This is a genomic window from Hymenobacter sp. HD11105 (assembly GCF_054051685.1).
The window spans coordinates 1-57671 of record NZ_JBSWBR010000006.1 but is presented as its reverse complement, the minus strand read 5'-3'; the positions used below and the strand labels follow the sequence as shown (position 1 = coordinate 57671).

Annotated in this window: 42 protein-coding genes and 1 pseudogene (1 of these 43 running past the window's edge); 20 read left to right on the top strand and 23 right to left on the bottom strand. The window is 53.1% G+C overall.

Going from position 1 to position 57671, the window contains the following annotated elements; all coding sequences use genetic code 11:
* On the bottom strand, positions 1-1276 hold the 5' portion of the coding sequence (locus tag ACW9KT_RS17035; RefSeq protein ID WP_457082564.1) for a DUF885 domain-containing protein. 512 nt of this gene lie to the left of the window's left edge; the window shows 1276 of its 1788 coding nt (coding positions 1-1276); the start codon lies at positions 1274-1276; the stop codon falls past the left edge of the window.
* A gap of 205 nt (positions 1277-1481) precedes the next feature.
* Positions 1482-1931 carry a hypothetical protein gene (locus tag ACW9KT_RS17030; protein WP_457082562.1) on the bottom strand — a complete coding sequence of 150 codons (450 nt, stop codon included), beginning with the start codon at positions 1929-1931 and terminating at the stop codon, positions 1482-1484.
* Positions 1932-2143: 212 nt separating this feature from the next.
* Between ACW9KT_RS17030 and ACW9KT_RS17025 the strand changes: the two genes are divergently transcribed.
* Both ACW9KT_RS17025 and ACW9KT_RS17020 read left to right on the top strand, forming a co-directional pair.
* Positions 2144-3595: a DNA/RNA non-specific endonuclease gene (locus tag ACW9KT_RS17025; RefSeq protein ID WP_457082560.1), complete on the top strand. Its 1452-nt coding sequence runs from the start codon at positions 2144-2146 to the stop codon at positions 3593-3595.
* Positions 3596-3999: 404 nt separating this feature from the next.
* Positions 4000-5163 carry an MFS transporter gene (locus ACW9KT_RS17020; RefSeq protein ID WP_457082558.1) on the top strand — a complete coding sequence of 388 codons (1164 nt, stop codon included), beginning with the start codon at positions 4000-4002 and terminating at the stop codon, positions 5161-5163.
* A 137-nt stretch (positions 5164-5300) separates the two neighbouring features.
* Here ACW9KT_RS17020 and ACW9KT_RS17015 read toward each other — a convergent pair whose 3' ends face one another.
* The 5 genes from ACW9KT_RS17015 to rsmA all read right to left on the bottom strand — a co-directional run bounded on the left by ACW9KT_RS17015 (position 5301) and on the right by rsmA (position 10549).
* A complete protein-coding gene (locus tag ACW9KT_RS17015; RefSeq protein ID WP_457082556.1) occupies positions 5301-6806 on the bottom strand; it encodes a M28 family peptidase in 1506 nt (501 codons plus the stop codon).
* Between the two features lie 285 nt (positions 6807-7091).
* On the bottom strand, positions 7092-7979 hold the full coding sequence (locus ACW9KT_RS17010; RefSeq protein WP_457082554.1) for a nuclease A inhibitor family protein: 888 nt from the start codon (positions 7977-7979) through the stop codon (positions 7092-7094).
* A gap of 212 nt (positions 7980-8191) precedes the next feature.
* Entirely contained in the window at positions 8192-8665 is a 474-nt protein-coding gene (gene greA / locus ACW9KT_RS17005) for a transcription elongation factor GreA (RefSeq protein ID WP_457082552.1), read from the bottom strand.
* A 102-nt stretch (positions 8666-8767) separates the two neighbouring features.
* On the bottom strand, positions 8768-9724 hold the full coding sequence (locus ACW9KT_RS17000; RefSeq protein WP_457082550.1) for an NAD(P)-dependent oxidoreductase: 957 nt from the start codon (positions 9722-9724) through the stop codon (positions 8768-8770).
* Positions 9725-9757: 33 nt separating this feature from the next.
* Positions 9758-10549 (bottom strand): 16S rRNA (adenine(1518)-N(6)/adenine(1519)-N(6))-dimethyltransferase RsmA, encoded by a 792-nt coding sequence (gene rsmA, locus ACW9KT_RS16995; RefSeq protein ID WP_457082548.1) that lies wholly within the window; start codon positions 10547-10549, stop codon positions 9758-9760.
* A gap of 181 nt (positions 10550-10730) precedes the next feature.
* Between rsmA and ACW9KT_RS16990 the strand changes: the two genes are divergently transcribed.
* The 10 genes from ACW9KT_RS16990 (at position 10731) to accC (ending at position 19617) form a co-directional block, all read left to right on the top strand.
* On the top strand, positions 10731-12182 hold the full coding sequence (locus ACW9KT_RS16990; RefSeq protein WP_457082546.1) for a leucyl aminopeptidase family protein: 1452 nt from the start codon (positions 10731-10733) through the stop codon (positions 12180-12182).
* An 85-nt stretch (positions 12183-12267) separates the two neighbouring features.
* Positions 12268-13284, top strand: a complete 1017-nt coding sequence (gene pdxA / locus ACW9KT_RS16985; protein ID WP_457082544.1) for a 4-hydroxythreonine-4-phosphate dehydrogenase PdxA — start codon at positions 12268-12270, stop codon at positions 13282-13284.
* Between the two features lie 271 nt (positions 13285-13555).
* On the top strand, positions 13556-13924 hold the full coding sequence (locus ACW9KT_RS16980) for a helix-turn-helix domain-containing protein (protein WP_457082542.1): 369 nt from the start codon (positions 13556-13558) through the stop codon (positions 13922-13924).
* Positions 13925-14000: 76 nt separating this feature from the next.
* Entirely contained in the window at positions 14001-14528 is a 528-nt protein-coding gene (locus tag ACW9KT_RS16975; protein ID WP_457082540.1) for a YceD family protein, read from the top strand.
* A 62-nt stretch (positions 14529-14590) separates the two neighbouring features.
* The gene (gene rpmF, locus ACW9KT_RS16970) at positions 14591-14815 is read left to right on the top strand and encodes a 50S ribosomal protein L32 (protein ID WP_457082538.1); all 225 of its coding nucleotides are present in this window, start codon (positions 14591-14593) and stop codon (positions 14813-14815) included.
* A gap of 73 nt (positions 14816-14888) precedes the next feature.
* A complete protein-coding gene (gene plsX / locus ACW9KT_RS16965) occupies positions 14889-15830 on the top strand; it encodes a phosphate acyltransferase PlsX (protein WP_457082536.1) in 942 nt (313 codons plus the stop codon).
* 55 nt (positions 15831-15885) lie between these two features.
* Positions 15886-16887 carry a beta-ketoacyl-ACP synthase III gene (locus tag ACW9KT_RS16960; RefSeq protein WP_457082534.1) on the top strand — a complete coding sequence of 334 codons (1002 nt, stop codon included), beginning with the start codon at positions 15886-15888 and terminating at the stop codon, positions 16885-16887.
* A 167-nt stretch (positions 16888-17054) separates the two neighbouring features.
* Positions 17055-17618: an elongation factor P gene (gene efp, locus ACW9KT_RS16955; protein WP_133273208.1), complete on the top strand. Its 564-nt coding sequence runs from the start codon at positions 17055-17057 to the stop codon at positions 17616-17618.
* Positions 17619-17640: 22 nt separating this feature from the next.
* Positions 17641-18144 carry an acetyl-CoA carboxylase biotin carboxyl carrier protein gene (gene accB / locus ACW9KT_RS16950; RefSeq protein WP_457082532.1) on the top strand — a complete coding sequence of 168 codons (504 nt, stop codon included), beginning with the start codon at positions 17641-17643 and terminating at the stop codon, positions 18142-18144.
* Between the two features lie 129 nt (positions 18145-18273).
* Positions 18274-19617 (top strand): acetyl-CoA carboxylase biotin carboxylase subunit, encoded by a 1344-nt coding sequence (accC, locus tag ACW9KT_RS16945; RefSeq protein ID WP_457082530.1) that lies wholly within the window; start codon positions 18274-18276, stop codon positions 19615-19617.
* Positions 19618-19705: 88 nt separating this feature from the next.
* On the opposite strand, the gene ACW9KT_RS16940 is transcribed toward accC, so the two are convergent.
* Together ACW9KT_RS16940 and ACW9KT_RS16935 are read right to left on the bottom strand one after the other, a co-directional pair.
* Complete coding sequence (locus tag ACW9KT_RS16940; RefSeq protein WP_457082528.1) at positions 19706-23452, bottom strand: BamA/TamA family outer membrane protein; 3747 nt, start codon at positions 23450-23452, stop codon at positions 19706-19708.
* 214 nt (positions 23453-23666) lie between these two features.
* Positions 23667-24236: a DUF3109 family protein gene (locus tag ACW9KT_RS16935; RefSeq protein WP_457082526.1), complete on the bottom strand. Its 570-nt coding sequence runs from the start codon at positions 24234-24236 to the stop codon at positions 23667-23669.
* 195 nt (positions 24237-24431) lie between these two features.
* Between ACW9KT_RS16935 and ACW9KT_RS16930 the strand changes: the two genes are divergently transcribed.
* From ACW9KT_RS16930 to murA, 3 genes are all read left to right on the top strand, one after another.
* Positions 24432-26681, top strand: coding sequence for an ATP-dependent helicase (locus ACW9KT_RS16930; RefSeq protein ID WP_457082524.1), 2250 nt, complete (start codon positions 24432-24434; stop codon positions 26679-26681).
* A gap of 66 nt (positions 26682-26747) precedes the next feature.
* Entirely contained in the window at positions 26748-27455 is a 708-nt protein-coding gene (locus ACW9KT_RS16925) for a DUF4290 domain-containing protein (protein ID WP_457082522.1), read from the top strand.
* A gap of 108 nt (positions 27456-27563) precedes the next feature.
* Entirely contained in the window at positions 27564-28868 is a 1305-nt protein-coding gene (murA, locus tag ACW9KT_RS16920) for a UDP-N-acetylglucosamine 1-carboxyvinyltransferase (protein WP_457082520.1), read from the top strand.
* A gap of 73 nt (positions 28869-28941) precedes the next feature.
* Here murA and ACW9KT_RS16915 read toward each other — a convergent pair whose 3' ends face one another.
* The 8 genes from ACW9KT_RS16915 to ACW9KT_RS16880 form a co-directional block, all read right to left on the bottom strand.
* Positions 28942-29277 carry a phage holin family protein gene (locus tag ACW9KT_RS16915; RefSeq protein ID WP_457082518.1) on the bottom strand — a complete coding sequence of 112 codons (336 nt, stop codon included), beginning with the start codon at positions 29275-29277 and terminating at the stop codon, positions 28942-28944.
* A 92-nt stretch (positions 29278-29369) separates the two neighbouring features.
* Positions 29370-30479, bottom strand: coding sequence for an agmatinase family protein (locus ACW9KT_RS16910; RefSeq protein ID WP_457082516.1), 1110 nt, complete (start codon positions 30477-30479; stop codon positions 29370-29372).
* Between the two features lie 226 nt (positions 30480-30705).
* Entirely contained in the window at positions 30706-31344 is a 639-nt protein-coding gene (locus ACW9KT_RS16905) for a chemotaxis protein CheC (protein ID WP_457082514.1), read from the bottom strand.
* A gap of 62 nt (positions 31345-31406) precedes the next feature.
* A complete protein-coding gene (locus tag ACW9KT_RS16900; protein ID WP_457082512.1) occupies positions 31407-33041 on the bottom strand; it encodes a chemotaxis protein CheA in 1635 nt (544 codons plus the stop codon).
* Positions 33041-34105 carry a chemotaxis protein CheB gene (locus tag ACW9KT_RS16895; protein WP_457082510.1) on the bottom strand — a complete coding sequence of 355 codons (1065 nt, stop codon included), beginning with the start codon at positions 34103-34105 and terminating at the stop codon, positions 33041-33043. The genes ACW9KT_RS16900 and ACW9KT_RS16895 overlap by 1 nt, the downstream gene beginning before the upstream one ends.
* 74 nt (positions 34106-34179) lie before the next feature.
* Complete coding sequence (locus tag ACW9KT_RS16890) at positions 34180-34563, bottom strand: response regulator (RefSeq protein ID WP_457082508.1); 384 nt, start codon at positions 34561-34563, stop codon at positions 34180-34182.
* An 85-nt stretch (positions 34564-34648) separates the two neighbouring features.
* Positions 34649-35158 carry a chemotaxis protein CheW gene (locus ACW9KT_RS16885; protein ID WP_457082506.1) on the bottom strand — a complete coding sequence of 170 codons (510 nt, stop codon included), beginning with the start codon at positions 35156-35158 and terminating at the stop codon, positions 34649-34651.
* Positions 35159-35229: 71 nt separating this feature from the next.
* Positions 35230-39606, bottom strand: a complete 4377-nt coding sequence (locus ACW9KT_RS16880; RefSeq protein WP_457082504.1) for a HAMP domain-containing protein — start codon at positions 39604-39606, stop codon at positions 35230-35232.
* Between the two features lie 349 nt (positions 39607-39955).
* Between ACW9KT_RS16880 and topA the strand changes: the two genes are divergently transcribed.
* Positions 39956-42418: a type I DNA topoisomerase gene (topA, locus tag ACW9KT_RS16875; RefSeq protein WP_457082502.1), complete on the top strand. Its 2463-nt coding sequence runs from the start codon at positions 39956-39958 to the stop codon at positions 42416-42418.
* Positions 42419-42495: 77 nt separating this feature from the next.
* On the opposite strand, the gene ACW9KT_RS16870 is transcribed toward topA, so the two are convergent.
* Both ACW9KT_RS16870 and ACW9KT_RS16865 read right to left on the bottom strand, forming a co-directional pair.
* Positions 42496-43020, bottom strand: coding sequence for a PAS domain-containing protein (locus ACW9KT_RS16870; protein WP_457082500.1), 525 nt, complete (start codon positions 43018-43020; stop codon positions 42496-42498).
* Between the two features lie 26 nt (positions 43021-43046).
* Positions 43047-43406, bottom strand: coding sequence for a hypothetical protein (locus tag ACW9KT_RS16865; RefSeq protein WP_457082498.1), 360 nt, complete (start codon positions 43404-43406; stop codon positions 43047-43049).
* A 429-nt stretch (positions 43407-43835) separates the two neighbouring features.
* Here ACW9KT_RS16865 and ACW9KT_RS16860 point away from each other — a divergent pair, with 429 nt between their 5' ends.
* The 3 genes from ACW9KT_RS16860 to ACW9KT_RS16850 all read left to right on the top strand — a co-directional run bounded on the left by ACW9KT_RS16860 (position 43836) and on the right by ACW9KT_RS16850 (position 49517).
* Complete coding sequence (locus ACW9KT_RS16860; RefSeq protein WP_457082496.1) at positions 43836-44528, top strand: SIR2 family NAD-dependent protein deacylase; 693 nt, start codon at positions 43836-43838, stop codon at positions 44526-44528.
* Between the two features lie 140 nt (positions 44529-44668).
* Complete coding sequence (locus ACW9KT_RS16855; RefSeq protein WP_457082494.1) at positions 44669-48400, top strand: hypothetical protein; 3732 nt, start codon at positions 44669-44671, stop codon at positions 48398-48400.
* Positions 48401-48524: 124 nt separating this feature from the next.
* Positions 48525-49517 carry a Ppx/GppA phosphatase family protein gene (locus tag ACW9KT_RS16850; RefSeq protein WP_457082492.1) on the top strand — a complete coding sequence of 331 codons (993 nt, stop codon included), beginning with the start codon at positions 48525-48527 and terminating at the stop codon, positions 49515-49517.
* 97 nt (positions 49518-49614) lie between these two features.
* On the opposite strand, the gene ppk1 is transcribed toward ACW9KT_RS16850, so the two are convergent.
* From ppk1 to ACW9KT_RS16835, 3 genes are all read right to left on the bottom strand, one after another.
* On the bottom strand, positions 49615-51909 hold the full coding sequence (ppk1, locus tag ACW9KT_RS16845) for a polyphosphate kinase 1 (protein WP_457082490.1): 2295 nt from the start codon (positions 51907-51909) through the stop codon (positions 49615-49617).
* Between the two features lie 188 nt (positions 51910-52097).
* Positions 52098-54080 (bottom strand): DNA topoisomerase (ATP-hydrolyzing) subunit B, encoded by a 1983-nt coding sequence (gene gyrB, locus ACW9KT_RS16840; protein ID WP_457082488.1) that lies wholly within the window; start codon positions 54078-54080, stop codon positions 52098-52100.
* Positions 54081-54250: 170 nt separating this feature from the next.
* A complete protein-coding gene (locus tag ACW9KT_RS16835; RefSeq protein ID WP_457082486.1) occupies positions 54251-55609 on the bottom strand; it encodes a YCF48-related protein in 1359 nt (452 codons plus the stop codon).
* Between the two features lie 266 nt (positions 55610-55875).
* On the opposite strand from ACW9KT_RS16835, the gene ACW9KT_RS16830 reads away from it, so the two are divergent.
* Complete coding sequence (locus ACW9KT_RS16830) at positions 55876-56148, top strand: hypothetical protein (protein WP_457082484.1); 273 nt, start codon at positions 55876-55878, stop codon at positions 56146-56148.
* Between the two features lie 184 nt (positions 56149-56332).
* On the opposite strand, the pseudogene ACW9KT_RS16825 reads toward ACW9KT_RS16830, so the two are convergent.
* Positions 56333-57671: pseudogene (locus ACW9KT_RS16825) on the bottom strand (hypothetical protein); the annotation flags it as partial.

The following is a 57671-nucleotide window of genomic DNA, read 5'->3' as shown; positions in this document are numbered from 1 at the left end:
GAATCTGGAGGGTATAATCGTTGTACTCGCGTAGGTAGCTCTCGGCCTGAGCGGGCGGGAGGTTGGTCGGTGGCTCTACGTTGTAGTAGGTATTCGCCGCTTTGTCATAAGGGCCGGGGGCCGAAATGCTGGCGCCCGCGCCGCTGCCGCGCATGTACGGGGGCGTTTCGCGCACAATAAGGGGTTTGCTAGGGTCCTGAGTTAACAGCTTTTTATCATTCACAAACTGCACAAGCTGCGGAATCTGAGCTTTTACAGCCTCCACAAAACCCGCCTGTGTGGCGTGCTTCTCGGATAAACGGCTGATTACCTGATTGATCATAGCCACCGAGTCGGTGGGCATGGGTTTGCCAGCAAAGTATTTGGGCCAGAGGCGGGCAGCTCGGCGGCCCATATCTCGCAACAGGTAGGCCCGGTTGTCTTGAGCTTTCTGGTACACCTGATCGGTGGAGTAGGCCGACTGAATATCCAGGTCGAATTTGCGGTCAAACAGCTCTTTGCCCAGGCGGAAGCTGCGAAATTTGCCCCCCGCCAGCACTTCGCCGCGCAAGAATTTCAGGTAGTTCTGAATTACGAGGCGCGTAGTCGCAATGCGGTCTTGCAGCTCCTTTTTCTCGCGGGCATCTAGGCCAGAGCGCTTGATGGAATCCTGCAATGCGGGGCCAAACACCTGCAAGCCGCCTTCATTTTGCAAAATGGCCAGCTCTGTATGCTCACGAGTAGGCCGTTCAATATTGTCTTCGGCGGCGGCGTAGTAGTCGGAGGCGTGGTCTATCTTAAACGATATGGCGCGCAGCCGACGGTCGAGCGGGTGGTAGCGGCCGTTCAGAATCTCGGCTACAGACGCGCCCAGATTATAGCTGGATGGGTCCCATGACCAGCTACGCAGCGTATCAGCATAAAAGCGAGACCTATCAAGGTGGTTAAGCATCAGCTGATAATCCGTTTGATTATTCACTGACAATTCATTCACCGCAAAGCTCGCCAGGCGCTTACGCTCACGGGCCTGGGCCGCAGCCTCTACCTGTCGGCGTGCCGCCGTCGGGACAATCAGCAGCGAATCGTAACGGTGGTAACCACTGTTAGAAGCCCGACTTGGGTTATAATACCACAGCGAGTCGATAAACTGACTCTTAAAGCTGTCGAAACGGGCATCGGGCGCATCGGCGGGATTGGTAGCGGTGGTAGTGTCAGAGTTGCCGCAGCTGCTGAGCAGCACGCCAGCAGTCACAGCACCGACCGCCAGCCAGGCTTTCAGGGTAGTGGTTGAGGTCATAGAGTTAGGGAGTTGGGAAAGCAAGGTAATGGTCAGGGTTGGGGAATACTAACCCGCCACCCTAACCCCATCCCGAAGTAAATGGGTTGGGGTCCGCAGTTTCAGTTGACGCCGCAGGAAGTAGCCTTACTTAGCGCCTCAACTATGTCCTACTCAAAAGTCCCGACCAGTACAGCCATAGGCTCGAGAAAGTTGTTGGGGCTTTTTATTGGGCAGTCGAAGTAGTGTAGCTTACCTCTCCGCCCATCTCGCGGGCAATGGCTTCCAGCTCGCGCCATTCCCAGTTATCGCCCCCGCGGCGGCGAATACGCTCGGTGGGCACCCTACCCGGCGCCAAATCGCGGACCTGATACATGCGTAGCACCAGTGCCTTATCCATTACTATTCCTGTCACCCGGAAAGGATTTGCCGGTCCCTCCAACGGATAGGTTGACAGCGTAAGCAAATCCTTATCGCTGTGCTCTATGCTGTAGCCCCGCACCGCCAACACCTGCGCCAGTCGCCGCCAGGTTACTTCGGGCGTATCAGTTAGGGTCAGCACCATCGTGTCATTGTCTCTGCTAGCGGCCGGCCTCACTCTCGATGGGGCAGCAGTTTGCGCTTGCACTGCTTGAACTGATAAGAAAAATAAGCCGAGGCAGAGTAGTCGCTTCATGTCCTTAAAGTATCGATTTATTCAAGTAATCAGTCATTGTATTCATGTACTCTCAAGACGCGTATTCACGCCTAATCGTAACGGTAGTTGGTCAGTTGGGGCGGCACCAGGCGTTCAACGATTACCCGTGAGTACGAGCCTCTACCTTGTTCAGATGGTGGAGGTTCTTCGGGCTTCTTTGTATTGTTGTAACTCCAAAAAGCCCCCCAGCCATGCGCGTCCCTGCTTCCCTCCTGCTTTCCGGTTTGTTGATGGTGCTGGCGCCGCTGGCCTGCTCTCAACAAACTGCCGAAACTCCGGCTGCTACTGTACCGGCTGGTGCACCGGCTATTCCAGTGCAGTCGATGAGGCCAGCAGTTCTCGAAACTTTCGAAACGGGCAGCAAAGGCGCTTACGCGGAGGGCGATGAGGTACTGCCTTCCGGTTCCTGGCACTTCACCGACGGTCTAATCGGTGCGGCCCCTGCCGACCGCAAAAATGGGCTGCGCGCGGTGCGTCTGCGCAATAAGGGCCGCCTGCGCATGAACTTCGACGCGCCCGCCGGCACCCAATCGGTGCGCATCAGTAGTGCCACCTACGGCGACGATGCCCCTAGCACGTGGGAACTGTGGGTAAGTCAGGATGGTGGCCGCCAGTTTCAGCGCGCTGGCCAAGCCGTGCGCACCAGCGGTTCGCGCTTGACAACCAACACTTTTGCAGTAAGCCCGGGGGGCAAATTGCGCCTCGAAATTCGCAAGACTGACGCGGGCAACACCCGACTCAACCTGGATGACATTGCCTTGCTTGCCAGCCCAGCTGCCTCACAACCATCCGGCGGAGTCGTTACGTCTGCGCCCGTTCCGAATAACACAACTCCTAGCCCTACAAAATCCACGTCCCCGTCTTCAGCCTTGATGGCTGCCACCCGCGACGATAACCTGGCGCTAGGCAACCCCAGCGGGGCCACCAGTAGCCTGAGCACCCCCAACAATTACCTGATAGTAAAGCCCCAATTCACGTTGAGCTACCACGCCGGCCGCGGTATCCCAAACTGGGTAAGCTGGCACCTTAACCGCGCCTGGATGGGCAACGCCCCTCGCCAAAACGACTTCCGGCCCGACCCCGCTCTACCGCGTGATTTCTATCAAGTAACTACCAATAGCTACTCCGGTTCGGGCTTCGACCGGGGCCACAACTGCCCCTCGGCCGACCGCACCACTGAGCTGGACGACAACTCCGCAACCTTCTTGATGACTAATATGATACCCCAAGCTGCCAACAACAACCAGCGCACGTGGTCTGGGCTGGAGGAGTACAGCCGGCGGCTGGTAGAGCAGGGCAATGAAGTCTACATCATCATGGGTAGCTATGGCAAGGGCGGCACGGGTCTCAACGGCCGCGCCACCACCATCGACCAAGGTCGCGTGACGGTGCCCGCTCGCATTTGGAAGGTACTCGTTATCCTCCCCGAAGGCACCAACGACCTCCAGCGCATCGCCAACGGCCAAGCCCGTATTCTAGCCGTTGACACCCCCAACGACCAAAGCGTGAACCCCGACTGGAGCCGCTACCGCGTATCAGTTGATGCCATAGAGGACGCTGCCGGCCTGGATTTATTGAGCAAATTGCCCCCCACAGCCCAAGAAACACTCGAGGCACGCGTAGATACTGGGCCTACGCGGTAGGCGATCTGCTTGTCTTTTACGCTTAATAATGCGACGACCTATCTCGCAGATTGCTCGTCATGCCGAGCGCAGCGAAGCATATCGCGTGCTGACGAGAGGGCAGTAATCTTACTACCACGAGTGGAGGCTTCGCTACGCTCTGCATGACGGTTTGCTGTGTGGTTAAACGTATCATTCGCTTCATCACGGCTTCATGACTTGAGCTAAGATTGCTCTTGCACAACGGTTCAGCTCGGGAACCTATAGCCAATTTTCCCGTACTTTTGCCCCGAACGAACCGTTTGCGGTTTGTTCGCGCTGCTCCCTCCCTACCCTTTACTGTCCCGCCCATTTTGTACCAACCTGGTGCACTGTGGGCTTTTTATTTGCCTTGCCGCAGATTCTAAGCGGCGATTCTCTTAATTATGATACTTACCCAAACTTCTTCCGCCTCTACAGTCGCGCCGCGCGTGCATCGCATTGCCGTCAGCGCGATTTTCTTTTTGCAGGGCTTGTGCTTCGCCACTTGGGCGTCGCGTATCCCTAGTATTCAGCAGCAAATGGGCTTCTCCAACACTGAGCTGGGACTGGTACTGCTGGCGTTGCCGGTCGGGCTCATGCTTTCGCTGCCCCTGTCGGGCTGGTTGGTAGCGCGGCAGGGTAGTCGCCGGGTGGCCTTGGTTGGCGCTTTATTGTATGCTTTTACGCTACTCACGCTGGGCTTAGCGGCCAATACATTTCAATTACTAGGCTGTCTGGTAGTGTATGGGCTAGCGGCCAATATGCTCAACATTGCTATTAATACTCAGGCGGTGGGCGTAGAGGCGTTGTATAAGCGCTCCATTATGGCCTCGTTTCATGGCGTGTGGAGCACAGCCGGCTTTGTGGGTGCTGCTGTTGGCACCACCATGATTGGCTACAGTGTTGACCCGCTCCCGCACTTCGCGCTGATTTCGATTTTGATTGTGGGGGGCGTTTTGGTAGCCACGCGCCACATATTGCCGACCGATGCTAATGGCCAGCCCACCGACCAACCAATATTTGTCTTACCCGATAGATCTTTGCTCACGCTGGGCGTTATCGCCTTTTGCTCCATGATCTGCGAAGGCGCTATGTTCGACTGGAGTGGGGTGTATTTTCAAGACATCGTACGCGCCGAAAAGGCTTGGGTGGGCGCGGGCTATACCGCCTTTATGTGCACCATGGCCGCCGGGCGCTTCGTAGCCGACCGGTTTACAAGCCATTTCGGCCGCGCCCGCACCTTACAGTTGAGCGGCCTGCTCACGGCCTCGGGGCTGGTGCTGGCGGTAGCGCTGCCGCAGCTTGGCCCGGCCTTGGTAGGTTTTCTACTGGTAGGGTTTGGTGTGTCGTCGGTGGTGCCGCTGGTATACGGGGCGGCAGGGCGCTCCACGGTGATGTCGCCGGGCGTAGCCTTAGCCGCCGTTTCTACCGTCGGATTCCTGGGTTTTCTAATCGGGCCGCCGCTTATTGGCTTGGTGGCTGGGGCTACCAGCCTGCGAATTTCATTTTCAATTATTGCCTTGATGGGGCTAAGCATTGCTTTGTTGGCAGGCAAAACCAAGCTATAACTCTTAGCTCCGTCTAATTAGCAGTTGATCCCAAGAACATTGTAGCAATCAGAAAACATGAATATATGTCTCCTGATTGCTACAATGTTATTTATAATTAGCTCATGCCAATCGTTTAACGATTGCGTATCGTAAGATTACTTGGCTTGGCCGAAGAAATTGCCGGGGTTCCAGGTGGGACGTTGCGGGTCGTTGGCTACTAAGTAGCCGATTAAAAAATTGAGCTGTGCGTACTTTTTGCCCGCTTCAAAGTCAAATACACCGTTGATATCATCTTGGGGCTTGTGGTAGTATTTAGCGCGCCAAGCTTGCACTTGTTGGCTTAAGTTATTCTTGCCATCGGCCGTTTTGTTGCCATACTTCATGTGTAGCGCGGGAATGCCCTGCGCTACGAAGCTATACTGGTCGGAGCGAATGAAGCGGTTCTCAGTTGGCTCCGGGTCTGGCTCGAGGGTTAGGTTAAGCATTTGAGCAGCTTCTGTCGCTGGTCCTACCAAGGATGAGTTTTCTGCTCCCAACGCCACAACTGACAGCAAGGACGCAATGATGGTAGGCATATCGGTGTTGATGTTGGCCACCAACTGAGCTTTGGGTACCGTGGGGTTTTGGGCAAAGTAAGCCGAACCGAGCAGGCCCATTTCCTCCCCAGTTACCATCGTGATGAGAATGGAGCGGCGAGGTTTTTTCTTTAGCTGCTTGTAGGCGCTGGCAATTTCGAGTAGGCTGGCCACGCCCGTAGCATTATCGTGGGCGCCGTTGTAGAGGGAGTCGCCCTGCACGGGCGCGGCAATGCCCAGATGGTCGAGGTGAGCGCTGTGCACCACGTACTCAGAGCGTAGTTGAGGATCGGCGCCGGTGATTTTGCCCACCACATTGTAGCTCACTACGTCCTGATAACGCGAGGTTTGACTAACGCTCAGGCGCGACAGCAGCGCTACGGAGGCTGCCTTTCCATCCCGCAAAGCGGCAAAGGCACGGGTCGTATCGGTGCTGGCGCCCGCAAATAATTGCTGCAAAGTGGCGGCATTTACGGTACCTAAAAGTTGAATTTGCCCCCCAGCATAGCTGCGCGACACCGTTACTTTCCCATCATTGCCAAGCACGCTCACTACGCCCCGGCTTAAGTTGGGCACTTTGGCAGCTGGCTTGGGCAAGGCGAGCAGCACCCCTACAGCACCATGCCGCGCTGCGGTTTGCAGGATGGTGAGCATATCGGTGTTGTAGAGGCGCACGGCGTCTGGAAACTGCCTGGGCCCCTCCCGCGTCACCACCACCACTTTGCCCTTGGCATCCAGGCCAGCATAATCGTCGTAGCCCAGGCTGGGGGCGCTGATTCCATAGCCAGCAAAAACCATCGGGGCGGCTGTAACGGCCGTACGGGGTGATTCAGGATTAGGATACAACGCGAAGTCTTGGCCTTCGGTCAAGCTAGTTAGCTGTTCTGCTGCACTTTGAATCTGCATTGTCGCACCTGGCTCGGTGAAGGCGCGCCGTAGCTGTACTTGTTGGGTGTAGCCGCCATTCTCGCCTGCTGGCTCTACTCCCAGCCTTTTATATCGCCCAATCACGTAGTCAACCGCCATCTGGTAACCCGGCGTGCCTGGCAACCTTCCTTGCAGCTTATCATCGGCCAGGTACTGCACGTGTGACTTGTAGGCCTCCGCGCTGACCTTACTAAGAGCCTTTTGTACGGATTTGGGAGGGCTGGATGCTGCTGGGGATTGAGCCAACTTAATTTGGCTAACTAGCAAAAAGGCGCTGAGCAGGAAAGCGTTATATCGCATTATCAATATTTTATCAAGCTTTCAAAGAAACCATCAAACCATTGTGCAGCGCGTTGGCCAAGCATCCCGCATGCTACTGCTAGGGTATTAGTCCCAGTAAATTCCTGAGATACTTCCTACTGCTTAGTGTAACGTTTGGTGCTTTTAGGTCTCTGTTAGTACTGTTTTGAAGCCAGCCAGCTTGCCATCTTCTGTCTGGCCGAGGGCGTAAGCCTGCACCTGTGGTCCTTTTCCCACGCGGTACACCTTGGCTTCCTGCAGCTCCTGCTTCATAAACATTTGCAAGGCCTTGAACCGGTTTGCCAGTTCCACATTGCCTAGCACGCCATTATCGGCGGTATGATTGCGCAAAAACAGAGTAAGCTCCACTGTTTCGACCGGTGTATCTGCCGGCTGGCCGAGTAGTTTGAGCAAAGCGGCATTCGTGAGTTTTGCATCAGTAGCTGCATAGCTTACGGGCTCCAACGGCGCATCTGATTCGCTCATGAAGTACAAACCCTTGGTCATAGTGCGCAGTTGTTCTAGCCCCGAATCAGTAGCCGCATCAGCATTGGGGGGCGTTTTAGCGTTGCTGATTTCGTGGGCGCCTTTCGAATCGGGTGCGAGTGCAGTGCTTTGCTGATCAGTTTGGCCCGTGGGGGGCAATTTGGCGCTGATAGCCTCGGCTAGCTCCTTCATGCGGGCCTCGGCCACTTTGATCTTCGGATTGGAAAAATTCATATCCGATACCCGATTCATCGGAATCAGGTGAATGTGCGCGTGGGGCACTTCCAGACCAATAACAGCCACCCCAATGCGCTTGCAAGGCACGGCTTCGCGCACAGCTTTGGCTACACGCTGGGCAAAGTGGTGCAGAGCCGCCAGCTCGGCGGGGGGCAAATCGAAGATGTAGTCTACCTCTCGCTTCGGAATAACCAACGTATGTCCTTCAACCAACGGCGTGATATCCAGGAATGCTAGATGATCAGCATCTTCGGCAACTTTATAAGCGGGCAGTTCGCCCGACACAATGCGGGAAAAGATAGAAGGCATAACGGCTGGTTTTTGGAAGAGTTTAAACTTCGATTGGCTGTAGAGACGGGTATTGGCGTCTAATCGTTGCGAAGGTTTTTCAGGGATTTCACCGAGTGCGCTCCTACCGTGGGCCATCGGCAAGGTAGAAAAGAAGTTGAAACGCAAAGAGGCGAGGCCTCTAACGACCTCGCCTCCTTTGTTCTCTGAGACTACGTAATCCGCCGAAGCGCTTAGCGTGAAATCTCGAGAATCTCGAACTGTAGCTTGCCGGCCGGCACTGTAATTTCGGCCACGTCGCCTACGGACAGACCTAGCAGACCTTTGCCAATCGGTGACTTCACCGAAATCTTGCCTGCAGCTAGGTTGGCTTCTTCCTCGGCTACCAAAATGTAGTCAAGCACCATGTTATTCTTCAAATTTTTGAGCTTCACTTTGCTCATAATCAGCGCCTTGCTCGCGTCGATATTCGACTCATCGATCAGGCGGGCATTGCCGATAACTTCTTCTAACTTCGAGATTTTCAGTTCCAGGTGACCTTGTGCGTCCTTAGCCGCGTCGTACTCCGCGTTCTCGCTCAGGTCGCCTTTATCGCGGGCGTCGCGCAGTTGCTCGGCAGCCTCGGCCCTACCGCGGATTTTGAGGTCTTGCAGCTCGTCCTTGAGCTTTTGCAGGCCTTCGGGTGTGTAATAATTAACAGTGGCCATGACGATGGGGTGGTAAGCTAAAAAACAAGAAGAACGGTCGGCAAAGCCAACCGTTCTCCCCAACAGGTTTAAGACAAATATACGAATCTACCCCAACTTCCGCTACTTCAGCACCGGCGGCACCCGCAGAAATGCTGCAATTTTCTGGGCCAGCACCTCATTGATACGCTGGTAAGATTGGTGCGTCCAGCCTCCAATATGAGGTGAAAGCACGACTTGGGGGGCATTTTTCAGAAAGTTGAAGGTTGCTTGTTGCTCAACATTAAGCGTGGAAAGCTTCTCATTCTCTAGCACGTCGAGGGCGGCCCCGCGCACCTGCCCGCTTTGCAGGTGGCGTACCAACGCGGCGTGGTCAAGCACTTCGCCCCGCGCCGTATTCAGCAGCCAAATCGGGTTGCGAAATCCGTGCAGCACCTCATCATTTATGAAGTGATGATTGGCTGGTGAATAGGGAATGTGTACGCTGAATACCTCAGCCCGCGCTTGCACCTCTTGTAGCGTCACGAGAGTAGCGTACTGATCGGGTATACAGGTAGGGTCATGGTCGTGGGCCAGAACGGTGCAGCCAAACCCGGTGAGGCGGCGAGCAAAAGCTCGACCCATGTTTCCATACCCGAGAATGCCCACAATTTTGCCCCCCAGCTCCTCCCCCCGATTGGCTTCGCGCTGCCAAATACCTTCCCGCACTTCTTGGTTGGCCCGCGGAATATTGCGCAGCAAGCTCAGAAGCATACCAACGGCAAACTCCCCTACCGCGTCGCGGTTGCCTTCGGGTGCATTCAGCAAAGTAACTCCACTCGCCGCCAAAGCCGCTTCATTAATATTATCGACGCCAGCTCCGGCGCGGGCAATGTAGCGTAGCGCCGGCCCATGGGCCAGCAACTCAGTGGTTATGCGCACTTTACTACGCACCACCAAACCTTCATACGGGTGAGCAGCCAGTGCCGCGGGCACTTCCGCCGCGGTCAGGTCGGGCCGGTAATGCGTGGTGAGGTTGATTTCCTGAAACAGGCTTTGCCAAGAAGGATGCAGGTCGTCGACGACGAGACAGAGGGACATAATACGATGCGTTTTGTGGCTGCCCGTAGCAGCTTATGCTTCCTGTTGGTGCTGTCCTATTAACTGCGTGAGGCCGACAAACTCAGCCACTCCGAGCTGTTCGGCACGCTTATCAAAAATAGGATCAGTGGTAGCTTCGGGAGGCAAACCGAATGGCTTCAGAGCATTGCGCAGCGTTTTGCGGCGGGTTTGGAAGGCCTGCTTCACGACTCGGAAAAACAGTTTTTCGTCGCAATCCAATTTCTCCGTAGCATTACGGGTGAGGCGGATGACGGCCGACTGAACTTTGGGCGGCGGCACAAATACGTGGGGCGGCACCGCAAACAGCATTTCCACGGTGTAATACGCCTGCACCAGCACGCTCAGAATTCCGTAAGCCTTAGAGCCTGGCGGCTCAGCAATGCGCTCCGCTACTTCCTTTTGCAGCATACCTACCACTTCCCGCACCTGCTGGCGGTGAGCCAGCACCTGGAAGTAAATCTGAGTAGAGATGTTATAAGGGAAGTTACCGATGATGCTCAACGGCTTGCCCGGAAATAGCTGGCTCAGGTCCTGGCGCAGAAAGTCAGCGGAAATAATTCGCCCCCCAAGCGCCGGGTAGTTGCGCTCCAGGTACTCCACCGACTCGCGGTCAATTTCCACCACGCTGGTTTCAAATGCCGGATTCTGCAACAAATTACCCGTGAGCACGCCCATGCCCGGACCAATCTCGAGCACGTGCGCCACGCTATCGGGCAGCTGCAGGGCATCCACAATATTGCGGGCAATATTGGGGTCAGCCAAAAAATGTTGGCCGAGGTGTTTTTTGGGGCTAACCTTATCCAATGAGCAGTTTATCAATAAGAGTGAAGAATAAACGTGGCTCCATGAAAAATTGACCGAGGCAGCGGGAAATTTTCATTCCTTACTGATAACTCCTCATTAAGCACAGCGTCCTTACCTTGCGACGCCCAAAGATACGTTTGTCGTTGGGCTTCTGCCTTTCACCTCCGCCCCTCTGTTTACTATGGCCCTCGAACTCGCGTATACTTCCGCCGTGCCGACCAGCACCAACACCGTTTTTGTACTGCCCGCTGGCACCCGTGAATTGCCCCCCAGCCTGCCCACCGACTTCTCCGACGCAGCCCGCACCTACGTGCAGGAGCAACTTGCGGCCGATGCGAAGTTCATCACGCTCAACCACTTTTCTCACCACCACTATTTAATAGTAGCCTCCACCAAAGCGACGCCCGACCTAGTAGCCGAGGACTTACGCAAAGCCGGCCACAAGCTGCACGCTGCCCTAAAGACCGATAAAGTAGCTGAGCTATTTATTCAGGATCTAACGCCCGACGGTATTGGTGCCCTGCCGCTGGCCGAAGGCATTTATTTAAGTGCTTATCAGTTTTCAGGCTATAAAACTGATGACAAGTCGCGCAAAGCCGCAACTCTAGTACGCTTGACTCTGACAGGCCTTAACCTCACCGCCGAAGCTGTGCAGGAGTTAGAAGGTTTGCTGCAAGGTGTGTGCCTGGCTCGCGACTTGGTGAATGAGCCGCTAAATCGGCTTAATGCCCTACAGTTTGCTGAGCGCATGGCCGCCGCAGGCGAAGAAGTTGGCTACCATACCGACATTCTGGACCTTGCCCGCATCGAGGCCTTGCGTATGGGCGGACTACTAGCCGTGAATATGGGCAGCCCCGAGCCGCCGACCTTCACTATTATGGAGTACAAGCCCGAAGGAGCTAAAAATGAGAAGCCTTACGTGCTGGTGGGCAAAGGGGTGGTGTTCGATACGGGCGGCCTCAGCCTGAAGCCTACGCCGAACTCTATGGATATGATGAAGTGCGATATGGCAGGCGGAGCGGCCGTAACCGGCGTGCTCTATGCCTTGGCGAAAAACAAGGTTCCCGTACACGTAATTGGTCTAGTGCCGGCCACGGATAACCGACCCGGTGGCTTGGCCTTTGTACCCGGCGACGTACTCGAAATGCACAGCGGCCTTACGGTAGAAGTGCTCAACACTGATGCTGAAGGCCGCTTACTGCTGGCCGATGCGCTGAGCTTTGCCCGCAAATACGAGCCTGAGCTGGTTTTCGACATTGCCACACTGACGGGTGCTGCCGCCCGCGCCGTCGGCAAAGAGGGCCTCGTCGCGATGGGTACCGCCGGCGACGAGCGGATGCTTCAACTTAAGCAAGCCGGCCACCGCACCCACGAGCGTATCGTAGAGCTACCCTTGTGGGAAGAGTACGCCGAGCACATTAAGTCTGATATTGCCGACATAAATAACCTGGGCAAGGCGGAGGCTGGGGCCATTTCGGCCGGCAAGTTTCTTGAACGCTTCATTGAAGGCACGCCCTGGATTCACCTCGACATCGCTGGCCCGGCTTACCTCTTGGCTCCCGACAGCTACCGCGGTAAAGGCGGCACGGGCACCAGCGTACGGCTGCTGTACGACTTTTTAGTGAACTGCTAATCGGTTGTAACAATTAGTACAAAACAGAAGCTTGCTGCTCACTCTCGACCTCAAGCACTAAGCCTTATCAACTAAGCACCATTTTATGCTTCCACGCCTCGGCATTTCGGTCGGCGACCTAGCCGGTATTGGCCCCGAAATCATTTATAAAACACTGCGCGATGCACGCCTGCTCAAATACTGCACCCCGGTAGTTTACGGCACAGCTACCGTCCTCTTCGACGATTTCCCGGCCGATGAGCGAGGCGAGCCTCTGACGTTTCGCCAGGTGCGGGCCGCGGCTGATATTGCGGCCGGCAAACCTAACGCCGTGACTTGCTGGGACGATGACTTCACGCTGACGCCCGGCCAGCCCAGCGCGGCCAGCGGAGCTGCCGCACGGCAGTCATTACTAGCAGCTTGCCGCGACCTGAAAGAAGGCTTGCTTGATGGCATCGTAACGGCGCCCATCAGCAAGGAGAACACCCAGGCCGATGATTTCCGCTACCCCGGCCACACTGAGTTCCTGACCAGTTTTTTTGGCGCCCCCGAGAGCTTGATGTTCTTAGTGAGTGAAGATTTGCGCGTAGCCACCGTTACGGGTCACATCGCGCTGAAAGACGTGCCAAGTAAAGTCACCAAAGAGTTAGTAGTCAAAAAGCTACATATCCTAATCAATTCACTGCGTCAGGATTTCGGCATTCAGAAGCCGCGCGTAGCTGTACTGGGACTGAATCCGCACGCTGGCGAAAAAGGCCTGTTAGGTACTGAAGAGGCCGATATTGTGACTCCGGTGATTGAGCAGTTTTTACAGGAAGGACATTTAGTATATGGTCCATTCCCGGCCGATGGGTACTTCGGCACCCGCCAGTACAAACAGTTCGATGCCACGCTAGCCCTGTATCACGACCAGGGCCTTATTCCCTTCAAAACGCTTGCCTTTGAGCGAGGCGTCAACTTCACGGCGGGCTTGCCCATCGTGCGCACCTCTCCCGACCACGGCACAGCTTATGGCTTGGCCGGCACCTTTAAAGCCGACGAAACCTCCTTCCGCGAAGCCCTTTACTTAGCTTGCGACCTGGTGCGGCAGCGGCAAGGCGCAGTAGTAGAAAAGCGGCGGTAGCTACTAAATTATAAAAAAGCCCCCCAGCCTTAGTATAACGATCTATATTAAGGCTGGGGGCTTTTTTACAACCTGGTTATGCAATACTTGATGCCTTCTTGGTTCTCTGCTTAGTCTTTGTTCAAAAGAAGTAAGCAGTCTACAAATCAGCACAGAAACGAAACTTTCTTTCCATAACTGAAATAAAGTTTGTTCTTTTAAAATTCAGCCGTAAATTTGCAGCAGAAATCAGCGGAGCCGATTCGGCTCCGTTTTGCTTTTAGCTTGTTTCATGACGCTTCAAACTCCTGCCGACTACCGTACTGCCCTACGCCGCTTGGATGCGCTAGCCACCGCCGGAGTTGAGGGCAACGCCACGCTAGAGGCCGAGTTTCGGGAGCTGATTGTAAGTATAGACGCCTACGAAGGCAAGCTAGGGCTGCTGCCCATCCCGAATCTACCTACCTCCCTGGCTGAGATGATTGAGCTCAAGCGCCAGCAAATGCGGCTCAAACAAAAGGATCTGGCCCAACTACTAGAGGTGCCTGCCGGGCGCCTCTCGCAGATTTTGAGTGGTAAGCGGCGTGTTACGCTCGACCTGGCCAAACGCCTTTACGAGCGGCTTGGCATCCCATCTGATTTCATTCTAAAAAACGCGTAGTCCGCTCCCAACCCTGCCTCTGGCTTTATAAAACGGCGAAATCTTACTACTTTTGCCCCCTGCTATAAATCTCCCTGTGAAGAAGGATACACAATATGACCTGGGCATTGCCAAGCTAGCTTCCAAAACGCACCATTTTGCGTTTGAGTTGGGCAAGGCATTTTTTGAGCAGTTCGATCAGCAGCTTATTCAGGATGGCAACATCCACGCTGATGTGGAGCTGACCAAAACGGATTTACTGATAACTCTTGACTTTCATATTACCGGCACCGTGCGCCTCATCTGCGACCGGAGCTTGGAGGATTTTGATCAGCCCATTGATGTACGCCACCACTTGCGCGTACGCTTCGGCGACCAGAACCTAGAGTTGGACGACGACGTGCTGCAAATCACGCCCGACACCCAAACGCTACCTATTGCTCAACACTTGTTTGACTACATCGGGCTGGCCATTCCCATGAAAAAGCTGCATCCGCGCTTTCAGAATGAGCCCGATGATAATCCAGATGCCGACGCCAAGCTCATTTTCACTACCCGTCAGGACGACGATGAGGATGACGATGATTCCGACCCCCGTTGGGACGCGCTACGCAACCTGAATTGAGTTTTTGACCGTCTATTCGCTTTTTCTGCTTTTAAATTCACACTTCATTTTTATAATTTCCCATGGCACATCCTAAGCGCCGCCAGTCCTCGACCCGCCGCGACAAGCGTCGCACCCACGACAAGCTCACTCCTAAGGCAATCACGATTTGCCAAAACACCGGCGAGACTCACCTGCGCCACAAAGCCTACGTAGTAGAAGGCGACCTATACCTGCACGGTAAAGTAGCAATTAAAGACTACGCGCCCATCGCGGCGGCCGCAGCACCTACAGAAGACGAAGAATAAGTGTCTTCTTAACCGGTAGCTTCCTGCTCCCGGTCCGCCTTTCCGACTCCGTACTCCCCTTGATTTCCTGTACATGAAGATAGCCCTGGACGCAATGGGGGGCGATTTTGCCCCCCAGGCTGCCGTCGATGGCGCCGTATTGGCTGCCCAACAGCTGAACGGTGCGGCTCAGATTGTGCTCATCGGCCAGGAAGAGGCCGTGCGCCCTTTGCTCAATCAGCACGGTGACGCCGCTGCCGACCTCTTGTTTATCCCGGCCTCCCAAGTCATTGCGATGGGTGAGCACCCTGCCAAAGCTTACCAGCAAAAACAGGATTCAAGCATTGCCGTGGGCTACCGCATGTTGCACGCCGGTGAATTGGATGCTTTTTGTTCTGCTGGCAGCACAGGTGCTATGCTTGTAGGTGCCATGTTTAGCGTTAAAGCTGTGCCTGGAGTACTACGGCCTGCTATTGCCAACTTTGTTCCCAAGCTTTCGGGCGGATTTGGCGTACTGCTGGACGTAGGTGCCAACGCCGAATGCAAGCCCGAAATGCTGGAGCAGTTTGGCGAGTTGGGCTCACTCTATGCGCAGTACGTGCTGGATATTGAGCGCCCAAAAGTGGGGTTGATGAACTTGGGGGAGGAAGAAGGCAAAGGCACTACTTTGACGCAGGCTGCTCACCAACTATTGAAGATAAACCCGCACGTGCAGTTTATCGGCAATATTGAAGGACGCGACCTGTTCAATTCCAAAGCTGATGTTATAGTCTGCGATGGTTACACGGGTAATATAATCTTGAAGATGGCTGAGTCTATCTATGAGATTCTGGAGGAGAAAAAGATGCACGATCCTTTCTTCGACAACTTCAACTACGAGGCTTTTGGTGGCAGCCCTATTTTGGGCATCAACGATAATGCCATCATCGGCCACGGAGTAAGTACGCCTTTAGCCATCTGCAATATGCTCTTGCAAGGCCATAAAATGGCTCAGTCTGGCATTTCAGACCAAATAAAGAGCACCTTTAAGTCCTAGTGACCAAGTCCGGCCCTGGCCGGACTTTTTTTGCCGTCTTCGTTCGTCTTTCTCGATGAAAATAACTGCCGCCATTACCGGAGTGGGTTCCTACGTGCCCGACTACGTACTCACTAACAAGGAGTTAGAAACCTTGGTGGATACTACCGACGAGTGGATTATGAGTCGTACTGGCATTCAGGAACGGCACATTCTGAAGGGCGAGGGACAAGGCACTTCCGTGCTGGGAGTAAAAGCTGTGGAGCAATTGCTGTCCAAAACCGGCACTCGCGCCGAAGACATCGACCTGATAATTTGCGCGACTACCACTCCCGATTTGGTGTTTCCGGCTACAGCAAATATTATTTCGGCCGCTGTGGGGGCCAAAAATGCCTTTAGCTACGACATGCAAGCCGCTTGTTCCGGCTTTATGTTCGCCTTAGCTACGGGCGCCCAATTTATTCAGACCGGCACCTATAAAAAAGTGGTCATTGTGGGTGCCGACAAGATGTCAAGCATCATCGATTATACTGACCGCTCCACTTGTATTATTTTCGGCGATGGCGCCGGCGCTGTACTCCTTGAGCCTAGCACGGATGGTCTGGGCCTGCTCGATCAAAAGCTGTGCTCCGATGGTAATGGAGAGGCGTTTCTGCACCAGAAAGCAGGAGGCAGCCGCCGCCCACCCTCGGCCGAAACCGTTGCCAATCGTGAGCACTTTGTCTACCAAGAAGGTGGGACGGTGTTCAAATTCGCGGTTAAAAACATGGCTGATGTAGCAGCTCAAGTAATGGAGCGCAATCAGTTAAAGGCTGAAGACGTAGCTTGGCTGGTACCGCACCAGGCCAACAAGCGCATCATCGATGCCACGGCCCACCGCATGGGAGTCGGCCCGGAAAAAGTTATGCTCAACATTCACCGCTACGGTAATACCACAAACGGCACTATCCCTCTTTGCTTAGCCGATTACGAAAGCAAGCTACGTAAGGGCGACAACCTTGTGGTAGCTGCATTTGGTGGCGGATTCACCTGGGGGGCCTTATACCTCAAGTGGGCATACGATCCCAAAACAACTTAGCCAGTTGCTTTATAAAGGGACCGCAAGCGGAAAACCTCTATACTTGCACTTCTAAAATTTACTGACTTGAGCACGATAACGTTTGAGTAAGGTCGGGCAATAGCATCGCTAACTCGAATTTCTAGCGCCAATTCAGCAGTAACTAATTAACAATCAGCTTTTCAAAAATGGCCACTACCGCAGACTTCCGCAACGGCCTCGTCCTGAACTACAACAACGAGTTGCACGTCATCACCGAGTTTCAACACGTGAAGCCCGGTAAGGGCCCCGCTTTTGTGCGCACGAAGCTGCGCAACATCAAAACGGGTCGTGTGATCGATAACACCTTCAACGCGGGTGTAAAGGTTGAGACAGCCCGTGTGGAGCAGCGCCCCCATCAGTTCCTGTACAAAGACGAGTACGGCTTCAACTTCATGAATAAGGAAGACTTTGAGCAGGTAACACTGCCCGAAGCCATGGTTCCCTTCGCTGACTTATTGAAAGATGGACAAGAGGTAACTATCCTGTTTCACGCCGAAACAGAGCAGCCCCTCACGGCCGAACTGCCCACCACTGTGGAGCTAGTGGTAACGTACACCGAACCCGGCCTGCGCGGCGATACGGCAACCAACACGCTGAAGCCTGCAACGGTTGAAACTGGCGCTCGTATTCAGGTGCCATTATTTATCAACCAAGACGAAAAAATTCGCGTGGATACTCGCGACTATTCTTATGTCGAAAGAGTCAAATAAGTCGCCGCAGAAGCAGCCTGCTATGAAAGCCAAAGAACTACAGGAATTACTCGATTTCATCGCCAAGTCGGGGTTGAATAAAGTCAACATCGAAACCGAAGAGTTTAAGATCTCGGTGCAGCGCGAGCCCAGCTACAAGCCGGTGATCAGCTCATCAATGTCAGCTCCGGCACCTGCTCCCGCCCTTGCCTCGAATCCGGCTACACCCGCTGCTCCGGTCGCGGCTCCGGCCTCAGCCGCTCCAACCCCAACGGCCGAAGCTACGGCAGCTGCCGCTGAAGCTAACTATCAAGCCCTGAAGGCTCCGATGATTGGCACTTTCTATCGTTCTAACAGCCCCGACTCCCCTGCCTTTGTCAACGTTGGCGACTTAGTAGAAAAAGGTCAGGTTATATGCATCATTGAGGCGATGAAGCTTTTCAATGAGATTGAGGCCGAAGCTTCTGGCCGCATCGTGAAGGCGTTGGTTGAGAATTCTTCTCCCGTTGAGTACGATCAGCCTCTATTCCTGATTGAGCCAATGTAATTTGACAAGCGAGCAATGAGCGGTGAGAAGTGAGACCTTAGTACTACAAACGGTACTCTGTTTGGTCTTACTTCTCACCGCTCATTGCTCGCTTCTCATTTCCCGTTTCTCACTTCTACACAAAGACCTGTGTTCAAAAAAATACTGATTGCCAACCGGGGCGAGATTGCACTACGCATTATTCGTACTTGTAAGGAAATGGGCATTAAGACGGTGGCCGTGTACTCTACCGCCGATAAGGAAAGTCTGCACGTACGCTTCGCCGATGAGGCCGTGTGCATTGGCCCGCCCGCCAGCGCCCAATCTTACCTGAACATCCCCACCCTGATTGCCGCCGCCGAAATTACCAACGCCGACGCCATTCACCCCGGCTATGGCTTCCTGTCGGAGAACGCGGAGTTTTCGCGCATCTGCCAGGAAAACGGCATTAAGTTCATTGGCGCTTCGCCCGAAATGATCAACAGCATGGGCGACAAGGCTTCGGCCAAAGCGACCATGAAAAAAGCCGGTGTACCCACTATTCCCGGTTCGGAAGGCTTGCTCGACTCGTTGCAGGACGCGCTGAAGATTGCCCACAAGATTAAGTACCCGATCATTCTGAAAGCCACGGCCGGCGGCGGTGGGCGCGGTATGCGCGTAGCCCGCACCGACGAAGAGTTGGAAAAAGGCTGGCATGACGCCCGCACGGAAGCCAAAGCGGCTTTCGGCAACGATGGGATCTACCTCGAGAAATTTGTGGAGGAGCCGCGCCACATCGAGATTCAGATTGTTGGCGACCAATTTGGTCGGGCTGCCCACCTATCGGAGCGAGACTGTAGCATCCAGCGTCGCCATCAGAAGTTAGTGGAAGAAGCTCCTTCTCCATTCATGACTGATGATCTCCGTAAGCGGATGGGCGATGCGGCTGTGGCCGGAGCCAAATCTATAGGCTACGAGGGAGTAGGCACCATTGAGTTTCTGGTGGACAAAAACCGGGACTTCTACTTCATGGAGATGAACACCCGCATTCAGGTAGAGCATCCTGTAACGGAGGAAATTATCAACTACGACCTTATCAAAGAACAGATCAAAGTAGCAGCCGGAGTACCCATTTCGGGCAATAACTACGAGCCTAAAATGCACGCCATGGAGTGCCGTATTAATGCCGAGGACCCCCGCAACAACTTTCGGCCCGCGCCCGGCAAAATCACGACCCTGCACATTCCCGGCGGCCACGGCGTGCGCGTAGACACTCATGTGTACGCTGGCTACACTATCCCGCCGAATTATGACTCGATGATTGCCAAGCTCATTACCACAGCCCAGACGCGCGAAGAGTGTATCGTGAAGATGAAGCGCGCCTTGAGCGAGTTTGTAGTGGAAGGCGTCAAAACTACCATTCCATTTCATCTGGCCCTCATGGATAATCAGAACTTTAAGGATGGCAACTTCACCACGGCTTTCCTGGATTCGTTTGATTTCTCCAAGGTATAAGCTGAAACTTGCCTCACTGCAAAAAAGCCCCCCAGAGTTAGTCTGGGGGGCTTTTTTGTATCTATTTTAGAAGCGCCGCATTACAGGTCTAAAAGAAGAACCCATTTTGCACCTGTACATAAGTTCCTTCCGATGAAGTAGCTGCGGTAGCGGAAAGTACTAAGCGGTTGGCCAGCGCCATCCAGGCTCCGCCGCCGTAGGCCCGCAGCCACGGACCACGGCGCGGTTTGGCCCCGCGCGCCCATACGTTGCCGGCATCATAATGTGTGAGCAGGCCAAACTGGCTGGGGAAAATATATAGGCGGGAAGTCAGTAGCGTGGCGCGCATTTCAATGTTGGTGTACAAGCTACGGTCGCCGAACAGGCGGGTGCGGTCATAGCCTCGCACGGTTTGGGTGAAGTCAGGTAAAAGCCCCCCACCCACCATGTTGCTCTGGTAGAAAGCATACCGACCCGTGTTAAACCCTCCGCCCAGCCGGCCGGCAAACGTAACCGGGAGGGGCAGGCTGGGGCTCATATAGTATTTGGCCTCGTACTGATAGCGGCTGTAACTGCCCGTACTGCGTTGCAGACCCTGTCGCCAGCTGCCTTGTAGATTCAGCACCAAGCCGCGCGTGGGGTTGTATTCATTGTCTTTTACGCTGGCGCGGAAATAAAGCAAGCCGCCTGCGTAGTTTCGGGTGCCGAAGCTAGCCGCATGATCTGCTGGCAGGCGTGCTCCTAGTCCACTGTTGCGTCGTTCACTTAGGCTGAAATGCTCGTATAGCACCCCACCTCCCACGGCGAAAAACGAGGCGAAGGGTTTTTGCAATGCGGCCGAGGCATAAGCGTTGCCTAGAGCAACCTGAGTCGCAGATCCGTCGGTTTCGGGTTCAGTAGCTGATCCGTAGCCGGTGAACCACATCTTGTACATCGGTGCGTGCGCCCACGCTTGCCCAATAAAATCGAGGTCAAACGCCAAGTTCTTGATTTCTCCGTCGTAGGAAAAGCGGCCGACTTTCGAGTTGAAAAACTGCTGATACAACAAGCGGTGCGAGGCCCCATATGGGCTACTGCGGAATTTGTAAGGCGTGTAGCGCAAGCCACCACTCACTACTAAACCATCAGTAGGATTAAAAATGCCCCCCAGCACGGGTTGGAACTGCGTATAATCGAAGCGGTCGGAAGCGGGACTGTTGATCAAATCACCCGCCGCAAAATCCTTATTTGTATCGGTCGTATTATCAATGATGTGCTTGTCCTGAATAAGGTTATCAATCAGGTAACGCTGCGTTTTACTAGTGCTATTAAGGCGGGTATATTGGTAGTTGCCGGGTTCCTGGTAGGCTACTATCCGCACTTTTATGGGCTGGCGGCCACCTTCCCCACTTATCCGGTAAATGTCGCGTCCCCGCAGGCCGTAGAGGCGAATTTCTCTAGTTTCAGCAGCGTGAAAAGTACGCGTAAACTGGGGCGCCAGATCGGGCTTCCCGATGGTGGACACCGTGACGGTCGTGCTGCCATCGGGGCGGCGCTCTATCTTAAATAGCTCATCCTGATTGCTGCCGTACACATCGACGTACTGCGCCAGAAGCTGGCCGTATGCAGCGGCCACTTGCGGCAATTGTGCACGTCGTGCTTGCAGCTTGGCCAGGATTTGGGGACCATGCAGGGCGTATAGGTCGGGAGGCAGTTGGCCCACCGCCTGTTGCAGCACAGCATCTGGCAAGTTGAGTTGGAGGCTGTCGGCTGCGGTTTGCCAATCGGCTGGGGTAAGGCGGCCGAGCAATCGGCGGTCTAGCTGCCGGGCGGCGTAGTTCAGGCTTTTCAGGTTGTTAATAGTGGGGCCAAAATGCTGTAGCTCTCGAATTCCCCAGCTGCGCGACGCCAGCCACGGCACCAAGCCATCAAAAAGAAAAAACGCATTGTCCCGGTCCTTGGCTAGAGGCCTATAAATGGTCTGGGGGGCATTTTTAGCGATAATCCACTCGTACTGCTCTTCGTGTCGGTCCCAGTCGCCGATAAGCATATCTAATAGCCGCATCTTGGCAAATGCCCGCGCATCAATTTGATGGTCAGCGCTACGCTCTAACTGCTGAAGAAGGGTGGTATAGTTGACTTCTTGCACCACCGTTTGGGTGACGTCCAGCTTTTCTTGATGAAACTCGCGTGCGTCGGGCTCCAAGAACCCAATTTGCCCCGCAAAACGCTGCCGGTATGGTTCGAGGCAAGCCGCATCAGGCAGTTGCAGCAACTGAGGAGCTGTGGTGAGCAGGCCGGCTGCTCGTTCCAAGTGTGAGACGACAATAGGAGCATACGGATGCTGGGAGGGCACCCAAGTTTGCCTTGAGTTCGCTTGTACCGACATTTCTAACGACTGGCCGTAGCGCTCCGGCACGGTTCCCAGAGCATTGCGGCGCAACGGCCGAAAACTGTACTCATGGCCCTGGGTGCTTTGCAGGCGCAGCAAGTATTTATCTTCCTCGGCCCCAACCCCAAACGGTGTTAGACCTGATCTCGCACTACTTAACGCAAGCCTCGGCACTGCCACGGGCGTCAGCCAAGCTTGGCGGTAGCTGCTTTTTAATAGCGTGCCAGCTAATGGATATGGCTTTTTATTGGCGGCCGCCAGGGCTACCGTTTGAGATTTGGGTGCCGCTGTATCAGCACATGAAGTAGGCACTGTGGGTTGCTTGCGGCTATGCAGGAGGCCCCGGTAATGCAATTTCCCCGTGGCGCCATCACCTTCAGGGGCCCAGAACTCAACCCAGGCTTCTCCATTAGTATAGTAGCAAATGCGGGCGAAGCCTTTCTCGCGGTGCGCAAAAGTAGCGTCGTTGCCGGTTACTATATGGTTGCTTTTGCAGCCTGAGCCGCTGATAATATGTGAGAAGACCTCGGTTTTGTGAAGCTGCAGATTATGGTCGTGGCCGGCAGTGTAGGTAATGTTGTCAAAGCGGCGAAAAACACCCTGTAAGCGCTCCGAGAGCAATTGGTACCGGTAGTGAGAGATGTCTTGATCGACACCGCCCAGTTGCCGGTAATACGGATACAGCGAGCCCACCACTGGCAATGGCACGTACAAGCCGTCGCGCACGAGCCGCAGCGGAAACACATGATCCATTACGGAGTAGTTGCCGCCGTGGCTGCTGTTGCTCATCAGCGGGTGGTGGGCCGACACTACAATGTGCTTGCCGCGGTGCTGTTCCAATACTTGCTCTAGCTGACGCAACATTTCTTCCTCAGTAGCGGCCCCGCAGCCGCTGTTGGGGCCGTAGGGCTTTTCCTCCTTGTGCAGCCACCACTGCGTATCAAGGGCAATAAATACCAGCTCGGCACTGAGTTCTTGCACGTACGGCCCCGGGCAGCCGTTATCAGGCACAAATGTGTTGCCGCGGTTCAGCTTCTGCTCGATGTACTGTTCCTGCCGCCGAATTTTAGCTAAACCTTCTTTGCCAGAGTTATCCCAATCGTGGTTGCCGGGGATAAAAAACACGCGGCCTTTATACTGCTCCGCTACATACAACTGCCCATCCAGTCGGCGCTCATCCTGAGCCCGACCCGGAGCACCTTTTGCAGCTAGGCCAGTATTATAAAGGTTGTCACCGAGCACAACTAACGTACTGTTTGGGTCGCGTTCAAGTTGAGATTTTAACAAGCGCAAAGCCGGCTCGGGCGGATCAATCTGCGGAGCACCGGCATCACCGAGCAAGTAAACGGTATAAGCTAAACCAGTGGAATCCGGAACGGACTGGCGCTGCCAGTTACCAGCTTCAGGCCCATAATAAAGGTTTTGGACACAGGAAGTACTTAGGAAGATAAATGCAATGCTCGCAAAGCGTACGACTATATTCATGCTTGATCTACCAACGTTTCCTTACTATACCCCACCGCGACGCTTAGGTTGTAAAGTGCTTAGTATCAAGAATGCGTATAGTTCAGCTTACTATCTATGTATTAAAATAATGTTAAAGTTGTTTCTGAGAACCTTGCGTATCGGTGGGCTAATAAGCATGGATGAAATTTTTACAAAAAAGGCCAGCTTGTTAGCTGGCTTTTTTTTGCTTTCTCTAAGAAGTTGGATGCTCTATTTCCTGTACTAGCTCCCCGTACCAGTCTTCTCCATACTTGCGGATAAGTGGTTCTTTCAGAAACTGATACACCCGCACTCCTAAATCGGCACCGAAAGCGCAGGCCGGGTTGCAGATGCCCCAGCGGTCATAGTTGAGGGCTTCAAAATCTTCGTACTTGCTGATACGGATTGGGTACAAGTGGCAGCTGATGGGCTTCTTAAAACTGGTAGCCCCGGCCAGATACGCCTGTTCGATGCCGCACTTAAGAATACCGCGTTCATCGTAAAGCGCGTAAGCGCATTCCCGGTCGTTGATGGTAGTGGTGCTAAAGTCGCCTTCCCAATCCTTGATGTATAATCCTTGCTGCTCAATGGCTTGCTGGCCAGCTTCGGTTAGGAAAGGCTTAATATTGGCGTACTCGGCTTCCAGAATGGCTAGTTCCTCATTTTCTAACGGAGCGCCTAGGTCGCCTTCTACGCAGCAGGCCCCTTTGCAGGCTTCGAGGTTGCAGACAAAGAAGTTGTCGCGAACGTCATCGGAGATGACGGTGTTCTGTATTATTATCATGGTTATTTCTCACCAAATCCCGCGGCAGGTTGTTCAGTATGCGGCTTTTTAGGAAGGGAAGCATTAGCCAACCAGCGCGCAAACCTCTGCGAGAGTTGAATTGACAAAGATAACCCCAAACGCGTGCTTCCTGGTTTCCTGGGGGGCAAAACCTTACCTTTGTTCCTTCGCCAACGAGCAGGTTTTATCGAAAGAATGGCATTAGATTATCACACCTTACTGAATCCCTCGCAGGCCGCTGCCGTGTTGCAAACCGAAGGCCCCTGCATGATTATAGCCGGTGCTGGCTCCGGCAAAACGCGCGTACTGACGTATCGCATTGCTCATTTGCTGGAGAAAGGCGTAGACCCGTTCAATATCCTGGCCCTGACCTTTACTAATAAGGCCGCCAAGGAAATGCGGGCCCGTATCGAGAAAGTTGTGGGCCCAGAAGCTAAGAACGTGTGGATGGGCACCTTTCACAGCATTTTCGCCCGCATTCTGCGCTCCGAAGCTGAGAAAATTGGTTTCCCGCGTCATTTCACTATTTACGACACCCAAGACTCAAAGACGCTGGTGTCGCAGATTGTGAAAGAACTCGACCTTGATGACAAGCTGTATAAGCCCAGCATGGTGCTGGGGCGCATTTCATCAGCTAAGAACAAGCTGATTTCGGTACAGCAGTACCTGAGCGACCCTGTTATAAAGCAGGACGATGAGGCTGCGTTGCGCCCGAAGATTGGGGTGATCTACCAGCAGTATCAGTCGCGTTGCTTTAAGGCCGGCGCCATGGACTTCGACGACTTGTTGTTCAACACCAACGTGCTGTTCAAGGACCATCCGGAGGCGCTGAACAAGTACCAGAACATCTTCAAGTACGTGATGGTAGACGAGTATCAGGATACGAACTACTCGCAGTATCTCATCACGCGTAAGCTGGCCGCCAAGGAGCGCAATATCTGCGTGGTGGGCGACGACGCGCAGAGTATTTACGCTTTCCGGGGGGCAGATATTACCAATATTCTCAACTTCGAGAAGGACTACCCTGAGCTGGAAGTGTTCAAGCTGGAGCAAAACTACCGCTCCACCAAGAACATCGTAAAGGCCGCAAACTCAGTTATTAAAAACAACAAAGCCCAACTCCGCAAAGACGTTTTCTCCGAGAACGAGGAAGGCACGCTCATCGAAGTCATTAAGGCGGCTTCAGACAATGAAGAAGGCAAGCTGATTGCCAACTCCATCTTCGAGGACAAGATGAACCTGCACTTGTCTTACGACCATTTCGCCATTCTCTACCGCACAAACGCCCAGAGCCGGGCCATGGAAGAGGCCTTGCGCAAGCTCAACATCAAGTACAAGATCGTGGGGGGCCTTTCCTTCTATCAGCGGAAGGAAATCAAGGATTTAGTGGCTTATCTGCGCCTCACAGTTAACCCAAATGATGAGCAGGCCCTGCGGCGCGTTATCAATTATCCGAAGCGCGGCATCGGCGACACTACGGTTAGTAAGCTCATTAACACGGCCGAGGAAACGAACCACACGCTGTGGGAAGTGGTAGCCAACGCGGCCTCATTTTTGGGCGCGCGCGTATCGGGTGCCATTACGCAGTTTGCGGAGCAGATCAAAAGCTACGCCGTGGTAGCGGGCAAAGAAGACGCATTTGAGGCAGCTAAGTTTATTGCCAAGAACTCAGGTATGATTGAGGAACTCTATGCCGATAAAAGCATTGAGGGCCTCTCCCGCTACGAGAACATCCAGGAACTCCTGAATGGTATCAAGGCTTACACAGAAGATCCGGAGCGCGACGATAAGTCGTTGGCTTCCTTCCTGCAAGATATTGCCCTCGTTACGGACGCTGATACCAAAGACGCCCAGCAAGATGGCGAGGCCGTGACGCTGATGACCATTCACTCGGCGAAAGGCTTGGAGTTTCGCAACGTCTACATAGTAGGCTTGGAGGAAAACCTGTTTCCATCCCAGATGATGATTACCTCGCGGGCTGACCTGGAGGAAGAGCGGCGGCTCTTTTATGTAGCTATCACGCGGGCCGAGAAGAAGCTGACGCTCAGCTACGCTACCTCTCGCTACCAGTGGGGAAACTTGCGGAGCTGCGAAAAAAGCCGTTTTCTCGACGAAATTGATCCGCAATTCGTAGACTTTAAATTCTCAGCTGGTCCCGGTAGCGGAGAGTCACCCTTTGGGCACGTATTGGAGCGGCGCAGCAACCTGATTCCGCCCGCCCCACGTAAAACAATAGCGTCGAGCTACAAGCCCTCTGCTGATTTTCAACCCTCCGACACCTCCAACTTGGCAACCGGCCAACGAGTAGAGCACCCCAAATTCGGCTTCGGCACCGTCAGCAAGCTCGAAACCCAGGCCGGCTCTACTAAGGCCATTATTCAGTTTGAGGAAGTCGGTGAGAAGACGTTATTGCTGAGTTTTGCCAAATTGCGGGTGTTGAGTTAATTGGCCGTATTTTGAGCCTCCCTACCGAGCCCTCGCGGGTTCCGAATACCTAGTTTTACTTTCCTTATGCCTCTTCCCTCCCCCCATAAGCACGAGTTGCTCCAGCGCGAATATGGCCAGAGCACTTTTCAACTCGTGCAAACCTTGCACACCATCGAAGACAAGGCCGAGCGTACGCGCCGGGCTAATCAGATTGTGCAGCTTATTTTTCGCTTAAACCCAGCGTTGCGCGATCAGCCCGACGGCCAGCAGAAGGTGTGGAATCACCTGTTTGAAATGGCCGACGAGAACCTGGACGTAGACAGCCCCTTTCCTTTGGTTAGTCTGGCTCAGCTCCACGAACAGCCCAAACGAGTGCCCTACCCCAGCAAATCGCCTAAGCTTAAAGCGTATGGCCGTAGCGTGGAGGACATGATTGCGAAAGCTCTGACCTTGGAAGATCCAGCCGAGCGCGAGCAAGCGACCATCGCCATTGGACGCACCATGAAGTTCTTGTATCGTTCGTACAGCAAGGAAAATGCGAAGGATGTAACTATCCTGAAGCACCTAAAGGAGCTGTCGGGGGGCAAATTGGAGTTGGATCCTGCCCAAGTCGACGCGCAAAATCTATTCGAGTTTGCCACCAATGGCCGTCCAGCTCCCTTCATCGTGCCGCAACCTCGCAACGACCGCTCCGACCGCGACGCGCGGCGGGGAGGTAATGGTGGCAACCGCCGCGACAAGCAGCGACGCGGCGGCAAGAAACGCCAGGAGCCTCAGCAACCACCACAGTAATTTTTTTCTAGAAGCCCAGAAGCAAGAGCTAGAAGCTAGGCCAATATTTAATTAGTGTTCCCACGCTTCGCTCCTGCTCGCTAGCTTCTACCTTCTAACACCTTTTTTATGGCCTCTTTTGAAGTAATTGGCGGGCAACCGCTTAAGGGCGAGATTATACCCCAAGGGGCAAAAAACGAAGCGCTCCAGATTCTTTGCGCCGTACTCCTGACATCGGAGCCTGTCACAATCAGCAATATTCCCGATATCCGCGACGTCAATAAGCTCATTGAGCTGCTGCGTGATATGGGCGTGAAGGTAGGCAAGCTCGCTACTGACACTTACGTCTTCCAAGCCGACCACGTAAATCTAGATTATCTAGACTCTGAGCAATTTGTAGCCCAAGGCCGAGCACTACGGGGCTCCGTTATGATACTTGGTCCGATGCTAGCCCGCTTCGGCCAGTGTCAATTGCCAAAGCCCGGCGGTGACAAAATCGGTCGACGTCCGCTGGATACCCACTTTTTGGGTTTAGAAAAGCTGGGGGGCAAATTAACCCTAGAGGGCACCGACTTTTATCGGATTCGTACAGATGGCAAGCTCCGTGGCACTTATATGTTGCTGGATGAGGCATCGGTAACGGGTACAGCCAACATCGTGATGGCTGCTGCCTTGGCCGAAGGCACCACGACAATTTATAATGCCGCATGCGAGCCTTACTTGCAGCAGCTTTGCAAAATGCTGGTGCGCATGGGCGCCAAAATCAACGGTATCGGCTCTAATCTGCTTACTATTGAAGGTGTAGAAAGCCTGAGTGGCACAGAGCATCGCATGTTGCCCGACATGATTGAAATTGGTTCTTTCATCGGCCTAGCTGCCATGACTGGTTCCGAAATCACTATCAAAGACGCTCAGATTCAGGAGTTGGGCCTCATACCGGATACCTTCCGCAAAATGGGTATTCAGCTGGAGTTCCGGGGTGACGACATATTCATTCCGGCCCAAGACCACTACGAAATCTCCACCTACCTCGACGGCAGCATCTTGACCGTGTCGGATCATACGTGGCCGGGTCTCACGCCCGACTTGCTTAGCGTGATTCTGGTAGTGGCTACGCAGGCCAAAGGCACAGTGCTTATTCATCAGAAGATGTTTGAGTCGCGCCTGTTCTTCGTGGATAAGCTCATCGATATGGGCGCTCAAATTATTCTCTGCGACCCGCACCGCGCTACCGTGATCGGCCTTGACCAACGCAACCGTCTGCACGGCATCAGCATGACGTCGCCGGATATCCGGGCGGGCGTGGCCTTGCTTATTGCCGCCCTTTCGGCCGACGGCCGTAGCGTCATTGACAACGTGGAGCAGATTGATCGTGGTTACCAATTTATCGACAAGCGCCTGAACGCATTAGGCGCTCACATCAAGCGAGTTTAAAGTTCTATGCAAACTTGTATTTGCAACCCCCCCCCCCGAAACACTTCTGGAGGGTTTTTCTGTGCTGTTCGCCTTAATCAATTATCATATCAATAACGGAGGTTACCAAAGACAATACGATACTAAAGAGCAGAGCAGCCAAAAAGCCATCTAGCTTGAAGCCAGGTAGTATCCAGTCGGCTAGGAGCACGATTACCGCATTGATTACCAGAAGGAAAAGTCCCAGCGTAAGAACAGTAATTGGGAAGCCCAGAATCTTAAGAATAGGTTTTAAGACGGCGTTGAGTGCGGCCAATACCAGCACCAGCAGCAGGGCATCGCCGAAGCCATCTAAGTGAGCGCCGGGCAGGAACTGCGCCAAGACATAGGTAAGAATAGCCGTGAGAATGAACTTGAGTAGAAAGCCCATAGGTGCAAAAGGGGTTATATGAACGAAAAAATCCGACTCCCAGTCGGGAGTCGGATTACGGTACGCAAAAATACGGACAGCGTTGAGCAGCGCTATTCTTCGTCTTCCACCTTTTTCATGTCGCGGGCGGCAATGCGTCCCTGCGATACGGCCATCCAGTTGCAGAGCTGATACAGCAAGCGGGCCCCCACAATACCATTCCAGTCGGTGTCGCCAGGGGCAACTTCGTTCAGGTCGCAGCCAATGATTTCGCGCCCGGAGCGCACCACCATCCGAATTAAGTATAGGGCTTCCTCAAACTCCAATCCACCGGGTACGGGCGTGCCAGTGCCGGGGCAAAGCTTCGGGTCAAGGCCATCAATATCAAAGCTCAAATACACTTTTTGAGGTAGCTGGGCAATGATTTTCTTGCACTCCTTGCGCCACGATTTACCCGCAAACAGCTCCTCACGCAGGAAACGCTCCGGAAACATGATGATACGCCCGTTGCTGCGCTCGGCGAGTTCGGCCTCCTGTTGGCAAAAGTCACGAATACCAACTTGCACCAGCTTTTTCACCTGCGGCAGTTGCAAGGCATTGTACATGACGGAAGCGTGCGAATACTCGAAGCCTTCGTAAGCTGGCCGCAAGTCGCAATGGGCGTCAATTTGCAGAATACCGAATTCCTCATGACGCTCGGCCAGAGCATGAATATAACCGAGCGGCGTGCTATGGTCACCTCCTAGAACGGCCACGGCTTTGCCGGCATCGAGGTAAGCACCCGCCTTTTGCTTTAGCCACTCCAGCAAGGCCTTACCCCTTACGCCTACCTGTCCCGTTACGGTGGTATGCTGGGGGGCATTTGCGTTGGGTTGACCGGCTTCCAGCCATTCGATGTAGGCAGAGGCCTGCTCGCGCAGCTTTCGGCTCTCGGCGGCCCAGCTTTCATCCTCCTCCTCCATTGCTAAGCCCAGACGCCAAGCATCGGTAATGTCCGGGTCATAAAGATCAACCTGCATGGAAGCTTCCCGAATGGCGGCAGGCCCTAAAGCAGTACCTGCCCGGTACGAAACCGTTACTTCCCATGGCACAGGCACTACAACTACTTGCGCCTCCTCAACAGTGAAGGGCAGACCGAAAATGCCTCCCGCTGTATCGCCCAGGGCATTAGGATCAAAGGAAGCCAGTTTCTGGTCGAGATTAGATGACGTGGAATGCGGCATAAAAATTAAGTTGAATGGAGAAAAACGTGACGAAAGCCTTCAGCAAGTGAAAGCTATGACTCTGTTACTCAATTAATTGTTTGTTTATTAAACCTCAGTACACCGCTGACGAAGTTTCCCATAAAAAAACTGTCATTTCGGGTGGCCTAGCGAGTCGCGGCACTAAAGCCCGGGACGGCTAATATCTACCAAAAATGACAGTTTGTTATTTCTAAAACGGCAAGGCTTAGCGCGTGGCTTGCTGACCGTTGAGAAAATCGTAGGTACGAATGATGTCGAGAATTTTAGCGAAGGTTTCGCGGTCGAAGAAAAGCATAAGTGGTAATTCCACTGAGTTATTCTTGTCTGAGAACTGCGTAACTACAGAAAACACCATGGGCTGAAACAGCGGATTGTGCGTAATCAGCCTGGTTAGGGAGGTATCCAGCTGGCCCTTCGGTGCAATAGGCGGCGCCCCGTAAATGTTGGCTTTCAATATATTAGCCAGCTGCGTAACCAAAGCGCCTGTTATAATATTGCTGATTTCGAGCAAAAGTGACTCCTGCAGCTCATCAATTTCCAATGATTCTGGCTTCGACAAGCGCAAACATACTCGCGAGAGACGCTGTACATGTTGCCCCGAGAAAAACATGAGTGTAGAGCCATTGAACTCGCCCTTAATATCGGACTGAATTACAACGTGGTCTTTCTCGTACACTTTTACCCTGTCCAGGATGCTGGTACCGGGTACCAAGTCAAGGCTAGGCACCTCCAATAACACGGTTTCCTGGGCAATAGAAGCAAAAGAATCGGCGGCGCGAGCTAGGCCAATATTCAGGATTTCCCGAATAATGTCCCGCTCCAATTCCGTCATGTGCAAATCCATACTAGTCAGTCGGTTGGTACGAAACGCCACTATAGGCCATTTCGAAATCTGCAATACGTGTTTTAAGGTCGTTTGGCCAAGAATAGTCGAGTTAATGCTGGCACATCGAGCACAAGGCACACTTGGCCGCTGCCCAGCAGCGTCACTCCTCCAAATAAGTCGATGATATCCAGTGGTTTACTCACAGGCTTGATTACGATGTCCTGCTGGCGCAGAAAACGGTCGACAATCAGTCCCAACTTGCGATTATTGTAATTGACAATGATGATGCGCTGCCGGCCAATCAACTCATCACGCGTGGCGGGAGCCAACGGCCCGTCACCACTGTGCAGGAGGACCCGCAGGCTCACTATTGGCACATTCTCCTCCTGAATTCGCGCGAGTAGCGTACCGCCTACAATGTGCAGTTCCTCTGGATTCAACGCCACCACCGAATCGGTGTGCATGAGCGGAATAGCGTAGCTGCGCCCTTCCAACTCAAAAAGCAGGGCGCCCTTTACTGCAATAGACGTCGGTAGTACTAAGGTAAATGTGGTGCCTTGGCCTAGCTCGGAATCAACGCGTAATTGCCCCCCAAGAGAGTCAATAGCTAGTTTTACCACATCTAGCCCTACGCCTCGACCCGAAATCTCGGTGACCTCCTTGGCCATTGAGAAACCTGGCTCAAACAGAAATGCCCGCACAGCACTGGCGTCCAACTGGGCAGCGACGGCGGCTTTTACCAAGCCGCGCTCTACTGCTTTGCGGCGTACGCTTTCCACATCAATGCCGCGGCCATCATCTACTACCCGAATCAGCACATCATCGCGCTCAGTTTGGGCCGAGAGCGTCAGGCGACCTATTGCGGGCTTATCGGCCTGCTGCCGCTCCTCAGGAGTTTCGAGGCCGTGCCCGATAGCATTGCGCACCAAGTGCAGTAGAGCATCGGTGATGATTTGCAGAATATTACGGTCTATCTGTATATCCTGTCCTTCGAGCGTGAGCGAAACCTCTTTTTGCTCAGCAGCGGCCACGTCGCGAACTACGCGGGGAAACTTATTGAACAACGAGCCTACATTAACTAGGCGCGCATCCATCACGCTATACTGCAGCTCGTCGGTGATGCGATACAGGTGAGAAGCAGCTGCCTGCAAAGCCGGATGGCCTAGCTCCTGCCCCAGGGTCATAATCCGGTCGCGGTCGATGATAAGTTCGCCCACCAGATTCAGCAAATGGTCTAGCTTCTTAATCTGAATATAAACCAGATCCGATAGCTCCAGCTTGCGATTCGCATCGCCATCCGCATCCGTATCGTCGGTAAGCAGTTCTGGTTCCTCCCCGCGAACCAAGCGCTCCAGATTTTCCAGTAAAAAATCGGTGGGGGGCAATTGTGACTCTTCCCCAACAGCCCGAATCATGGCGCCCAAGGTATCGACGCCGCTAAACAGCACCGGGACCACCTTACCACTGAACTCTTTTTCCTTGCTGCGAATAAGTCCGAAGATGGTTTCCATCTCGTGCGCTACTTCTCCAATCTGGTTGTAGCCCATAGCCCGTGCATTGGACTTGAGATTATGCATCAGACGGAACAGCTCGTTTAGAGCAGCTATATCCTCCGGGTTGCGCTCTAGCTCGCTTATATGCCGGCTCATGGCGTCGTAATATTCGAGCGCCTCCGACATGAAAATCTCCCGGTATTCCTGCTCCCGTGACTTCATCAGTTTAATGTTTCAACGGATGAATAGGAAGAAGTATCTGGCGTAGGCAGCGCTGAGCGCTGATTAACGGCAGTAGCAATGTGCTCTAATGGCAGCACTGCATCAGCGTAGCCAGCCCGAATAACGGAGTGCGGCATACTGAAAACAGCGGCCGACTCCTCATTCTGAGTAATCACTTGTCCGCCCCGCTTCTGAATGCAGCGGGCGCCGTACGTTCCGTCGCTACCCAGGCCGGTGAGGATAATGCCAACAACATCGGAGCCAGCAGCTTGCGCCGCCGAATGCATCAGCAAATCGACTGAGGGCTGATCAGTGCTAGGGCTCAGCTCAGTGCTAAAGTCAATTTGCCAAACCTGCCAGGGCCCCCGCTCAACCGACTTTACGACCATATTTTGCCCCCCAGGTGCCACGATAATTTGTCCGGCCTCAACCGACATGCCCACTTGGCCTATTTTTACCGGTAATGAGCTTAAGCGCTGCAAACGCTTGACAAAAGATGCAGTAAAATGAGCAGGCAAATGCACGGCAACTAATACCGCGCATGCTAATTCCGGATGCAGGCTCTGTAAAATCCGCTCCACGGCGCGGGTACCCCCCGTGGAAGCTCCAACGACAACCAAACCATCAGGCTTGTTACTGGCAATATGACGAAATGAGCTAACGCCAGACGCCGCTCCGGACATTCCGGGCACTGACCGAAGCTGACTTAGCACACCTAAGCGAAATTTTTCCTCAGCACCGGATTGGAGTGGACCAACATAGTTATAGAGCCCCCAACGAGCAGCTTCCTTCAAAACCCCCATTAGTGGGGCTGCAGTAGCATACAGCAGCACCGAGCAAGGGTGCTGCCGATGCAGCCGATCTAGGCTCAGCAAGTTGTGCTCACCTAGTATCACCAGCGTAGGCCGAAACCGTCGGGCCAGCGTCACTAGCTCATCGGCACTGCCAGCCGAGCCTACCACCCGGCAGTTGGGCTGGGCCTGCAGCAAGCGCGTCAGTTCAAGCCGCACCAAGGTGGGCAACTCGCCAAGCAGAACAGTAAGAGGAACAGATACGGAAAGCACGGAATAGGTGGATGCGCGGGGGTAGGAAGCAGTAAAGTAGACTAGGAACTATGCCTTGGGGGGCAAATTTTAGCCTATCCGTTGGTCTCTTCAGCGTTTTGTAAAGCGCTACTTACAATCTCCAATACTTTCTCTTCGGAGAAAGGCTTAACGATATAAGCAGAAGCACCACTTTCAAGGGCTTCATTTACAATGACTTCCTGCCCCACTGCGCTACACATCACAACTTTCACGGTAGGATTTACCTGCCGAATGCCTTTGAGCACATCTAACCCAGTATTATCTGGCAGAATCACGTCAAGTGTAATCAGGTCAGGATTGGTAGCAGCGCTCATTTCCAAGGCTTGCTGGCCGTTTGCTGCTTCTCCCACTACCTCGTAGCCAGCATCAGTAAGCATATTCTTGAGCATCGTGCGCATGTAGAAAGAGTCGTCCACGATGAGGATGCGGTTTTTCATATAAGTTGAATCAGTAGAAGAAAAAAGACGGAGTAAAAGCAGAACGGCAAAGAATAGCCCTTGTACGGCGCACTACCCACTAAGATTAGGCCTTTGGCTGAAGCTGCATGATTTCCGTCGGGGTAAGAAGCTTCAACATATCGAGCACGATGATAATGCGCCCGTCTAGTTTAGCAATTCCCTCAATGTATTTGTCTTGAATATTGGCATCCTGAATGAATTCAGGCGCTTTTTCGATAATAGAGACTGGAATCGAAAGCGGCTGTGGCACTTCCCTCACAACTAAGCCAATGGTATAATCTTTTGCTTCAATAGCTAAAGTATAACTCGTGGCGGGGAGTTCTTCGGTTGCCGGGCGTAACTGGAAGCGTTCTTCCAAATCAATAATTGCAATGATGTCGCCGCGCAGGTTAGCTATGCCTTTCACGAAAGGAGGTGTTTTGGGCATCCGCGCAATTTCAGGCGTGATAGTCACTTCCTTTACTTGCTCAATGCGAATACCATACTCCTCGTGACCTAGCCGGAACACGATTAGCTGAATCAGAGCTTGCTGCTTCGGGACTTTCTTTTCGCTGTTCGATTCTATCTCAGGCATACACAAAGTAAATGTAGGCGTGCCACCGACTAATTAAGGTAGTGGCACGCCCGAAGGTAACCTGTTGGTTCTTAGTTTGACTTTGCTTTAGAACGTGCTTGGGGGGCCTTTTTCTCAGCAGCGCCGGCTTTGGACTCCTCAGCTGCTTTACCGTTTACTGGCTTCTGCCGTTGAGCAGTTGCTTTAGCTGTAGCGGGTGCGTCCACCGATTTGTTCCTCGGATCTGGTTTGGCAGGCCTCACCGAAGCTCTAGGTGCCGGTTGAGCAGTTGGATTTGTTTCGGGTCGCCGGACAGGCCGCTCCCGTTGGGGCGCTGGCTTAGGAGCCGGAGTTAAACTACCGTTCCGCTGCTGTGGCATCTGGGCTAGGCGCGTACGACCACGGCGAGGCTCAGGCTCTGGTTCTGGCTCCACGTATTCCATAAGCTGAAAGGCCGACAAACCTACTTGCAGGTCATCTGCAATGTCGGTCAGCTTCTGGCTGGATGCCGTCAGTTCCTGCATAGAGGTCGAGAGTTGCTTAGCCGTGCCCGCTACCTGCTGAGTGCCCGAGGCAGTTTGCTCCGCAATGGCAACTACTTCTTCCACATACTTCACTACATCGCCGATACTGATTTTCTGCACTTCGGTAGCAGTCAGGATGTCACGCGAGGTACGCAGGGTTTCACCACTGCTCGTGGCAATGTTCTTAAAGGCCGAGCTAGCTTCAAACGTCGCGTTTTTGCCCTTTAACACTCGGCCTTCCATGGTCGAGATAGCCGTGGCAGCTGAGCTCGTATCTTTGCGCACATCATCTACGAGTGTCGCAATTTCACTCGCTGACTTGCGTGAGCCTTCGGCCAGCTTGCGAATCTCTTCGGCTACTACTGCAAAGCCTCGACCAGCTTCGCCAGCTCGGGCCGCTTCAATAGCAGCGTTCAGAGCTAGCAAGTTAGTTTGCGATGCAATGTCGGTAATCACCCCCAGCGACTTACTGATTTCTTGGCTTCGGGTGCTTAGTACCTCAATCGTCTTAGATGTCTGGGCGGCAGCATTGGAAATCTCTTCCATGTTCTTTACCACCTCAGCCACCGTTTTCAGACCCAGCTGTGAGGTTTGCTCACCAAGGATAGCGGCTTTGTTCACCACATCGGCCTTACCAGCCGTTTCTTTGGTGGCCTGCATAATTTCCTCGATCAGCTTAAACGCCTGATCCGTTTTCAATGCTTGGTTCTGGGCACCTTCAGCCATTTGCTGCATCGCCAGAGCTACGTCAACCGTTACGCGACTCATCTCCTGACCTTTACCAGCCATTTCCTCCGAAGAAGTCCCCACAACCTGTGACGAGTCATTGATTTCGCCTAGCAGTTCGTTCAGGTTTTCCACGGCTAAGTTCAGTGCGTTAGACATGGCCATGATGTCACCAGCGGTCGGTACTTCGACGCGCTGGGTTAGGTCACCTTCCGAAATGGAGCGTACAACCCGGCTCACTTCCAGTACTGGGGAAGCAATAGATTCAAGCAGCTCGTTGAGGGTATCTACTAGTTCTTTCCAGGAGCCACTCACGCCGCCTACAGTGGCTCGTTCCGTTAGCTTGCCTTCTACACCAGCCACTTTAGCCACTCGACTTACTTCTACTGCCAAGCGGTTCAAGTCGTCCACCATGCGATTGATGGTATCTGCTAGTTCAGCAACTTCACCCTTAGCATCCAGTGTCAGCTTCTGGGTCAAGTCACCCTGCGAAACTGCAGTTACTACTTTTACCAGTCCTCGTACCTGAGTAGTCAGGTTCGAGGCCATGGTGTTTACGTTGTCGGTTAGGTCTTTCCATACTCCGCTCACGCTGGGCACGTTGGCTTGACCACCGAGTTTCCCTTCAGTACCTACTTCTTGGGCCACACGGGTTACCTCACCGGCGAAGATGTTCAGGGAGTCCACCATGCGGTTGATGTTGTCCTTCAGGTCCAACAGCTCCCCTTTCACGTCAACGGACACCTTCTGGCTCAAGTCACCTTTAGCAACTGCAATAGCCACATTGGCAATGTCTCGCACCTGACTCGTTAGGTTCGAGGCCATCGTATTTACGTTGTCCGTCAAAGCTTTCCAGGTGCCGCTTACGCTGGGCACGTTAGCTTGGCCGCCGAGTTTACCTTCCGTACCCACATCAAGCGCTACACGGGTTACCTCACCCGCAAACAGGTTGAGCGAGTCCACCATTTGGTTCAGGTTCTGCTTAAGTTGCAACAGCTCCCCTTTCACGTCCACTGTAATCTTCTGGCTCAAGTCGCCCTTTGCCACGGCCGTGGCCACGTTGGCAATATCTCGCACCTGACTCGTCAGGTTGGAAGCCATCGTATTTACGTTGTCCGTCAGGTCTTTCCAGGTGCCGCTGACGCTGGGCACGTTAGCCTGCCCTCCTAGAATACCTTCTGTACCTACTTCACGAGCCACGCGGGTTACTTCACCAGCGAAGATGTTCAGGGAGTCCACCATGCGGTTGATGTTGTCCTTCAGGTCCAACAGCTCCCCTTTTACATCAACGACGATTTTCTGAGTCAAGTCGCCTTTGGCAACAGCCGTAGCCACGTTGGCAATGTCTCGCACCTGTAGGGTTAGGTTGGCCGCCATGGTGTTTACGTTGTCCGTCAACTCCTTCCAGGTTCCACCAACTCGCGGCACGTTAGCTTGGCCGCCGAGTTTACCTTCTGTACCTACTTCACGAGCCACGCGGGTTACTTCGTCACCGAAGATGTTCAGGGAGTCTACCATCTGATTCAGAATATTCTTCAGCTCCAGAATCTCACCCTTCACATTTACTGTCATCTTTTGGCTCAAGTCGCCTCGTGCTACGGCGGTAGCAACGTTGGCGATGTCCCGTACCTGACTGGTCAGGTTGGAAGCCATGTAGTTTACGTTGTCTGTCAGTTCCTTCCACACCCCGGCTACGTTAGGCACAGACGCTTGGCCACCGAGTTTACCTTCGGTGCCTACTTCCAATGCTACGCGCGTTACCTCACCCGCGAACAGGTTGAGCGAGTCCACCATTTGGTTCAGGTTCTGCTTTAACTGCAGCAGCTCGCCCTTTACATCGACCGTAATCTTTTGACTTAGGTCACCACGGGCTACGGCGGTAGCAACGTTGGCAATGTCTCGCACTTGACTCGTCAGGTTCGAGGCCATGTAGTTCACATTGTCCGTTAACTCCTTCCATACACCAGCTACGTTAGGTACCGAGGCCTGGCCGCCAAGTTTGCCCTCCGTGCCTACTTCTTGAGCCACGCGCGTTACCTCGCCGGAGAACATATTCAAGGAGTCCACCATCTGGTTCAGGTTCTGCTTTAACTGCAGCAGTTCCCCCTTCACGTCTACCGTAATCTTCTGACTCAAATCACCTTTAGCTACGGCAGTAGCAACGTTGGCTATATCTCGCACCTGACTGGTCAGGTTCGAGGCCATATTATTCACGTTGTCGGTTAGGTCTTTCCATACCCCACTGACATTAGGCACAGACGCTTGGCCACCGAGTTTACCTTCCGTGCCTACATCAAGGGCTACACGGGTTACCTCGCCCGCAAACAAGTTGAGCGAGTCCACCATCTGGTTCAGGTTCTGCTTTAACTGCAGCAGCTCGCCCTTTACATCGACCGTGATTTTCTGAGTTAGGTCCCCTTTGGCAACGGCGGTAGCAACGTTGGCAATGTCTCGTACCTGACTGGTCAGGTTCGAGGCCATGTAGTTCACGTTGTCCGTTAACTCCTTCCAAATGCCCCCCACGTTAGGTACTGAAGCCTGGCCGCCAAGTTTACCCTCCGTACCTACTTCCTGCGCCACGCGGGTTACTTCGCCGGCGAATAGGTTCAGGTTGTCAATCGTCTTGTTGATGGTTTCGGCCATGACCTTGAAGTCGCCCGAAACCGGTATCTGGAACGTCTCGTCCAAGTTGCCTTTGGAGATGTTCTTCAGCACTTTGCCTACTTCCAATACCGGCACAGCGATACTGTCCATCAAGCCGTTGATATTATTGATCATATCGCGCCAGAAGCCCGATGCGTTTTCCCCAGAGGCGCGAGCCTTTAGGTTGCCCTCCACCCCGGCAACTTTCGATATGCGGGACACTTCGCCTCCCACACCCCCGATCATTTCCACCATCGAGTTATAGGCCTCGGCGATGTCGGCAAAGATGTCGTCGTTTTGCTTAGTCAAGCGCACCGATACGTCGCCTTTTTTAAAGGCATCGAGTGCATAGAGCACGCGCGTGAGCTGCTCGTTCACGTAGCCATCGTCCTGGGTGCTGTCGAGGCTACGGGTGCTGACGCGCCGGCGTGCTGAGGTGCCGTTGCTCTGTGGTGCTTCCCGCTGCGGCTTTTTATCCTGGATATCGGCTACAGTGGCATCCGCGGTTTCCGGAGCCAGTGCCGAAGAGTTAGAGACCGGACGAGTGGTGGTTTTGGTGGTCTTACCTGAAGCCATACAAAAAGTAGATTGCGAAGCGTGCTGAAAAGGCACTACTGAAACTATTCGGTGGGTGTACCGGTAGTCAGACTTACAAAGGTAATAAATACCCGCTTCTGCGGAAGCAGAAATGCACGCTCCTATTCGAATCGTTCAACCGGCGGCTGCTGAACTACTTACCTTTGAATGTTGATAGTTAGTTGGCTGTCATTGACCTGCAGATCAAGCTGGTGCGCCAAGGATAATTCGGACTTATAAGTAATAGGCCAGATTATTCCAGCATCTTTGCGGCAAAATTCAACTTTTGCTCCCTCTAGGTCGTTTCTAAGTTGATACCCACCTGTAATTCGTTGTCAATCCTCTTTATATGGTCAAAAATTTAGTCATAGTTGAATCCCCGGCCAAAGCCAAGACCATTGAAGGATACTTGGGTAAGGACTTTATTGTCAAGTCTAGCTTTGGCCACGTGCGTGATTTACCCAAGGATAATAATGCTATTGATATTGCCAATGGTTTCAAACCTACTTATGTCGTTTCGCCCGATAAGCGCGAGATAATTGCTCAACTTAAGAAACTAGCGAAGGAAGCCGAAATAGTATGGTTAGCGAGTGACGATGACCGCGAGGGTGAGGCCATTAGCTGGCACCTGGCTGAGACCCTGAACTTGAGCGACGCGAAAACGCGCCGAATTGTGTTTCGGGAAATCACCAAGAACGCTATTCTCAATGCTATCGACTCACCCCGGGAAATCGACCTAAATCTGGTAAACGCACAGCAGGCTCGCCGGGTGCTCGACCGGCTGGTTGGCTTTGAACTGTCGCCGGTGCTATGGAAGAAAGTTAAAACCGGCTTGTCGGCGGGCCGGGTGCAATCGGTAGCGGTGCGTTTAGTAGTCGAGCGTGAGCGGGAAATCAATCAGTTCAAAACCTCTACCTCCTACCGAGTTACGGCGCGCTTCGATGCGGGCCGGGGGGCAATTTTAGAGGCTGAGTTGCCTACTCGCTATAAGACGCAAGCTGAAGCGCAGGAGTTTTTAGCTCGTTGTGTAGGAGCCGTATATCAGATAGAGAACCTAGAGAAAAAACCCGGCAAACGGTCGCCCGCGCCGCCCTTTACTACATCTACACTCCAACAGGAAGCTTCTCGTAAGCTAGGCTTTTCAGTAGCCCAGACGATGAGCGTAGCGCAAAAGCTCTATGAAGCTGGTAAAATCAGCTACATGCGTACCGACTCGGTAAACTTGTCGCAGGATGCACTGGCGGCGGCATACACCGAGATCAGCCGCGCTTTCGGAGCTGAGTACGCACACAAGCGTCAGTTCAAGACTAAGTCTGCCTCCGCTCAGGAAGCTCACGAAGCTATTCGGCCTACTGACTTCGCTTTAGCAAAAGCTGGCAGCGACTCGCAGGAGCAGCGCTTGTATGATCTAATCCGTAAGCGGGCACTGGCTTCGCAAATGGCGGACGCTACAGTGGAGCGCACCGTAGCCACTATCGGCATCAGCACCCAGCCAGGTGTCACCCTTTCGGCCACGGGTGAGGTTATCACTTTCGAAGGCTTTCTGAAGGTATACAGTGAGTCGAAAGACGACGAGGACGAGGCAGACACCGATTCATCATTCTCGCGCGGCCTGCCACCCTTGACGGTGGGTCAGCAATTGCCTTTACAGTTGCTGCGCGCTATCGAGCGCTATGCCCAACCACCGGCCCGCTATACGGAGGCATCGTTGGTTAAAAAGTTGGAGGAGATGGGTATCGGTCGTCCATCAACTTATGCCCCTACCATTAGCACCATCCAAAAGCGTGGCTATGTAGAAAAGGATACTCGCGAGGGCAAAGAGCGCAAATTTCATGTGCTGACGCTGGATGGGGAGCAAGTGAAAACGGAGGTGAAAACCGAAACCTTCGGAGCCGAAAAAGCTAAGATGTTCCCCACTGATACGGCGATGGTAGTGAACGACTTTTTGGTCGAGCATTTTCCTATTATTATTGACTACCAGTTCACAGCCAAAGTAGAAGGTGAATTTGACCTTATTGCGAATGGTCAGGAAAAGTGGGGCGATATGCTTTCCAACTTCTACGGTGCCTTCCACGAAACTATTGAGCGCGGTCAAGACATCGAGCGCAGCACGCTCGGCTCTAACCGCGAAATCGGTATTCACCCCGAAACTGGTCAGAAGTTAACTGCTCGTTTGGGTCGCTATGGCCCTTATGTTCAAATTGAACCTAAGGAAGGCTCAGAGGAAAAGGCCGTGTACGCTAGCTTGCGCAAGGGTCAATTCATTGAGAATATTACCTTAGAGGAAGCCTTGGATCTGTTTAAGCTGCCACGCATTGTAGGTCAGTTTGAGGATAAGGATATGACGGCTGCGTTGGGTCGGTTTGGTCCCTATATCCGCCACAACAGCAAGTTCTACTCGCTCACCAAAGAGCAGGACCCGCACACAATCACTGCTTCTGAAGCCATAGAGTTGATCGAAGCCAAGCGCAAATCGGATGCTGAGCGCTTAATCAAAGAATTCCCCGAGCGGGAAGATGTGCAGGTGCTCAATGGTCGCTTTGGGCCATACATTGTGGTAGGCAAAAAGAACGTAAAAATCCCAAAGGGCGAAGAACCACAAGACCTGACGCTGGAGCGCTGCTTAGAACTGGCCGAACTCACTCCGGACAAGCCATCCAAAGGTGGTCGCTTTGCTAAGAAGACCCCGGAGAAAACGGTCGATGAACCAGCTGCTCCCAAGAAAAAGCCGGCAGCCAAAAAGCCCGCCGCAAAGAAAGCTACGGCTAAAAAAGCTGCTCCCGCTAAGAAGGCTGTTGCAAAAGCTAAGTAGCAAAAACCACAAGTCAATAGAACAAAAAAGCCCCCCAAATCTATTCTGGAGGGCTTTTTTGTTCTATTGACTTGTGGCTATTCGGCCAAACGCTGGCGTAGCGCCTGCACTTCACGCTCTAGCTCCAAGTTGCGGAAGGTAACCTTCATTTCTAGGTCTGCATAGGAGCGCTCTAAGCGCTGCTGAAGCTGCTTTTGCTCATGAATATCAGTGCAGGTGCCAAACCATTGTTGGATAACGCCTTGCTCATCACGGCGCGGCAGGGCCTGCCCCAAAAACCAGCGATATGTACCGTCTTTAGAAACAAAGCGGTACTCGATTTCATAAAATTCGCCACTGGCCAACGACTGATTCCACCGGGCGCGGGCGCGTTGTCGGTCGTCGGGATGAAGCAAGTTGTTCCACATTTCACTACCCCGGCTTTGCTCCACATTGTAGCCGGTAAAATCAATCCAGCGCTGGTTGAAGTAAGTGTGATAGCCTGTGGGGTCCGTAATCCAAACCAATTGAGGAATCAGTTCAGCCAGAAAACGAAATTGCTGAGCATCAAACTGAGGGTCAGCAGCAACAGGAGTGGATAGAGAAGCGGAAGAATTCACCATGACGAAAGAAAGAGCGAAACGTGAAATCAGGGCCGGGCGAGTTGCATTTCCATGCCCGACTGAAAATAAAGACTAAGCTGACTTTGGGCGCCGTCGGTGGAGCGGCGCAGGCGCGTAACAAGAGCGCGGGTTTCTTCCTGCGTTAGTTGCAACTGCAAGTAAGGACGGCTCAGCAACGAGTCGCGCTCCACTGTCCAGCGGCCATTGTCTTGCTGGGTGGGAGCTTGTACCCGCAATATGCCCGGCTCCAACTGAAAGCGCGTAGCCTGAGCCAGTGCCGTGCTAGGGTCATTTTGATTAAGCACTCGGTCGGCCACCCGCCAATCCCCGGTCAGGTACTCATCGGGCAGTTGTTGTAGATTAATATCGAATAGAATATCGACCATAAATAGAAATAGGCAGATCGGAAGTGAAGCAAATTTAACTGATGACACACAAAGTGAGGGAGCAGCTGTTCAAATAAGCTCCACTATAACCAGTATGCGCACTATACTTAATGTCATGCTTAAACCCCCGTCTGCTGTGTTTAATTTCATTTCACCCATAAAGGATGAGCCCTTGAGAAGCTGAACTGTCACTTAAGAAAGGGAGCTTAACACACCAAGACTTAATAGCCATTTGTTTGACGCTTATTTACTATTAGTTACTAGCGTTATCTCAATTAACTTTCTGCTTGTAGCGTCATGCTTTTATAGATTAATACGCTGGGGGGCATTTTGTTGTTAATGCTAACAAATAAGCAACAGCTTCTTCCCAAGCAATGTCATTACTATTGATTTGCTTTTCTGACCGTTAAACCAATAAGTATACTTCTCGTGGCAAAAAAAATAGTTGCGCTAACGGGCGCAGGCATTAGCGCCGAAAGCGGTCTAGCTACATTTCGGGGTGCCGATGGCCTGTGGGAAGGCCATCGGATAGAGGATGTGGCCTCACCGGAAGGTTGGGCGCGCAACCCCGAATTGGTGCTTGAGTTTTATAACCAACGTCGCCTTGCAGCCCGTCAGGCCCAGCCCAACGCAGGCCACTTGGCCTTGGTAGCCCTAGAAAAAGATTATGAAGTGGTCATTGTGACCCAGAACGTAGACGACTTGCACGAGCGGGCCGGGAGCAGCCGCGTTATTCACTTGCACGGCCAGTTGTTTCAATCCCGGAGTACTCGCTACGAGGATCTAGTTTACCCCATGACCAGCGACCGGATTGAGCTGGGCGAGGTGTGCGAGAAAGGCTACCAGCTGCGGCCCAACATTGTATGGTTTGGAGAAGCTGTACCGCTCATGGAACGCGCCATTGAGGAGGCAGCTACGGCTGATATCTTCATGGTTATCGGCACTTCCTTGCAAGTATACCCGGCCGCCGGACTGGTCCAATTTGCCCCCCAGCGGGCGCCCATTTATGTGATCGATCCACACCAGCCGCCCCTCCTTGGGCGACGCAATGTGCGCTTTATTACGGCGCCGGCTAGCACCGGTGTTCCGCAAGTTGCGGCTGAGTTGTTGGCGGCGATTTAAACATTAGTCTAGGCTAATAAATTGGCTTTCAGTTTTGTGAAAAATGAAAGAGTTGAGCTAGGAACTCCTAGCGTATACTGGTTAGGTAACTAACTCAACGGCGGATTCCTGCGTAGGTATAAGCATCCTAACTACTGCTTATGCATGCACTTTGCCGCCATCTGCTGTTGGTAGGTCTCGGCGCTGTCGTTTCCTTGCCCTCCTTCGCTCAGTCTTCCCCAGCTCCTGCTCACACCGTATTCTTGCTAGGCAACACGGCTACGGCTGAGCTACCCGCCGTCCGCCTGCGTGCCTTGCGCACTACATTAGAAGCTCAGCAGGGAGACTTTACGGTGGTGCACTTAGGCGATATAGTTGGCCCTGAGGGTTTGGGAACCAAGCAGGATTCAAGCCGTGCCTCCGAAACCGCTCGCGCCGATGCACTGATTGGTTTGGTACAGGGCCTACCAAATGGTAAAATCTACTTCGTGCCCGGCGACCGGGATTGGGCCAACTCCGGCCCCGACGGCCTGAAGCGCGTACGCCGGCTAGAGAAGTATATTGAGAAGCAGCTGCCCGGCCAAAATGCTTTCGCTCCTACCAATGGCTGCCCTGGCCCCGAAATAATTGATATTGCCCCCCTGGTCCGACTAGTAGCCCTAAATACGCCCTGGTGGACTCATCCCTTCAACCGGCCGGAGGCGCCTAATACCGACTGCAAGACCCTAACCAAGGAAGAGTTTCGGGAGCAGCTTCAGGATGTGCTCGACGACACGAAAGACAAAAACGTGCTGATTGTGGGTCACCAGCCCGTGCTGAGCAACGGCGTCTACGGTGGCCACCAACCCCTATCGCGCCACTTTTTGCCCCCCATACTAGGTACGCTGTACGCTGCCTACCGTCAGAACGTGGGCACCCCGCGCGACCTTGCTCATCCGGCGTATCAGGAGTTTCGTAAGGAAATGCTGGGCACGTTGAAGGAAAATCCGGGCGCCGTGTACGCCGCCTCCCACGACTATAGCTTGCAGCTCACCCGCTTCGAGGACAACTACCATTTAGTGTCGGGCAGTTTGGCCGAAAAGCAGGCAGTTGGCAATAATTCGCGGGCCTTGTTCAACAAGTCAGCAGAGGGTTTTTCTAAGTTGGAATACTTTGCTGATGGTGCTGTAAAAGCTTACTTCTACACGTTTTTGGCAAATGATGCCGCCGTTCAGCAAGCATATGCAGCTAGACTATTCCGGTCGGCCTGCGACGAAAACGGACAGCGTGGGATTCCCATTAATAGCTTCATTCCAGACTGTCCCACTGCTCCGCAAAGCGTTGCCGAAGTTAAGCCCGATGCACCCTTTCAGCCAGTGGTAACGGTAACGCCGGGGCCGCAATACGCGGCGGGGCCCGGTCGGCGCTTTATTATGGGGTCCTTATATCGCTCTTCCTGGACGCAACCGGTGCAAGTGCCCACCCTGAATCTAGCAACTGAAAAAGACGGCCTACGGCCTTTCGGGCGCGGGGGTGGGCGCCAAACCACATCCCTTAAGTTAATTGCCGCCGATAGCTCGGAGTACGTTTTCCGCTCGGTTGACAAAGATGTGACCCGAATTTTGCCCCCCGAACTGCGCAATTCCGTTGCTGCCAATGTCTTGCGCGATATTACGCCCACCGCTCACCCCTATTCCGCGCTCATAACGGGTTCACTGCTCGATCAGACGGATATTCTGCACGCCCGCCCCCGCTTGTTTGTATTGCCCGACAACAGCCAACTCGGGCCTTACCGTGAGCAGTACGCGGGCTTGCTGGGTACTTTGGAAGATCGGCCCAAAGACCCCAAGCCCAATTTGCCGGGCTTCGGCAACTCTGACAATGTGCGTCGGTCTTTCAGCTTTATCCGCCAGCTCTACAAAGACCACGATAACCGCATCGATGCAATGGCGTTGGCCAAGGCCCGAGCCTTCGATATGTTAGTGGCCGACTTTGGCCGCCACGAGGACAACTGGAAGTGGGCCGCCTATGAAAACGGCAAAAGCACGTTATACAAACCCATTCCGCGCGACCGAGACCAGAGTTTTACCCTCTGGAATGGTGCCCTCACTTATCTGGCTAACCGCGAGTGGGTGGTGCCTAGCATCGAGGATTTTCAGGAAGACTTTCATGATATGAAAAGCCTGAACTGGCCCGCCCGCCACCTCGACCGTTTTTTGCTCCAGTCGCTGTCGCGCGAGCAGTGGCAGGAAGCGTCCCGCTATATCCAGTCCACAATTACGCCGGCCGCCATCGACCAAGCCACGGCTCAGTTGCCGGTTGAGCTTCACGCTACTTCGGGGCAGGATATTAACCGCAAGCTCAAGTCCCGCATTCAGAAGCTGCCGAAAGCCCTAGACGAGTATTACTTACTGCTGGCCCGTCGGGTAGACGTAGTCGGCTCTAACAAGGGCGAAGTATTCCAGGTAGACCGCCTGCCCGACGCAACAGTAAGGGTTCGCATCTTCGACCGGGCCAGCGACGGCGACCAAGCGGAGGGCGAGCCGCTGTTTGACCGCACATTTAAGCCCGATGAAACGAAAGACATCAGTTTATATGGCTTGGGCGCTAGGGATATTTTCACCGTAACGGGGGCAGCCAAAAGCAGCATCTTGGTGCGCATTATTGGGGGCGAGGGCAAAGACCGCATAACCGACGACTCTCAAGTACGTGGCCTGCGTACGCTTACGAAGGTATACGACGTGCCAAACTCCGAGCTCCAGCTAGGCTCGGAAAGCGACAATCGCACCTCTACACGTCCCGATATAAACCACTACGACCGCGAAGCCTTCGAGTACAATAGTTACCGGCCGCGTGCCACGGCTATTTATAATCGCAATGATGGCTTCGGCGTAGGCTTAGGTGTTGATTTTCTGCGTCAGGGCTTCCGAAAACCCGATTTCAGCAACATCTATTCGTTTAATGTACGCGGGTCTACCAATGGAAATTTCCAAGTTGGTCTGGAGTCACGGCATCGCTACGCGTTTGGCAAGTGGGACATTGGAGCACGGGCCGAATACGGCAATTCCTTTCCCTTTTACAACTTCTTCGGACTCGGCAACGATACGCAAAAGGACGAAAACCTCTTCGACAACAACTACTATAGGGCCCGCTATAAAGGCTATACCGTAGGTGCTTTCACCGAGCGTATTTTCCTAAACCGCAGCATATTTCGCATTGGACCTACCTACGAGCAATACAGTTCCAACTTTGCTAGTGACAGCTACTTGGGCCAACTCAAGACTGGTGACCTTCCTGGCACAGCTGACCGAGTGCCAAACACCGAATTTCAGCGGCTTATTGGGTTGAATACGTTGCTGGACCTAGATCTGCGCGACCGCCAAAGCTTTGCCCGGCGCGGCGTACGCCTGCTAGTTCGGCACGATAGCTACCGCCAGCTCAACCGGGCCCAGGGCAACTTTGGCCTTACGCAAGGCTTTGCTGAGTACTATGGCACCACCCGCATTGGTATTCCTATCACGCTCGTACTCAAAGGCGGCGGCGCTCAAAATTACGGCGACACCGATGAGATTCCCTTTTACAAGTTCACCAGCTTGGGACTCAATGAAAACCTACGCGGCTACTATCGCAACCGCTTCACCGGCGACGCGAGTGTGTATCTCAACTCTGAATTGCGCCTAGCATTGGGGCGCGTTCAAACTTCCTTTGTTCCCTTTTCCTACGGGGTATTCGGCTTTTTTGACCGGGGAAGGGTGTACTACAAGGGCACTTCCCCCGATGGCTGGCACGACGGGTATGGAGCAGGCTTTTACGTTTCACCCGTGCGCGACCAATTAGCATTATCATTCTCCTACCAGAAGTCGCCCGAAAATGCGCTGATCCGCTTTGGAGTTGGCTTCCGTATTGATCAGTAATTGTTGTGCTCTCCGTCTTAGTTTTGCAGCAAAGACAATTCTATGTTGGAATTAGCCTGCTTTCCGCAAACGGCTATCTTTGATTTTGATTTCCTTTCCTAATTCACCCTCACCTACCCTTCTGATGGAATATCCTCTGCTGAAACTGGCCGCTATTGACATTGGATCAAATGCCGTACGGTGCCAGATTTCGGCGGTCCTATACTTTGAGGGGCGTTTTCGACTGAAGCGCGTGGAGTATGTGCGCTACCCCATGCGCCTGGGCGAAGATGTGTTTGCCACGGGAGAGATATCACCAGCCAAGGCTGATAAGTTTGTTAAGTTTCTGCACTCGCTGAAGCTGCTGATGGAAGTGCATGAAGTAGCTCACCATCTGATTTGTGCTACCTCTGCTATGCGCACTGCCACCAATGCGCCGGCCCTGGTAAAGCGGGTCAAAAAAGAGCTAGGCATGACCATTGAAGTTATTGATGGTCAGGCAGAAGCCATGTATATCAACAGCGTGATTGAACACGTACTCGAAGATAACAAGCACTACCTCCACATTGACGTGGGCGGCGGCAGCACCGAGTTTAACATCTACCACGACCGCCACAAAGTAGCCACGCAGTCGTTCGAGGTGGGCTCTATTCGGCGCATGCAGCAGGAAGAAGCCGGTCTCGATTCAGATGCACTCAACGGTACCTGGAAGCGCATGGAAGACTGGGTTACGGAGAATGCGCGGCGCTACCACGTCACGCGAGCCATTGGCACAGGCGGCAACATCAATAAGCTTTATAGCCTAGCTAAGTCGCAAACCTCGCTGGATAAGCCCGTTACGCGCACTCGCATTGCCAGTGTTATTGCCAACCTTACCAAGATGACCATGGAGGAGCGCGTAAACGTGGCCATGCTCAACCCCGACCGCGCCGACGTGATTATACCAGCCGGTCATATCTATCTCTCAGCTATGGAGTGGGCGCATATCAATACCATGCACGTGCCCGATATCGGTTTAAAAGACGGCATGCTGCAAACCCTTTTTGAGCGCCACTACGAGGACTTCCGCCCCGCCTCTGACCACTCCGGCGTCACTCCTCACCCCGATGTGCAGAATACCCATAACGCAGCAGAATAGTTAGACGCTAGCAAATCTTGCTTCATCAAAAGACAAAAAAGCCCCCTAGAGTCCTGCAAAACGGTTCTGGGGGGCTTTTTTGATTTCAATAAACTACTTACACTACGTCTGGCATTTCGCCAGGTGTCAGAGCCATATCCTGATCAGAGCCATTTGTCTCCATCTCGACCTCAAAATCGGCATCAAGCGATTCGGTATCGGCGGGGAAATCGGGAGCGGTCAGGGGCGGGCCTTCGTTGGAGGCCTCATTGTCCGTTTGAACGTCGGCGCGGGTTAGCCACTCATCGTAGAGGGCATTTTCGGCCACTGAGGCATAGTGTCGATGATAGAATTCCTTGTGCACATTAAACACTGGCTCGTCGGGAGCCGGGCGACGGTGCACGTAGGCGCCATCTTCGCGCATGAGGTAGGTATTCTGATTGTCCTTCAGGTTGAAATACAGTATGTTAATGGCCTCGCGCTTTAAGGCTGGATTCACAATCAAGAACAACGCTTCGATGCGCCGATCAAAGGAACGAACCATTAGGTCAGCTGAGCCAGCGTACACTTTTGGCTGGCCGCCGTGGTGGAAATAAAATAGCCGCGAGTGCTCCAAATAGTCGCCCACAATGCTGCGCACTTCAATGTTCTCGCTGAGGCCCGGCCGGCCCGGCCGCAAGCAGCAGATACCCCGCACGATAAAGCGAATAGGCACGCCTGCCTTGCTGGCTTTGTAGAATTCGTCAATCATCTCCTTGTCTTCCAAGGAGTTCATCTTCATCACGATGCCGCTGGGCAAGCCTTTTTTAGCGTTGCGCACCTCTTCTCGAATCAAATGAATAAGCTGCTGACGCATGTCTTTAGGCGCCGTAATCAGGTATTCATAGTCGTCGGGCTGAGAATGGCCGGTGATAACGTTGAAGAATTCTGACACGTCGTGCCCGTATACATCATTGGTCGTGAGCAGGCTTACATCGGTATAAATGCGAGAGGTTTGCTCGTTGTAATTGCCGGATCCAAGGTGCAGGTAGCGCGTTACCTTCTCCCCTTCCTTCCGGATAATCATAAGCATCTTGGTGTGCGTCTTATACTTGCTCACCCCATAGATTACAAAGCAACCCGCCTTCTCCAGGCGCGCGCCCTCCCGGATGTTCCGCTCCTCATCGAAGCGGGCTTTTACCTCAAATAGCACCGATACGTGCTTGCCATTTTCGGCCGCTTTGAGCAATGCTGCCGTTACGCGGGAATCATCAGCCAAACGGTAAATAGTCTGCTTGATGCCCAGCACGTGCGGGTCCTCAGCGGCCCGCTCCAGCAGGCGCACCACCGGATCAATGCTGTTGTAAGGGTGATGCAAGAGCACATCGTGATGCTTGAGATACTCAAACATGTTGTCTTCTGCACCTTCAGGCAAGCTGAGTGGAGCTACTGGCGCCGGTTGACGAGCAGCTTTACCCCGAAAGTTCGGATGCTTCAGAATTTGCAGCAGCCCTTTCATGTCAATCATGGAGTTGATTACGAACACGTTGCCGTTGTCAATCTTCCAGCGCTCCTTGAGCACTGCCATGAGTACCGGTGAAGCCTCCTTCTCCACTTCTAGGCGCACTACTCGACCTTTTTTGCGGGTTTTCAAGCCCACTTGTATCTCCTTGATAAAGTCGACATCAATATCGTCTGACTCTTCCAAGGTAAAATCACCGTTGCGGGTAATGCGAAACAGGTTGGCCGACTCAATGTCTACGTTGCGGAAAAGCTTGGGCAAATTGGCCCGCACAATTTCCTCGATAGGCACAAAAATCACTTTATCCTTGCGCGTCAGCTCAAAGAAGCGCGACAAGTTTTGGGGAATCTGCACGAAAGTAAGCCGTTCCTGTCCTTTCTCCCCCTCTGCTTCTGTGCGCGTCACCACGCCCAGTATCAGCATCTGATTCATCATCAATGGGAAGCCATGGTAGGAATCATACACCATGGGTGTGAGCAACGGAAAAAGCGTGTTTTTGAAGTAGCCATCAGCTTTCTTCAACTCCAACTCCGTTAGTTCGTCCATCCTCAGGATGTTAAAGCCATTCTTTTCGAATTGCGGCTTTAGCTCGTTCAGGTACGTGAGCGACTGATCATTCACGAAGCGGTGGGCAAAATCCAGCAGCTTGCGCCGAAACGGCATTTCGCGCAGCCCTGAGTAGTCAATTCGCTCTTTGCCGTAGTCTATATAGTTATAAAGCGACCCCAGACGAATCATGAAAAATTCATCGAGGTTGGAGCTGGTAATACTCATAAACCGCAGCCTATCAAATAAGGTACGGCTTGGGTCTTTAGCCTGGTCGAGTACCCGATAGTTAAAGCGCAGCCAACTCAAATCGCGGCTGATGTATTTGCTTTTGCGGATAAGGTCAGAGGATTTGAAAAGTTTCATAGCACAGAATAAATCGCGGGCAGTAAGTTACGCAGGCACTTTTGTCATTCCGAACGCCGCGGCGCATCCTGACAAGTAGTTACTAAAAGATAACCCCAAATTCTTGATGGTAGTGTGTAGTCTAGCCGCAATTACATAACAAAAAAGCCCCCTGGAGTTCCAGGGGGCTTTTTCACTTCATTAAATCTCTATACGTCCAGCTTGGCGTACTTCGCGTTTTTCTCAATGAATTCGCGACGAGGGGCCACTTCATCGCCCATCAGCATGGAAAATAAGTGGTCGGCCTCGGCAGCTGATTCTACATCGACACGCTTAAGCGAGCGAGTATCGGGCTGCATAGTGGTAGTCCAGAGTTGCTCGGCGTTCATTTCACCAAGTCCTTTGTAGCGCTGCACGTTCACCGTTTCCGGCTTGCCACGGCCTAACTCCTCCTGCGCGTCTTGGCGCTCCTGCTCGGTCCAGCAGTAGCGCTCTTCCTTGCCACGCTTCACTAGGTACAGCGGGGGCAAGGCGATGTAGATGTAACCATTGTCGACCAAGGGCTTCATATAGCGGAAGAAGAAGGTCAAAATCAGCGTCCGAATGTGCGAACCGTCAATGTCAGCATCGGTCATGATGATGATTTTGTGGTAGCGCAGCTTGGTCATGTTCAAGCCTTTCGGATCAGCCTCAGCGCCTGACTCCGCATCGGCGGGAGTGCCAAAGGACACGCCCAACGCGGTAATCATGTTCTTGATTTCCTCGTTTTCGTAGATGCGGTGCTCCTGTGCTTTCTCTACGTTCAGAATCTTACCACGCAGGGGCAGAATAGCTTGGAAGGCGCGGTTGCGGCCCTGCTTAGCAGTACCGCCAGCCGAGTCTCCTTCGACAAGGTACAACTCGCAGATTTTAGGGTCCGATTCGGAGCAGTCAGCCAGCTTGCCGGGCAAGGAGTTAGAACCTAGCACCGTCTTGCGCTGCACCATTTCGCGGGCCTTGCGGGCCGCAATCCGGGCGCGAGCCGCTAGAATCACTTTCTCAACGATAATGCGAGCTTCCTTAGGGTTCTCTTCGAGGTATTGGTTGAGGATTTCACCTACCGCCTGGTTTACAGCGCCACTTACGTCGGAGTTACCGAGCTTAGTTTTGGTCTGACCTTCGAACTGAGGCTCCTGCACTTTCACCGAAATAACGGCGGTGAGGCCCTCGCGGAAGTCGTCGCCCTGAATCTCCACCTTCGCCTTCTCCAACATACCCGATTTGTCGGCGTACGCCTTCAGGGTACGCGTCAGAGCCGAGCGGAAGCCCGCTACGTGCGTGCCGCCTTCGATGGTGTTAATGTTGTTAACGTAGCTAAAGATGTGTTCCTGGTACGAATCGTTGTACTGCAGCGCAACTTCTACCGGCGTGCCGCCCTTCTCGCTGATTACGTGGATAGGCTTAGGCATCAATACCGTACGGCCAGCATCCAAGTAACCCACAAACTCGCTTAAGCCACCTTCTGAATAAAACTCCTCATACAGGAAGTTGCCGTCCACGTCGTTGTCACGACGATCGGTGAGAGTGATACGAATGCCCTTGTTAAGGTAAGACAACTCGCGCAGACGGGTAGCAATGGTTTCGTACTTGTATACCGACTCCGTGAAGATGGTATCATCGGGCAGAAACTCTACTTGCGTGCCGTGCTCTTCGGTTTCGCCAATCTCTTTTACTGGGTACTGAGGAACGCCAATTTTGTACTCCTGCTCGTAGAGGTGGCCGTTGCGGCGCACGGTTACTTTCAGGTCTTTGCTGAGTGCATTTACGCAGCTTACACCTACGCCGTGCAAACCGCCGGAAACCTTGTAGGAATCCTTATCAAATTTGCCCCCCGCGTGCAGCACCGTCATAACAACCTCCAGGGCCGAGCGGCCTTCTTTCTGGTGGAAGTCGACGGGAATACCGCGGCCGTTGTCACGGACGGTAACTGAGTTATTTTCGTTAATTGTTACTTCTATGCGGTCGCAGTGGCCGGCGAGGGCTTCGTCGATGGAGTTGTCCACTACTTCCCACACCAAATGGTGCAGGCCCTTCACCCCCGTATCACCGATGTACATCGATGGCCGCTTGCGTACGGCTTCTAGTCCTTCCAGTACCTGGATGCTATCCGCGGAGTACTCGGCGGGGACTCTTTTTTCTTTCGTTTCGCTCATGGAATGCGGGTAAATTCAGCGTCAGTGTTAATAGGCAAAGATACCGATTTTATTCCATTTTTGCCAGCGCAGGCCGGATTTTGCCCCCCACAACCACAACGGTGCAAGCCATATTTATAGGATCAAAAACGACGGTGCTATAAAGGCAAATTTGCCCCTCGGAACCGGGCTTAGCGCACCACAAGTTTGCGGCGTGCTACTCCCACTTCCGACGCTAGTTCGAGGGTGTACAAGCCGGCGCTCACCCGGCCCAAGTCCAGGGCAAAAGGCGTAGCAGCGCTTCCCTGCCAAGGCTGCTCGTATACCTGCCGACCCAACGCATCGAGCACCCGCACCTGGGTGCCAGGTCGCACTGTGCCTGCCTGAATTGTGAACTGCCCATCGGAACTTGGGTTTGGGTATACAGTTAGGCCTTGCTGTACGGCCATGTCATTACGGGTGCTAAGCACCGTGGAGGTGAGTTTGTAGGCGCCCGGACCCAATGCTCCCGACCAAACTACCGTGGGGCTCACGGCATCAACAACGATATGGTTCAGCGTATTTTCCAAGGCAATCCAAGTTTGGCCATTATCGCGGCTAAAGGATGAGCCTGCGTCGTTATTAGCGCCTTGGCTCTGCTCACCTATTCCCACCGAAATGTAATTGTTGTTGCCAGGCACCCGGCCTAGGTCAAAGCCGTGAAGGGGTCCGGTGTAAGTTACTTGGCTCCAAGTGACGCCGCCATCGGCAGTCCGCAACAGCGTGTGGTTGCGGCCCGTCTGAGCCAAAAACAGCGCCAGTCCATTTGTGGCATCCCGAAAAGCCAGTCCCTGCGGAGCCCTATTTACACCAGTTGTGCTTACATTCCAGGTCTGGCCTTTGTCGGCGGAGCGGTAAATACGTCCTTGGTTGGTAGAAAACCAGATAGAATTGCCGATGGCTACAGGCGCTTCATCGGTACCTACTTCCCGGGGAGCGGGCGCAGCACCCACTGATGCCGGATTAGCAGCGCGAGTCCAAGTGGTGCCTCCGTTGGTAGTAGTATAGATCTCAAATTCGCCCAGCCGCGTGGTAGGGTCGCCAGCACAAACCCCTTCGTTGGCATTGAAAAAGTAAACGAAATTAGGGTAGCTAGTTGCCGAAGAAAACTCCAACGCAGTTGCCCAAGTCGTGCCTCCGTCGGTCGTACGCACTAGTCGCGCCTTCGTCACTCCTGCCGCATCAAATACGCAAGCATAGGCCGTAGTAGCACTAATACCCCGGATACTGGTGACAAATTCACTCTGAGAAAGGGGATTAATTTCGGCGGTGGTCCACGTAGTACCGCCGTCCGTAGTGCGGGCATACTCGTAGCCAGGAGCTATAAAAGAGCCTTCATCTGAATCCACTACGTTGTAGCTGGAGGCCCAAGCCAAATTCGCATCAATCGCATCGAGCGAATAAACTAACGTAGAGCCAGGATCCTGAAAGTTGATAGGTTGCCCTACCCATTGCGCTTGTGCTCCTAAACTCAGCAGAAGCACCAAAAGCGGTAGTAAGGTTTTTTTCATGTGTTTTGGTGAGATAGATTGAAGTACGGAAGCAATGTACCTTCTATAATGGAATGTTAATGCATAAACATCCCTACGGCAAGTGTTCCGGCTGCGTTTTAAGCAACACAGCCTAACTGGCTGTTTTTCTGAACTTAGTATCTCCTCAGGACAAGAATTATTAGTCCCAAGTGTGAAGAAATGATGCTACTCCACACTTATCGCCGGCCACTACACGGAACTCCTAAGCTTCAGTCCTAGTTTTGCAAACTACTACCTTTGTTCCTATGGCATACGAAGTTGCTAATCTAACCCTGGCCGAGGCCACTCGTCATGCCCCATTCGTGGAGTATGCCCGCTGCCTCAATGCTGCTGATCGTCCCGTTAACCACATTGGCGACTGGCCCGAAGAAGGTCAGTTTTACCCAGTTCGCGTAGTGGACTCGCATTTGGAAGGAATTCCCTTGGTGCATGTTCTCGGTTTTCAGGCCGAAGCTCCTTACTACAACGCATATGCTCCTCACCGCTTTGAGTTGCTATACACCGTGTGGCTGAATTAAGTCCAGCCTAATTTAAGTATTTGAACACAACAGAAAAAGCCCCCAGAACTTCTCTGGGGGCTTTTTCTGTTGAGCAGAGTAGTATTGATGAGAGTGTTTACTATTCAGGTTCGCTTATCAGTAAGTAGAGAGTAGTTAGGTTAGTTAATGCTATGACTAAATCAAATGCTATCTCATCGATAATTTAAAAGGATTTTTCTAACTGCTTGATAGCTCCTTCCCCAGCTTCTGGAGCAAAAATCACGGCGTCGATTTCAGGGTAGGCACGCGCTAGGGATTTAGCTACAACCTCATTCGAATGCTTCGTCTGATCGGTGTACAACAAGACCACAGGCTTGGGATGTAAGTCATAATCACCCGCTACTTGCGCGCGGATTGAATTATAAGATTGTGATTTGACTGCATTGAATGGTGTGCCTATCCAATTAAAAAACTTCTTGTTAGGAACGTAGTAAGCAACTGAATCAACTTGCGGTGGCGTCCATACCCAGACAGCATTACGAATGCCAGCGCGCCGAAAATTAGTCACCAACTCGCGCCACGCCAAACGATGCGCTTGAGCATTTGAGGGCGGAAGTAGTGGCCGTAGCATTACTCCTGGGGATAGGTCAGACAGTTGCTGTACTATATGGCGAGCGTAATTAATACTGCGCACGGAATCCGCATTGATAGTCCAACTAATCAACGGTACTAACTGGCTACTTTTTGGGCCCTGCAAAAGTGATTGAGGTAGAGCAAATGGTGTATTAGCTGGTAGATCAAAGGCAGCAATCTGGTAAGCTGCATCTTCATCCTTTGCTTTTGTGCCGTTGAGAAAACCAGCTTTTATGTATTCCTTCGACTCTAAAGGCATCAATTGACCAATACGTAGTGTATAGTCACCTTGCGTAAGCCATTTGGGTAAGGTGTTGAAAGCCGGCAGAAAGTAAACTTTAGCTCCAACTGTGACTATCAGTATCATAACCGCCACTGTGCCTGCTTTACAGCGCAAGCGTGGAATAAAAGCTTCACCTGCGGTATGTAATAAGCGCTGGGCTCCGAGCCATAGCGGCCGGTAAGGCTGCGCTGTCATGTCGTACACAAAGTTCTGCACCATTTTGTATTGCCCCATAAATGTGGCAGCCAACAAGATACCGGCGTTAAGCAGACATAACGCAACCATCATGTTAGTATAGGGGCTAAGCGCTTGAACGCGACCAAATTTGCTAGCCCAAACCATAAGCACCACTGCCACTAAATTGGGCAAAGCCAGCTTCCACTCATTTCCCTTGTGGTCTTCCTTAGGCGTAGGTACATAGGGTACTCGCACCCGTAAAAGTGCGTAAACAAAACCCAGTGTATAAATCCACCAAGTACTAACTCGCAAAAATCCGCCAGCTAGATGCAGACCTCCTTCGTGGGGTTCCCGTAGCCAGCGTTGAGAATATATTCGGATCAGAAGTGCCATGCTTAGCAAGGGCAAAGCATAAGCTGATAACTCCCAAAGTGATACGTGCAAAGGGAATTCCGTTAGTACTAAAGAG

What these genes read in the sequence shown, in the direction of transcription:
- ACW9KT_RS17010 (WP_457082554.1), bottom strand. Translation starts at nt 7,979, where the DNA reads ATGCCTTCTATCTTTTCCCGCATTGTGTCGGGCGAACTGCCCGCTTAT.
- ACW9KT_RS16870 (WP_457082500.1), bottom strand. Translation starts at nt 43,020, where the DNA reads ATGGTGAATTCTTCCGCTTCTCTATCCACTCCTGTTGCTGCTGACCCT.
- ACW9KT_RS16880 (WP_457082504.1), bottom strand. Translation starts at nt 39,606, where the DNA reads ATGGCTTCAGGTAAGACCACCAAAACCACCACTCGTCCGGTCTCTAAC.
- ACW9KT_RS16885 (WP_457082506.1), bottom strand. Translation starts at nt 35,158, where the DNA reads ATGCCTGAGATAGAATCGAACAGCGAAAAGAAAGTCCCGAAGCAGCAA.
- ACW9KT_RS16865 (WP_457082498.1), bottom strand. Translation starts at nt 43,406, where the DNA reads ATGGTCGATATTCTATTCGATATTAATCTACAACAACTGCCCGATGAG.
- ACW9KT_RS16830 (WP_457082484.1), top strand. Translation starts at nt 55,876, where the DNA reads ATGGCATACGAAGTTGCTAATCTAACCCTGGCCGAGGCCACTCGTCAT.
- rpmF (WP_457082538.1), top strand. Translation starts at nt 14,591, where the DNA reads ATGGCACATCCTAAGCGCCGCCAGTCCTCGACCCGCCGCGACAAGCGT.
- ACW9KT_RS16930 (WP_457082524.1), top strand. Translation starts at nt 24,432, where the DNA reads ATGGCATTAGATTATCACACCTTACTGAATCCCTCGCAGGCCGCTGCC.
- accB (WP_457082532.1), top strand. Translation starts at nt 17,641, where the DNA reads ATGAAAGCCAAAGAACTACAGGAATTACTCGATTTCATCGCCAAGTCG.
- ACW9KT_RS16835 (WP_457082486.1), bottom strand. Translation starts at nt 55,609, where the DNA reads ATGAAAAAAACCTTACTACCGCTTTTGGTGCTTCTGCTGAGTTTAGGA.
- ACW9KT_RS17030 (WP_457082562.1), bottom strand. Translation starts at nt 1,931, where the DNA reads ATGAAGCGACTACTCTGCCTCGGCTTATTTTTCTTATCAGTTCAAGCA.
- ACW9KT_RS16960 (WP_457082534.1), top strand. Translation starts at nt 15,886, where the DNA reads ATGAAAATAACTGCCGCCATTACCGGAGTGGGTTCCTACGTGCCCGAC.
- ACW9KT_RS16915 (WP_457082518.1), bottom strand. Translation starts at nt 29,277, where the DNA reads ATGGGCTTTCTACTCAAGTTCATTCTCACGGCTATTCTTACCTATGTC.
- ACW9KT_RS16990 (WP_457082546.1), top strand. Translation starts at nt 10,731, where the DNA reads ATGGCCCTCGAACTCGCGTATACTTCCGCCGTGCCGACCAGCACCAAC.
- plsX (WP_457082536.1), top strand. Translation starts at nt 14,889, where the DNA reads ATGAAGATAGCCCTGGACGCAATGGGGGGCGATTTTGCCCCCCAGGCT.
- ACW9KT_RS16850 (WP_457082492.1), top strand. Translation starts at nt 48,525, where the DNA reads ATGGAATATCCTCTGCTGAAACTGGCCGCTATTGACATTGGATCAAAT.
- ACW9KT_RS16855 (WP_457082494.1), top strand. Translation starts at nt 44,669, where the DNA reads ATGCATGCACTTTGCCGCCATCTGCTGTTGGTAGGTCTCGGCGCTGTC.
- ACW9KT_RS16925 (WP_457082522.1), top strand. Translation starts at nt 26,748, where the DNA reads ATGCCTCTTCCCTCCCCCCATAAGCACGAGTTGCTCCAGCGCGAATAT.
- murA (WP_457082520.1), top strand. Translation starts at nt 27,564, where the DNA reads ATGGCCTCTTTTGAAGTAATTGGCGGGCAACCGCTTAAGGGCGAGATT.
- ACW9KT_RS16980 (WP_457082542.1), top strand. Translation starts at nt 13,556, where the DNA reads ATGACGCTTCAAACTCCTGCCGACTACCGTACTGCCCTACGCCGCTTG.
- ACW9KT_RS16910 (WP_457082516.1), bottom strand. Translation starts at nt 30,479, where the DNA reads ATGCCGCATTCCACGTCATCTAATCTCGACCAGAAACTGGCTTCCTTT.
- ACW9KT_RS16940 (WP_457082528.1), bottom strand. Translation starts at nt 23,452, where the DNA reads ATGAATATAGTCGTACGCTTTGCGAGCATTGCATTTATCTTCCTAAGT.
- efp (WP_133273208.1), top strand. Translation starts at nt 17,055, where the DNA reads ATGGCCACTACCGCAGACTTCCGCAACGGCCTCGTCCTGAACTACAAC.
- ACW9KT_RS17020 (WP_457082558.1), top strand. Translation starts at nt 4,000, where the DNA reads ATGATACTTACCCAAACTTCTTCCGCCTCTACAGTCGCGCCGCGCGTG.
- ACW9KT_RS16890 (WP_457082508.1), bottom strand. Translation starts at nt 34,563, where the DNA reads ATGAAAAACCGCATCCTCATCGTGGACGACTCTTTCTACATGCGCACG.
- ACW9KT_RS16905 (WP_457082514.1), bottom strand. Translation starts at nt 31,344, where the DNA reads ATGGATTTGCACATGACGGAATTGGAGCGGGACATTATTCGGGAAATC.
- gyrB (WP_457082488.1), bottom strand. Translation starts at nt 54,080, where the DNA reads ATGAGCGAAACGAAAGAAAAAAGAGTCCCCGCCGAGTACTCCGCGGAT.
- ACW9KT_RS17025 (WP_457082560.1), top strand. Translation starts at nt 2,144, where the DNA reads ATGCGCGTCCCTGCTTCCCTCCTGCTTTCCGGTTTGTTGATGGTGCTG.
- ppk1 (WP_457082490.1), bottom strand. Translation starts at nt 51,909, where the DNA reads ATGAAACTTTTCAAATCCTCTGACCTTATCCGCAAAAGCAAATACATC.
- pdxA (WP_457082544.1), top strand. Translation starts at nt 12,268, where the DNA reads ATGCTTCCACGCCTCGGCATTTCGGTCGGCGACCTAGCCGGTATTGGC.
- ACW9KT_RS17000 (WP_457082550.1), bottom strand. Translation starts at nt 9,724, where the DNA reads ATGTCCCTCTGTCTCGTCGTCGACGACCTGCATCCTTCTTGGCAAAGC.
- ACW9KT_RS16900 (WP_457082512.1), bottom strand. Translation starts at nt 33,041, where the DNA reads ATGAAGTCACGGGAGCAGGAATACCGGGAGATTTTCATGTCGGAGGCG.
- topA (WP_457082502.1), top strand. Translation starts at nt 39,956, where the DNA reads ATGGTCAAAAATTTAGTCATAGTTGAATCCCCGGCCAAAGCCAAGACC.
- ACW9KT_RS16935 (WP_457082526.1), bottom strand. Translation starts at nt 24,236, where the DNA reads ATGATAATAATACAGAACACCGTCATCTCCGATGACGTTCGCGACAAC.
- greA (WP_457082552.1), bottom strand. Translation starts at nt 8,665, where the DNA reads ATGGCCACTGTTAATTATTACACACCCGAAGGCCTGCAAAAGCTCAAG.